This window comes from Streptomyces sp. NPDC088354, assembly GCF_044753585.1.
GTDB lineage: Bacteria > Actinomycetota > Actinomycetes > Streptomycetales > Streptomycetaceae > Actinacidiphila.
Window position 1 is genome coordinate 1 of record NZ_JBIVNJ010000017.1, and the last position, 55345, is coordinate 55345.

The 55345-nt window shown below is 71.9% G+C and carries 60 protein-coding genes (1 of these 60 cut by a window edge); 32 read left to right on the top strand and 28 right to left on the bottom strand.

What is annotated here, in order from left to right:
• Positions 1-134 precede the first annotated feature (134 nt).
• Positions 135-644, top strand: coding sequence for a GNAT family N-acetyltransferase (locus ACIP98_RS23650; protein WP_401977815.1), 510 nt, complete (start codon positions 135-137; stop codon positions 642-644).
• Here ACIP98_RS23650 and ACIP98_RS23655 read toward each other — a convergent pair.
• The 6 genes from ACIP98_RS23655 to ACIP98_RS23680 form a co-directional block, all read right to left on the bottom strand.
• Positions 641-2230 (bottom strand): type VI secretion protein, encoded by a 1590-nt coding sequence (locus ACIP98_RS23655; protein WP_401977817.1) that lies wholly within the window; start codon positions 2228-2230, stop codon positions 641-643. The genes ACIP98_RS23650 and ACIP98_RS23655 overlap by 4 nt on opposite strands.
• Before the next feature lie 14 nt (positions 2231-2244).
• A complete protein-coding gene (locus ACIP98_RS23660; RefSeq protein ID WP_401977818.1) occupies positions 2245-3636 on the bottom strand; it encodes an ATP-binding protein in 1392 nt (463 codons plus the stop codon).
• 146 nt (positions 3637-3782) lie between these two features.
• A complete protein-coding gene (locus ACIP98_RS23665; protein WP_319663449.1) occupies positions 3783-5333 on the bottom strand; it encodes an SCO6880 family protein in 1551 nt (516 codons plus the stop codon).
• Positions 5330-6622, bottom strand: coding sequence for a hypothetical protein (locus tag ACIP98_RS23670; RefSeq protein WP_401977819.1), 1293 nt, complete (start codon positions 6620-6622; stop codon positions 5330-5332). The genes ACIP98_RS23665 and ACIP98_RS23670 overlap by 4 nt, the downstream gene beginning before the upstream one ends.
• On the bottom strand, positions 6612-7433 hold the full coding sequence (locus tag ACIP98_RS23675; protein WP_401977820.1) for a hypothetical protein: 822 nt from the start codon (positions 7431-7433) through the stop codon (positions 6612-6614). Before ACIP98_RS23675 ends, ACIP98_RS23670 begins: the two co-directional genes overlap by 11 nt.
• Before the next feature lie 132 nt (positions 7434-7565).
• Positions 7566-7874, bottom strand: a complete 309-nt coding sequence (locus tag ACIP98_RS23680) for a hypothetical protein (protein WP_319140882.1) — start codon at positions 7872-7874, stop codon at positions 7566-7568.
• 400 nt (positions 7875-8274) lie between these two features.
• On the opposite strand from ACIP98_RS23680, the gene ACIP98_RS23685 reads away from it, so the two are divergent.
• Positions 8275-9216, top strand: a complete 942-nt coding sequence (locus tag ACIP98_RS23685; RefSeq protein ID WP_319663612.1) for a bifunctional lytic transglycosylase/C40 family peptidase — start codon at positions 8275-8277, stop codon at positions 9214-9216.
• Between the two features lie 170 nt (positions 9217-9386).
• Positions 9387-10085 (top strand): phosphatase PAP2 family protein, encoded by a 699-nt coding sequence (locus ACIP98_RS23690; protein ID WP_319663454.1) that lies wholly within the window; start codon positions 9387-9389, stop codon positions 10083-10085.
• A 47-nt stretch (positions 10086-10132) separates the two neighbouring features.
• On the opposite strand, the gene ACIP98_RS23695 is transcribed toward ACIP98_RS23690, so the two are convergent.
• Positions 10133-11713 (bottom strand): FAD-binding oxidoreductase, encoded by a 1581-nt coding sequence (locus ACIP98_RS23695; RefSeq protein WP_319663455.1) that lies wholly within the window; start codon positions 11711-11713, stop codon positions 10133-10135.
• Positions 11714-11822: 109 nt separating this feature from the next.
• A complete protein-coding gene (locus tag ACIP98_RS23700; protein ID WP_319663456.1) occupies positions 11823-11975 on the bottom strand; it encodes a hypothetical protein in 153 nt (50 codons plus the stop codon).
• Between the two features lie 92 nt (positions 11976-12067).
• Here ACIP98_RS23700 and ACIP98_RS23705 point away from each other — a divergent pair, with 92 nt between their 5' ends.
• Positions 12068-12922, top strand: coding sequence for a hypothetical protein (locus ACIP98_RS23705; RefSeq protein ID WP_401977823.1), 855 nt, complete (start codon positions 12068-12070; stop codon positions 12920-12922).
• A gap of 80 nt (positions 12923-13002) precedes the next feature.
• Positions 13003-13185 carry a hypothetical protein gene (locus ACIP98_RS23710; RefSeq protein ID WP_319663623.1) on the top strand — a complete coding sequence of 61 codons (183 nt, stop codon included), beginning with the start codon at positions 13003-13005 and terminating at the stop codon, positions 13183-13185.
• Here ACIP98_RS23710 and ACIP98_RS23715 read toward each other — a convergent pair.
• A complete protein-coding gene (locus ACIP98_RS23715; protein WP_319663458.1) occupies positions 13182-13553 on the bottom strand; it encodes a metal-sensitive transcriptional regulator in 372 nt (123 codons plus the stop codon). The two genes, ACIP98_RS23710 and ACIP98_RS23715, sit on opposite strands and share 4 nt — an antisense overlap.
• 198 nt (positions 13554-13751) lie before the next feature.
• Here ACIP98_RS23715 and ACIP98_RS23720 point away from each other — a divergent pair, with 198 nt between their 5' ends.
• Both ACIP98_RS23720 and ACIP98_RS23725 read left to right on the top strand, forming a co-directional pair.
• A complete protein-coding gene (locus tag ACIP98_RS23720; protein WP_319663459.1) occupies positions 13752-14372 on the top strand; it encodes a DUF47 family protein in 621 nt (206 codons plus the stop codon).
• Positions 14373-14377: 5 nt separating this feature from the next.
• Positions 14378-15376, top strand: a complete 999-nt coding sequence (locus ACIP98_RS23725) for an inorganic phosphate transporter (protein WP_319663460.1) — start codon at positions 14378-14380, stop codon at positions 15374-15376.
• A 109-nt stretch (positions 15377-15485) separates the two neighbouring features.
• Here ACIP98_RS23725 and pstB read toward each other — a convergent pair whose 3' ends face one another.
• The 9 genes from pstB to ACIP98_RS23770 all read right to left on the bottom strand — a co-directional run bounded on the left by pstB (position 15486) and on the right by ACIP98_RS23770 (position 26373).
• Positions 15486-16262, bottom strand: a complete 777-nt coding sequence (gene pstB / locus ACIP98_RS23730; protein WP_401977825.1) for a phosphate ABC transporter ATP-binding protein PstB — start codon at positions 16260-16262, stop codon at positions 15486-15488.
• Positions 16263-16305: 43 nt separating this feature from the next.
• Positions 16306-17379 carry a phosphate ABC transporter permease PstA gene (pstA, locus tag ACIP98_RS23735; RefSeq protein ID WP_319663463.1) on the bottom strand — a complete coding sequence of 358 codons (1074 nt, stop codon included), beginning with the start codon at positions 17377-17379 and terminating at the stop codon, positions 16306-16308.
• On the bottom strand, positions 17376-18365 hold the full coding sequence (gene pstC, locus ACIP98_RS23740) for a phosphate ABC transporter permease subunit PstC (protein WP_319663464.1): 990 nt from the start codon (positions 18363-18365) through the stop codon (positions 17376-17378). Before pstC ends, pstA begins: the two co-directional genes overlap by 4 nt.
• Before the next feature lie 106 nt (positions 18366-18471).
• Positions 18472-19617: a phosphate ABC transporter substrate-binding protein PstS gene (gene pstS, locus ACIP98_RS23745; RefSeq protein WP_401977828.1), complete on the bottom strand. Its 1146-nt coding sequence runs from the start codon at positions 19615-19617 to the stop codon at positions 18472-18474.
• A gap of 209 nt (positions 19618-19826) precedes the next feature.
• On the bottom strand, positions 19827-20246 hold the full coding sequence (locus tag ACIP98_RS23750; protein ID WP_401977917.1) for an NUDIX hydrolase: 420 nt from the start codon (positions 20244-20246) through the stop codon (positions 19827-19829).
• A 46-nt stretch (positions 20247-20292) separates the two neighbouring features.
• A complete protein-coding gene (locus ACIP98_RS23755) occupies positions 20293-21561 on the bottom strand; it encodes a CHAD domain-containing protein (protein ID WP_401977829.1) in 1269 nt (422 codons plus the stop codon).
• Entirely contained in the window at positions 21542-23842 is a 2301-nt protein-coding gene (locus tag ACIP98_RS23760) for an RNA degradosome polyphosphate kinase (RefSeq protein ID WP_401977830.1), read from the bottom strand. Before ACIP98_RS23760 ends, ACIP98_RS23755 begins: the two co-directional genes overlap by 20 nt.
• 348 nt (positions 23843-24190) lie before the next feature.
• Positions 24191-25144 (bottom strand): mycothiol synthase, encoded by a 954-nt coding sequence (mshD, locus tag ACIP98_RS23765; protein ID WP_401977832.1) that lies wholly within the window; start codon positions 25142-25144, stop codon positions 24191-24193.
• Positions 25141-26373 (bottom strand): MFS transporter, encoded by a 1233-nt coding sequence (locus ACIP98_RS23770; protein WP_319663470.1) that lies wholly within the window; start codon positions 26371-26373, stop codon positions 25141-25143. The genes mshD and ACIP98_RS23770 overlap by 4 nt, the downstream gene beginning before the upstream one ends.
• A gap of 191 nt (positions 26374-26564) precedes the next feature.
• Here ACIP98_RS23770 and ACIP98_RS23775 point away from each other — a divergent pair, with 191 nt between their 5' ends.
• The 5 genes from ACIP98_RS23775 (at position 26565) to ACIP98_RS23795 (ending at position 32991) form a co-directional block, all read left to right on the top strand.
• Positions 26565-28358: a bifunctional metallophosphatase/5'-nucleotidase gene (locus ACIP98_RS23775; RefSeq protein WP_401977834.1), complete on the top strand. Its 1794-nt coding sequence runs from the start codon at positions 26565-26567 to the stop codon at positions 28356-28358.
• 228 nt (positions 28359-28586) lie between these two features.
• Entirely contained in the window at positions 28587-28880 is a 294-nt protein-coding gene (locus tag ACIP98_RS23780; protein ID WP_319663473.1) for a hypothetical protein, read from the top strand.
• A complete protein-coding gene (locus tag ACIP98_RS23785) occupies positions 28880-30067 on the top strand; it encodes a glutathionylspermidine synthase family protein (protein ID WP_319663474.1) in 1188 nt (395 codons plus the stop codon). The genes ACIP98_RS23780 and ACIP98_RS23785 overlap by 1 nt, the downstream gene beginning before the upstream one ends.
• Positions 30068-30127: 60 nt before the next feature.
• On the top strand, positions 30128-31054 hold the full coding sequence (locus ACIP98_RS23790; RefSeq protein WP_319663475.1) for a RimK family alpha-L-glutamate ligase: 927 nt from the start codon (positions 30128-30130) through the stop codon (positions 31052-31054).
• A gap of 149 nt (positions 31055-31203) precedes the next feature.
• On the top strand, positions 31204-32991 hold the full coding sequence (locus tag ACIP98_RS23795; protein ID WP_401977836.1) for a ricin-type beta-trefoil lectin domain protein: 1788 nt from the start codon (positions 31204-31206) through the stop codon (positions 32989-32991).
• Positions 32992-33019: 28 nt separating this feature from the next.
• Here the strand turns inward: ACIP98_RS23795 and ACIP98_RS23800 are convergent, their stop codons facing one another.
• The 6 genes from ACIP98_RS23800 to ACIP98_RS23825 form a co-directional block, all read right to left on the bottom strand.
• Positions 33020-34438, bottom strand: coding sequence for a HAMP domain-containing sensor histidine kinase (locus tag ACIP98_RS23800; RefSeq protein WP_319663478.1), 1419 nt, complete (start codon positions 34436-34438; stop codon positions 33020-33022).
• Entirely contained in the window at positions 34438-35175 is a 738-nt protein-coding gene (locus ACIP98_RS23805) for a response regulator transcription factor (RefSeq protein WP_319663479.1), read from the bottom strand. Before ACIP98_RS23805 ends, ACIP98_RS23800 begins: the two co-directional genes overlap by 1 nt.
• Positions 35176-35259: 84 nt before the next feature.
• Positions 35260-35445 (bottom strand): hypothetical protein, encoded by a 186-nt coding sequence (locus ACIP98_RS23810; RefSeq protein WP_319663480.1) that lies wholly within the window; start codon positions 35443-35445, stop codon positions 35260-35262.
• Between the two features lie 28 nt (positions 35446-35473).
• Complete coding sequence (locus ACIP98_RS23815; RefSeq protein WP_401977838.1) at positions 35474-36535, bottom strand: S1C family serine protease; 1062 nt, start codon at positions 36533-36535, stop codon at positions 35474-35476.
• Positions 36536-36691: 156 nt separating this feature from the next.
• Positions 36692-37714: a LacI family DNA-binding transcriptional regulator gene (locus ACIP98_RS23820; protein ID WP_319663482.1), complete on the bottom strand. Its 1023-nt coding sequence runs from the start codon at positions 37712-37714 to the stop codon at positions 36692-36694.
• A gap of 66 nt (positions 37715-37780) precedes the next feature.
• Positions 37781-38548 carry a response regulator transcription factor gene (locus ACIP98_RS23825; RefSeq protein WP_319663483.1) on the bottom strand — a complete coding sequence of 256 codons (768 nt, stop codon included), beginning with the start codon at positions 38546-38548 and terminating at the stop codon, positions 37781-37783.
• A gap of 191 nt (positions 38549-38739) precedes the next feature.
• On the opposite strand from ACIP98_RS23825, the gene ACIP98_RS23830 reads away from it, so the two are divergent.
• From ACIP98_RS23830 to ACIP98_RS23865, 8 genes are all read left to right on the top strand, one after another.
• Positions 38740-39564, top strand: coding sequence for an alpha/beta fold hydrolase (locus ACIP98_RS23830; RefSeq protein WP_319663484.1), 825 nt, complete (start codon positions 38740-38742; stop codon positions 39562-39564).
• A 238-nt stretch (positions 39565-39802) separates the two neighbouring features.
• Positions 39803-40066: a MoaD/ThiS family protein gene (locus ACIP98_RS23835; protein WP_319663486.1), complete on the top strand. Its 264-nt coding sequence runs from the start codon at positions 39803-39805 to the stop codon at positions 40064-40066.
• Positions 40067-40070: 4 nt separating this feature from the next.
• Complete coding sequence (locus tag ACIP98_RS23840; protein ID WP_401977840.1) at positions 40071-40976, top strand: hypothetical protein; 906 nt, start codon at positions 40071-40073, stop codon at positions 40974-40976.
• Positions 40977-41072: 96 nt separating this feature from the next.
• On the top strand, positions 41073-41786 hold the full coding sequence (locus ACIP98_RS23845) for a DUF2993 domain-containing protein (protein ID WP_319663487.1): 714 nt from the start codon (positions 41073-41075) through the stop codon (positions 41784-41786).
• Between the two features lie 160 nt (positions 41787-41946).
• Positions 41947-42027, top strand: a complete 81-nt coding sequence (locus tag ACIP98_RS23850; RefSeq protein ID WP_389255642.1) for a putative leader peptide — start codon at positions 41947-41949, stop codon at positions 42025-42027.
• Positions 42028-42177: 150 nt separating this feature from the next.
• On the top strand, positions 42178-43023 hold the full coding sequence (locus tag ACIP98_RS23855; protein ID WP_319663488.1) for a sulfurtransferase: 846 nt from the start codon (positions 42178-42180) through the stop codon (positions 43021-43023).
• Positions 43024-43069: 46 nt separating this feature from the next.
• Positions 43070-43360 carry a DUF1416 domain-containing protein gene (locus ACIP98_RS23860; protein WP_319663489.1) on the top strand — a complete coding sequence of 97 codons (291 nt, stop codon included), beginning with the start codon at positions 43070-43072 and terminating at the stop codon, positions 43358-43360.
• A gap of 76 nt (positions 43361-43436) precedes the next feature.
• Positions 43437-43706: a DUF3099 domain-containing protein gene (locus ACIP98_RS23865; RefSeq protein WP_319663490.1), complete on the top strand. Its 270-nt coding sequence runs from the start codon at positions 43437-43439 to the stop codon at positions 43704-43706.
• A gap of 8 nt (positions 43707-43714) precedes the next feature.
• On the opposite strand, the gene ACIP98_RS23870 is transcribed toward ACIP98_RS23865, so the two are convergent.
• The gene (locus ACIP98_RS23870; protein WP_319663492.1) at positions 43715-44077 is read right to left on the bottom strand and encodes a DsrE family protein; all 363 of its coding nucleotides are present in this window, start codon (positions 44075-44077) and stop codon (positions 43715-43717) included.
• A gap of 161 nt (positions 44078-44238) precedes the next feature.
• Here ACIP98_RS23870 and ACIP98_RS23875 point away from each other — a divergent pair, with 161 nt between their 5' ends.
• The 7 genes from ACIP98_RS23875 (at position 44239) to ACIP98_RS23905 (ending at position 50001) form a co-directional block, all read left to right on the top strand.
• The gene (locus tag ACIP98_RS23875; RefSeq protein ID WP_401977842.1) at positions 44239-44952 is read left to right on the top strand and encodes a hypothetical protein; all 714 of its coding nucleotides are present in this window, start codon (positions 44239-44241) and stop codon (positions 44950-44952) included.
• A gap of 28 nt (positions 44953-44980) precedes the next feature.
• Positions 44981-45814, top strand: a complete 834-nt coding sequence (locus ACIP98_RS23880; protein ID WP_401977843.1) for a hypothetical protein — start codon at positions 44981-44983, stop codon at positions 45812-45814.
• Entirely contained in the window at positions 45811-46695 is an 885-nt protein-coding gene (locus tag ACIP98_RS23885) for a hypothetical protein (RefSeq protein ID WP_319663495.1), read from the top strand. Before ACIP98_RS23880 ends, ACIP98_RS23885 begins: the two co-directional genes overlap by 4 nt.
• Positions 46692-47666, top strand: a complete 975-nt coding sequence (locus tag ACIP98_RS23890; RefSeq protein ID WP_401977845.1) for a hypothetical protein — start codon at positions 46692-46694, stop codon at positions 47664-47666. The genes ACIP98_RS23885 and ACIP98_RS23890 overlap by 4 nt, the downstream gene beginning before the upstream one ends.
• 239 nt (positions 47667-47905) lie before the next feature.
• Positions 47906-48469 (top strand): FABP family protein, encoded by a 564-nt coding sequence (locus ACIP98_RS23895; protein ID WP_319663497.1) that lies wholly within the window; start codon positions 47906-47908, stop codon positions 48467-48469.
• 89 nt (positions 48470-48558) lie between these two features.
• Complete coding sequence (locus ACIP98_RS23900; RefSeq protein ID WP_319663499.1) at positions 48559-49011, top strand: Fur family transcriptional regulator; 453 nt, start codon at positions 48559-48561, stop codon at positions 49009-49011.
• A gap of 9 nt (positions 49012-49020) precedes the next feature.
• Complete coding sequence (locus ACIP98_RS23905; RefSeq protein ID WP_319663500.1) at positions 49021-50001, top strand: folate-binding protein; 981 nt, start codon at positions 49021-49023, stop codon at positions 49999-50001.
• Between the two features lie 40 nt (positions 50002-50041).
• On the opposite strand, the gene dtd is transcribed toward ACIP98_RS23905, so the two are convergent.
• On the bottom strand, positions 50042-50467 hold the full coding sequence (gene dtd / locus ACIP98_RS23910) for a D-aminoacyl-tRNA deacylase (protein WP_319663501.1): 426 nt from the start codon (positions 50465-50467) through the stop codon (positions 50042-50044).
• Between the two features lie 223 nt (positions 50468-50690).
• On the opposite strand from dtd, the gene ACIP98_RS23915 reads away from it, so the two are divergent.
• Both ACIP98_RS23915 and ACIP98_RS23920 read left to right on the top strand, forming a co-directional pair.
• Positions 50691-51218: an ABC transporter substrate-binding protein gene (locus tag ACIP98_RS23915; RefSeq protein ID WP_319663502.1), complete on the top strand. Its 528-nt coding sequence runs from the start codon at positions 50691-50693 to the stop codon at positions 51216-51218.
• Positions 51219-51331: 113 nt separating this feature from the next.
• Positions 51332-52576 carry a GNAT family N-acetyltransferase gene (locus ACIP98_RS23920; RefSeq protein WP_401977847.1) on the top strand — a complete coding sequence of 415 codons (1245 nt, stop codon included), beginning with the start codon at positions 51332-51334 and terminating at the stop codon, positions 52574-52576.
• Positions 52577-52580: 4 nt separating this feature from the next.
• Here the strand turns inward: ACIP98_RS23920 and ACIP98_RS23925 are convergent, their stop codons facing one another.
• Entirely contained in the window at positions 52581-52760 is a 180-nt protein-coding gene (locus tag ACIP98_RS23925) for a hypothetical protein (protein WP_319663505.1), read from the bottom strand.
• A gap of 56 nt (positions 52761-52816) precedes the next feature.
• A complete protein-coding gene (locus ACIP98_RS23930) occupies positions 52817-52984 on the bottom strand; it encodes a hypothetical protein (protein WP_319663506.1) in 168 nt (55 codons plus the stop codon).
• 335 nt (positions 52985-53319) lie between these two features.
• Here ACIP98_RS23930 and ACIP98_RS23935 point away from each other — a divergent pair, with 335 nt between their 5' ends.
• The 3 genes from ACIP98_RS23935 to ACIP98_RS23945 form a co-directional block, all read left to right on the top strand.
• Positions 53320-54177, top strand: coding sequence for a winged helix-turn-helix domain-containing protein (locus ACIP98_RS23935; RefSeq protein ID WP_319663508.1), 858 nt, complete (start codon positions 53320-53322; stop codon positions 54175-54177).
• Between the two features lie 10 nt (positions 54178-54187).
• On the top strand, positions 54188-54937 hold the full coding sequence (locus tag ACIP98_RS23940) for an HAD-IA family hydrolase (protein ID WP_319663509.1): 750 nt from the start codon (positions 54188-54190) through the stop codon (positions 54935-54937).
• Between the two features lie 313 nt (positions 54938-55250).
• Positions 55251-55345: the 5' end (the start) of an aminoglycoside phosphotransferase family protein gene (locus ACIP98_RS23945; RefSeq protein ID WP_319663510.1), read on the top strand. It continues 1075 nt past the right edge of the window; the window shows 95 of its 1170 coding nt (coding positions 1-95); the start codon lies at positions 55251-55253; the stop codon falls past the right edge of the window.

Here is a 55345-nt window from a genome sequence, read left to right on the forward strand (position 1 = left end):
AAGCTAAGCCTTTCAGCGCCGATGGTACTGCAGGGGGGACCCTGTGGGAGAGTAGGACGCCGCCGAACAATTCTTCAGCCTCAACCCCCGAACTCTGGTTCGGGGGTTGAGGCTTTTTTGCGTACCATCGCGCCATGACGACCTATGCGATACGTGCCTCCCGTCCCGACGAGTGGCGTGCTCAGCGGGCACTGCGGCTGGAAGCCCTCAAGGACCCCGCGAGTGGTGTGGCCTTCGTCAACACCTACGACACGGAGGCGGCTTTCCCGGACGAGGTGTGGCAAGAGCGGGCGCGCACGCAGTCGTTCGTCGCGGAGACCGAGGCCGGCGATCGGGTGGCCAATGTCGCTGTGCTCGTCGAGACCGGTGAGCAGTACGACGTGCCGCAGACGCATCTGGTCGGGGTGTACGTTCGGCCCGAATTCCGCGGTGGCGCGCTGGCCTCGGAATTGCTCGGAGCGGCCGTCGCATGGTCCTGGCAGCTGCCGGAGAACGTGCGGCGGGTGCGGCTGTGGGTGCACGAGGACAACCACCGTGCGCAGGCGTTCTACAAGCGCCTCGGCTTCGTCAGGACGGGCCGGACGATGGCGTTCCCGCTGGACGAGTCGCAGACCGAGTACGAGATGGCCCTGGAACGTCCCTAGGGCATCTGCACCGCGTCGGGGATCTCGGCGAGGAGAGCCGGGGGCTGGGTGCCGAGGACGAGGCGCTTGTCGGCGCGTTGCCAGACCGGGGAGCGCCAGGGGTCCCGGGCCTGTTCGGGGGACCGGAGCACGGCCAGGGTGGGGAGCCCGGTGCTCGAACCCGTGGCGAGGAGGTCCGGGAGTTCCGGGACCGGCGCCAGGGCCGCGACGTCGTCGAGGACGAGGGTGAGTGGTGGGTCGAGCCGACCGGCGGGTGACCTGGCGGCCATGCGCCGGCCGTGCTCGACCACGCTGGAGACGAGTGCGGTGAGCAGCGGCATCGCACCCGGGTGGGTTCGCGGGTCCTCGTTGAGTTCGCCCACCACGTACAGCGTGCCCAGATCCGTCAGGAATGACTCCAGGTCGAGCGAGTCGGCGCGGCCGGGGTTGCAGGCGTCCCTGATGTGGACGGAGTTGAGCGATTCCAGGGCCCGGTGGACGAGGGCCTGGGCGGCGTCGCGGCGGTCGGCGTGGGCGTGCAGGACCGACTCCAGCTCGCCGCTCCAGCCGGGGGCGGCGCGGGTGTGGGTGCGCAGGATGCGTACGGCGTCCTGGCCGTTGCTGCCGCCCGCCCAGCGGTGGACCTGGCGGAACGGCTGGCCGTCCACCGCGGCGGCGTGCAGCCAGCAGCGCAGCAGGGTCTCGGCGGCGTCGTAGAGGGCCGCGTCGAGGCTCGCGCGGGGCCGTACGGGGAACAGCAGGGCCCGGGATCGGGTGATGGCCGTGGGGACGTCCTCGCAGCCCGTGTGGGGCGCCCAGCGCAGCCGGGCCGGGGTGTCGACGAGGTGGGCAGGGTCGAAGACGTGGACCGGTCCGAGCTTGGCGCGGTTGCCGACGGTCTGGTGGAACGTGTCGGGGTCGGCGGTGGTGACGACGACCGGGCCCGCGGCGTTGAGGACGGCCGGCTGGACCAGGCGCTTGCCCTTGTCGCCGCGCTGCGGGGCGAACACGGCGTAGGTGCGGGTGAGCTCGCGGTCGACGGAGACCTCGGCGGCCGCCGGGGGCTCGGCGCGCACGGGGGCGGGGTCGGCGTCCGCGGCGGGATCCACCGCGGGGGACGGAGCCGGCACCGGCGCCGTGGCCGTGGGGCTCTGTCTGGCGGGGCGCGGGACCAGCGGCGCGGAGCCTTGGCCGGGCGCCGTCTCCGCCGCGGTCTCTGCCGCCGCCTTGGCCGCCGCGCGGCGGGCGGCCCGGCGCAGCCTGGTGCGGGCGATGGTTCCCATGACGAAGACGGTGAGGACGAACAGCACCATCAGCTGCCCGATGAAGACGCCCCAGAAGAGACCCGACCCGGGCAGTCCCGCCGGCGGGGCGGGAGCCCAGGCCCCCGCGATGTCGTGGGGCTGGGCGATGAGGTGGCGCATGGCCAGGGGCGTCCGGGTGAAGTGGACGTCGGCCGGCCAGGCGCGGTGGGAGAGGAGCCCGGCTATCCCGGTGCCCGTCCACACCAGGATCGTCATGCCGAGCAGGAAGCCGATCACGCCCAGGATGAGGCCGTCGGGGATGCCGCCCTCACGCTCCTGGCTGCTGTGCTGTTGTCTCGCCATGGTCAGGCCACCGTTCAGGCCACCGCGTCGTCGGCCATGTGTTTGTCGAGGGAGACCGGGGGTTCGCCCTGGGTCGGATCCTCGTCGTAGTCGTTGACGGAGCCCTCGGTCATGGCGCGGTCGGTGTAGACGAGGGGGCGTTCGGTCTCGGTGATGAGGTGCTTGACGACCTGGACGTTGCCGTTGACGTCCCAGACGGCGATGCCGGGGGTGAGCGTCGGGATGATCTCCACCGCCCACCGGGGCAGGCCCAGCACCCGCCCGGTGGAGCGGGCCTCGTCGGCCTTCTGGGCGTAGATGGTGCGGGTGGAGGCCATCTTGAGGATGGCCGCGGCCTCCTTGGCGGCGGCGCCGTCCACGACGTCGGAGAGGTGGTGGACGACGGCGACGAAGGACAGTCCGAGCCGGCGGCCGAACTTCAGCAGGCGCTGGAAGAGCTGGGCCACGAAGGGGCTGTTGATGATGTGCCAGGCCTCCTCGACCAGGAAGATGCGCTTCTTCCGGTCGGGGCGGATCCAGGTGTGCTCCAGCCAGACGCCGACGATCGCCATGAGGATCGGCATGGCGATGGAGTTGCGGTCGATGTGGGACAGGTCGAAGACGATGAGTGGCGCGTCCAGGTCGATGCCGGCGGTGGTCGGGCCGTCGAACATGCCGCGCAGGTCGCCGTCGACGAGCCGGTCCAGCACGAGCGCGACGTCCAGGCCCCAGGCGCGGACGTCCTCCAGGTCGACGTTCATCGACTCGGCGGAGTCCTCCATGGGGTGGCGCAGCCGCTCCACGATGTCGGTCAGGATCGGCTGCCGGTCCGTCACGGTCTCGTGCACGTAGGCGTGGGCGACCTTGAGCGCGAAGCCGGACCGCTCGTCCAGGCCGTGGCCCATGGCGACCTCGATGATCGTGCGGAGCAGCGCCAGCTGGCCCGTCGTGGTGATCGCGGGGTCGAGCGGGTTGAGCTTGATGCCGCCGTCGAGGGCGGCCATCGGGTCGAGCCGGATGGGAGTTATTCCGAGCGCCTTGGCGATGAGGTTCCACTCGCCGACGCCGTCCTCGCCCTGCGCGTCCAGGACGACGACCTGGCGGTCGCGGAAGCGCAGCTGCCGCAGCACGTAGGTCTTCTCCAGGGCGGACTTGCCGTTGCCGGACTCGCCGAGCACCAGCCAGTGGGGTGCGGGCAGTTGCTGCCCGTACAGCTGGAAGGGGTCGTAGATGTACCCCTTGCCGGAGTAGACCTCTCGGCCGATGATCACGCCCGAGTCGCCGAGGCCGGGAGCCGCGGTCGGCAGGTAGACGGCCTGGGCCTGGCCCGTGGAGGTGCGGACGGGGAGGCGGGTGCTCTCCACCTTGCCGAAGAGGAAGCCGGTGAAGGCGTCGGTGATCGCTGCGAGGGGGTCCAGCATGGCCATGGGGGGAGCGCCTCCTCGGCGTCAGCGGTCGGCGCGCCTGCGGCGCGGGCCTCGGCTCGGCATCGTTGTCCCTGTCGTCCTTCCCATTAGCGCCGCCCCTGCGGGCGGGGCGTCACGTGCGCATGGGCGCATGCTCGTCCTCCCGGCTACCGGCGGATGCCGGTCGCGAACGGAAGCGTGTTGACGAACGCCCGGTGGTGCTCGCGGTCGCACCACTCCAGCTTGAGGTACGACTTGCCCGCGGAGGCGCGGATCGTGCGCTTGTCGCGGGCGAGTGCCTCGGGGGAGCGGGAGGACACCGTGATGTAGCCGACCAGGTTGACGCCCGCGGCGCCGGAGGCGAGGTCTTCGCCGCGCTGGTCGATACGGCTGTGGTGGGCGATGTCGCGGGGGTCGACCACGCGGTTCATCTTGGCGGCCCGGCTGGCGTCGGCGTCGTCGTTGGTCTTCTCGGTGAGCATGCGCTCGATGGCGACGTCGGTGGGTTCCAGGTCCATGCAGACGGCGACCGTGCGGATCACGTCCGGGGTGTGGACGAGCAGCGGCGCCAGGAAGTTGACCCCGACCGGGGTGAGCGGCCACTCCTTGACCCACGCCGTGGAGTGGCACCAGGGGGCGCGGGTGGCCGACTCGCGGGTCTTGGCCTGGAGGTACGTCGGCTCGGTGGCGTCCAGTTCGGCCGGCCAGGCGTTGCGGCGGGTCATCGCCTGGATGTGGTCGATCGGGTGGTCCGGGTCGTACATCGAGTGGATGAGGGACGCCAGCCGGGCCTGCCCGAGGGGCTGGCGGACACGGATGTCGGCCTCGGTGAGCCGGGCACAGATGTCGGTCAGCTCGCGGGCCATGACCGCGGCGATGCCCGCGTCCTTGTCGAGGGCCTTGCGGCCGGCGCCGGCGGCCCGGGCGATGGCGTTGCCCTCGGCGGCGAGTTCGCGGCTGTAGTGCATGCAGGCGACGAGGTAGGCGCGGTGCTGCTCGGAGGAGGTCGACACCATGGACTGCAGCTGTTCGTACGAGTCCTTGAGCCACTGGTCGGCGCGGTCGTCGCCGCGCTGGGCGACGTCCTTGGCGTGGGCGTCGGGGTCGGCGGGGAGCGTGCGGGCCAGCATCTGCAGCCGGGTGACGAAGCCGTCGCCGTTGGCCACGTGCTTCAGCAGGGTGCCGAACCGGTCGACCAGGGCCTCCTGGTCCTCGCTGTCGCGCAGGCCGACACCGGGGCCCTCGATCTCGATGGCCGCGGTGACCGTGCGGCGGTCGACGTGCAGCAGGACCGCGATCTCGTCCGGCCCGAAGGGCGCCGACAGCCAGGTGATGCGCCCGATGCCGGGCGGCGGGCCGATCTCGATCTCCCGGCCGTCGAGCCGGGTGCCCGCCTCGAGGGCCGCCGAGCGGTACGTCGGCGTGGAGCGCAGCGTCCTGCGGTAGGTGCGGTTGATCTCGAACCAGCGGTAGAAGGTGCGGCGCCGGTACGGCATGTAGACGGCGGCGAAGGCGAGCAGCGGCCAGCCGGTCAGACCCAGGATGCGCAGCGGCAGGATCGGGATGAGCAGACCGGACATCATGCCGAGGAAGGCGCCCGCGATGATCAGGGCGATCTCGCCCGTCTCGCGGTTCTTGCCCACGATGGCGTTGGGGCGGGCCTTGCCGATCAGATACGTACGGCGCTGCTGCGGGGCGGCGTAGGGCTGGGACGTCACCGGCTTTCGCCTCCTGCTGTGGTGCTCTTCCCGCCGTTGCCGCGGTCGGGATTGGTGCGCGGGGCCGGTGCGGGGGCCGGGGCAGTGGAGCCGCCGTTCCGGCTGCTGTGGGCGGCGATGCCGCTGGGCACGGCGTTGGCGGGCTGACCCCCGCCGCCGCCCGTGGGCTGCTCCTGGCCGCCGCCGCGGGAGCTGTGGGTCTTGATGCCCTGCTTGACGAGCGCGGCCGGCGAGGAGATGACGGCGGCCGCCTGGGACTCGGAGCTCGCCTTGCGGTTGCTGCGCAGGCTGGCCACGTCGTCGCCGAAGCCGGGCACGAAGCGGTAGATCATCGCGCTGGCGAAGATGGCCAGCAGGATGATGGCCAGGCCCGACACGACGGCGCCGAAGGCGGTGGGCCCGTCGGAGCCGCTGAGCGCGCCCGCCAGCCCCAGCACGATCACGATGACCGGCTTCACCAGTATCACCGCGATCATGATCCCGGCCCAGCGGCGCACGTGGTGCCACATGTTCTTGTCGACCAGGCCCGAGTACACGGCGGTGCCGAGCAGGGCGCCGACGTACAGCAGCGCGGCCCGGATCACCAGTTCCAGCCACAGGACGCCGGCGGCGAGCACCGAGACCAGGGAGACCACGATCAGCATGATCGGGCCGCCGCCGATGTCGGAGCCCTTGGTGAGCGCGTCCGTGAACGACCCGAAGAACACGTCGGTGTTGGCGGCCGTGCCGGAGGCGATGACCTCGGTGATGCCGTCGGTCGCGGACACCACGGTGTAGAGGATCAGCGGGGTGAACGCGGAGGCGATGACGGTCAGCCACAGGAAGCCGACGGCCTCCGTCAGCGCCTCGGTCAGCGGCACGCCGCGCACGGCGCGCTTGGCGACGGCCAGCAGCCACAGGAGCAGCGTGAGGAACGTGGAGGCGGCGAAGACGACCGCGTACTGGGTCAGGAACGCCTTGTTGGTGAAGTCCACGGCGGCGGTCTTGGTGACCGCCTTCGACAGGCCGTCGATGACCCAGGCGGCGGCGTCGGCGCAGCCCTTGGCGAGCGAGGACAGCGGGTCGAGGGGGTCAGCGACGGAGGGCGTGTGACCGCCGGAGCCGTCGCCGCCTTCGCAGTAGTCGCGTGCCTGGCCGACGATGTAGTCGCAGGCGCTCTTGGTCCCGGTGGGGCTGGGCGTCGGTGAGGGAGCGGCCGCGGCACGGGAGGCGGCCAGGACGAGCGTGGTCTGGGCGGCCGCGACCATGCCGGTGACGGACAGCGTGCGGCGCAGGCGGTTACCGGGCATAGGTGAAGCCTCCGTATCCCTCGACCGCGTTGGCGATCTCGTCCGCGCTCGCCGCCCGGTTGTCGCCGTTGACGGGCGCGGGGCCCTCCTTCTGGCCGGACGACTCGATCTTCCAGTCCCCGCCGGCCCAGGTGAGTTGCTCGGTGATCGTGAACCACGTCTGGGTCACCGGCTTCGTCGATCCCTCACCGGCCAGGCCGACCAGACCAGTGCACCACACCTCCACGGTGGCCCTGCTGCCGGAGAGTTCCGTCACCTTGGAGCCCACGGGGATGGTGCGGGAGACGAACGTGTAGCCGGCCGGGACGCTGCCGTCCTGGTTCAGGCCCACGTTCTGAAGGAAGTTCGGCGAGTACGCCCGGTCCAGGTCGGCCTGGAGGCGGCCGACGACGTCCGGGGCGTGGATCGCCGCGACGATCGCGTGCCGCCGGTCCGGGGCGAACATGCCGTCCGAGCCCAGGGCCACCGCGTAGTTGGCCGCGGCGGACTGCGCGCCCTGGTCCGTGCGGGAGTACCCCGTGGGGATGCCCGCGGACTTGCCGTCGACCGGGCGGGTGCCGGTGGCGGCGGTGGGCTGGGGGGCGGTGCCGCCGCCCGCGGCGCGGTCGCCGTTGCCGGAGCCCGCGGTCCCCCCGCCGTGGTCGCCGCCGCGGTTGACGAAGGCGATGGCGGCGATGAGGAGGACGACGACGCCGACGACCGTGACGAGGCTGCGGCTGGAGCGCGCGGGGCGGCGCGCCGGGACGCCGCTGCCGCCCGGGGACTCGGGCAGCCGGGTGCGCGTGGGCGGGCCGTCCTGGCCGAGGCTCATCGGGGGCTCGCCCCCTTGGGGATCGTCGGTTGAGTGGGCATCAGTACGCAGCCTCGGGTGGGGGACGGGGCCGGGACGGGCCCCTTGGGGACAGTGCGCAGGGGACGGGGCGGGGTGCCCGGAGCGCGGTCGCTAGACCGCCATCCCGTAGACGATGGTGAACAGGGTGCCGAGGGAGCCGATGATGAACACGCCGGTCAGTCCGGCGATGATCAGGCCCTTGCCCTGTTCGGCACTGAAGGTGTCACGGAGCGCCGTCGCTCCGATGCGCTGTTTCGCGGCGCCCCAGATCGCGATGGCGAGACAGAGCAGAATCGCTACTGCCATCACCACCTCGATCATCACGCGCGCTTCGTTCCCCAAGGAGCCGAACGGCCCCCAGTCCGGGGCGATACCACCAATGATGGTGTTGATGTCGCCCTTGTCGGCCGCCAGGAACATGAGAACTCACCACCACGCTAGATCAGTTGGCATCCTCGCCGGGGCGCAAGGAGCCAAGGTCTATCTTGGCGGAGGATGTCGCCGTCGTATGTCGACTCAGCGACTTTCTCAGCCGATTCCCCCGTGTGATCCGGGCCGCAGCCGTCAAAATGGTCGCAGCGGCGTGCGAGCCGGTGTTCGATGGGACTTAGTTGACTACTCTGTGTATCACGGTGGTGAGCGGAGGGCAACGATTGGCGGCGCGCTGGCCGGGGATGCTTCCCGGGGCCTGGCGTACCGTCACGTTCCGTGCCGGGCAGGGTGAGCGGGCAGGCACACGAGGAGGGTGGGGCGGGTGGCGGCGGCGGGTCGTTCGGCGCGCAAGGCCTGGTGGCTGGCGGGGGTGGTCGGCGGACTGTTCATGTCGTTCGTCACGCTGCTCGTCGTCGGCACGTACCTGGTGGCGGCAAGCCTGGCGGGCGGCGGAGGTGGCGCGGTGGCGCTCGCCAAGGGGGCCGTGCCCGCGGCGTACCAGAGCATCGTGCAGAAGTGGGGGAACCTGTGCGACGCCATCAACCCGGCGCTGCTGGCGGCCCAGCTGTACCAGGAGAGCGGCTGGAACCCGCAGGCGCGCAGCCAGGCGCAGGCGCAGGGCATCGCGCAGTTCATCCCCGGGACGTGGGCCACGCACGGTGTGGACGGCGACGGTGACGGCGACCGCGACGTCTGGGACCCGCGGGACGCGATTCCGTCCGCGGCGTCGTACGACTGCGAGCTCGCGCAGTACGTGAAGGACGTTCCGGGCGATCCGACGGAGAACATGCTCGCCGCGTACAACGCGGGCGCGTACCGGGTGATTCAGGCCGGCGGGGTGCCGCGCATCCGCGAGACGCAGAACTACGTCCGGATCATCACCACGCTGGAGAAGAGCTTCGCGGCGCCGGTCGGCGCGGTCGCGCCCTCCCGGCAGGCGGCGGGCGCCATCTACTACGCACAGGAGAAGCTGGGCACCCCGTACCTGTGGGGCGGCAACGGCACGGCGGACCAGGGCGGGCGCTTCGACTGCTCGGGGCTGACGAAGGCGGCGTACGAGTCGGTCGGCATCGAGCTGCCGCGCGTGGCCAACGACCAGTGGAACGCCGGGCCGCATCCCAAGCGCGACGAGCTGCTCCCGGGGGACCTGGTCTTCTTCGCCAACGACCTGACCGACCCGCGCACGATCCACCACGTCGGGATCTACGTCGGCGGCGGGTACATGATCAACGCCCCCTACACCGGCGCGGTCATCCGCTTCGACAGGATCGACAGCCCGGACTACATCGGCGCGACGCGGGTGACGGCGGCGGGCGCGGCGGCGGTCTGAGCGCCCGCCGTCGCGGCGCCGCGGGTCTCCCTTCGGTAACGTCCTGGTGATCATCCGGTGGAGACCGGAACGCCGCGTACCGTGCGGCTCGTTGGACGGGTGACAATGGCTCCTCCGGCCTCGTGTCGTTCGTGCGCGGGGATGCCGCGGAGACAGTTAGGGGTGCACCGGTGGCAGCGCTTTCACTGGACGGCTCCAACCCGGATGTCAGTCTGCTCCGTGACATCAACGGGCTCGCGAAGCTCGCACCGCGCTGGCTGGACCGCGCCGTGGAGGGCATGGCCGAGTACGGGCTGATCCTGCTCATGGTGCTGCTCGCCGGATGGTGCTGGTGGCGAGTGGCGCGCCGCGGCGGTTCCGAGGCCCCGGCGGCGGTCGCCGGCGTGGTCTGGGCCGGGCTCGCGGGCGGCGTCGCGGTGCTGCTGAACGTCCCGTTGCGCAACTTCGTGGACCGGCCGCGGCCGTTCGCCGAACACCAGGGCCTGGACGTGCTGGTCACGAGTACGGGCCGCTACTCGTTCGTCAGCGACCACGCGACCGTGACGATGGCGGTGGCCGTCGGCCTCTTCCTGGTCAGCCGCAAGTGGGGGCTGACCGCCGTCGCGGTCGCGCTCGCCGAGGGCTTCTGCCGGGTCTACATGGGCGTGCACTACCCCACCGACGTACTGGGCGGCTTCGCCCTCGGCACGGCCGTCGCGCTGCTCCTGGCACCCTTCGCGCTGGCCCTGTTGACGCCGCTCATGACGGCGGTGGCCGCCTCCCGGGCGGGGCTGCTGGTACGGGCGCCCCGGGCGGCCGGGACGCCGGCGGCGCGGCGCGGGGAGCCGTACCCGGAGCCCACGGCCGTCGACAAGGACCTGGCGGCCTGAGGGGCTCCCTCCCGTTCCCCGCGCCTGCCGCGGGCCCGCAGGCGGCCCTACAGGGCCTGCTGGAAGGCGAACAGCCGGGTGGGGTCGTAGCGGGCCTTCAGGCGGGTGAGCTTGTCCGCGGCGGAGCCGTAGTAGGCGGCGCGCCAGTCGGTCAGCGTCGGGTCGGTGTAGTTCTGGTAGGCGGCGCCCGAGGCGTACCGGCGCATCGCGCTGTGCAGCCCGTCGAGCCACTGGGTGGTGCCCGGGGTCTCTATGTACTGCGCGAGGAAGCGCGAGCGGCGGTGGACGAAGGCCGTGGCGGTCGGGGAGACCCGGTTGACGGCGCCGCCGAGGGCGGTGAGCGAGACGCTGCCGGCGCCCGAGCGCAGCGCGCCGACCTGGGAGAGCAGGGTCTGGATGCCGGCCTCGGACAGGGAGCGGTCGTAGAAGTCGGACCGCGCGGTGTACGTCTCGCGGCCGAGGCGGCCGGACGGGCTGCGGCCCGGGGTCGTCCCGGGCAGATGGCACTCGGCGGTGCTCTTGTCCGAGCAGCCCGCGTAGGCGAGCGTCGCGTCGAGGTAGGGCCGCGGGTGCAGCGAGACGCTGCTCGCGGGGGAGCCGATGGTGTCGGCGAGCCGGTCGACGGCGTTGGCGAGCTCCGTGCGGGAGGTGATGCCGACGGTGGCGATGCTGATCTGCGGGGAACCGGAGCCCGACTTGTCCAGGTGCAGCGCGGACCAGATCTGGTCCGGCTGCGTGGGGCCCCACTCCTGCCAGGCGCGGATGACCGCCGCGGCCTTGCTCCACGGCCAGGTCAGGTAGCCGGTGACGACCTGCGGCGCGGCCTGGGTGGTGAACGTCAGGCTCGTGACGACGCCGAACTGGCCGCCGCCCGCGCCGCGCAGCGCCCAGAACAGCTCGGGGTTCTCGTCGGCGCTGCAGCGCAGCACCCGCCCGCCCGCGGTGACGATCTCGGCAGCGGTGAGGCTGTCGCAGGTCAGCCCGTAGGCCCGGCTGATCACACCGTGGCCGCCGCCGAGGGTGAGTCCGGAGATGCCGACGGTCGGGCAGGAGCCGGCCGGCAGGGTGCGGCCCGCGGCGCCGAGCCGGGTGTAGACGTCGATCAGTTTGGCGCCGGCGCCGATGGTGGCCGAGGAGCCGGAGCGGGTGATCTTCGCGAGGGACGAGACGTCCAGGACGAGTCTGCCCTTGCCGCCCGAGTAGCCGGCGTAGGAGTGGCCGCCGTTGCGGATCGAGACGGGGACGCCGGTGCGGCGGGCGAAGTCCAGGCACTCGCGGATGTCCTCGGTGCCGGAGACGTAGGCGACCGCGGCCGGCCGCTGGCCGTCGAAGCGCGTGTTGTACAGCAGCCTGGCGGTGGCGTAGTCCGCGTCGCCGGGGCGGACGAGCCGGCCGCCGAGGGAGTGGCCGAGGGCCTTCCAGTCGGGCGGGACGGTCGCGGCGGCGCTGGTGGCGCCCGCGGGGGGTCCGCTCGCGGCGGTGGGCGTACCGGTCACGGTGGGCGCGTCACTGGGTATGCGGCTCCCGGTGGCTGCCGGGTTCCCGGACCCGGCCGGGCCGCAGGCCGCGGTCAGCCAGGTCGCGGCGGTGATGCCGGCGCCCCCGCGGATGAGTGCTCGTCGGTTCAACGTGGGCGCCCTCTCGCTCTGGAAACCCTGTGCTTCCTCTGGTGATGACGGCGGGAGGGGTGCGTCGGTTGTGAGGCGTACGCCACACCGGCGGGACGCGCGCCGGCGGTCAGGACCCGGCGTGCTCGGCGGCGTCGCGCCGGGCGCGTTCGCGGGCCCGGCGCGAAGGGCCGCGCCATCCGCACGAGCAGGTCGCGAAGGAGAAGGAGCCCTTCTCCTTGGTGGTGGCGTGGTGCGGGGGAGGGGGATCACTGGGGCGCACGCGTCAAAGCTACCGGCCGTGACGCGGTGCCCTGACCCTCGTTATGCCGCGTGAGGGCCTGGACGGCGGCACGGTGCAGGGGGTAGGCGCAGATGGGGCAGGTCAGTCGGGCGACCGCCGCGGCCGTGGGACTCGGGATGTGCGCGACCGCACTCGCGGGATGCTCCGGCAGCGGCGAGGCCGTGGAGGTGGGTACCGCTCCCCGTGACGCGGATCGCGCGGTGCGGCAGGCGGCCGACGCGCTGGTCCGGGCCGGCAGCTCGAAGGTCCGCACGTCGATGGAGACCGCCAGCGGCGGTACCAAGGTCACCATCACCGGCACCGGGAGCTTCGACTACGCCGCGCGGCGCGGCAGCCTCCGGCTCGTACTGCCGCCCGACGCCGCGGGTGCCGCGGAGCACGCGCCGGTCACGGAGCTGCTGACCCCCGGGGCGCTCTACATGAAGAACCGGGGCGAGGGCGTCCCGGCCGACAAGTGGGTGTGGGTCGACACCACCCGGCTGCCGGACGGCAATCTCGTCACCGGCGGCGCGACCGACCCGCTGGTCGCGGCGGAGCTGCTGCGCGGCGCCCGCGACGTGCGGCTGGTGGGCGTGGAGACGGTGGACGGCGCCCGGGTGCGGCACTACCGGGGTGTGACGGACATCGCGCGGGCCGCGGAGACGTCCTCGGTGCCGGCCCGCGGCTCGTTGCGGGCGGCGGCGGGCGGGTTCTCCGTGACGCGGGTGCCCTTCGACGCCTACCTGGACGACGCCGGTCTGCTGCGCAAGGTCCGGCAGCGTTTCACCTTCGCCAACGCCGGGGTCGCGGGCGGCCAGAGTGCCCCGACCGCGGTCACGGTGGTCTCGACCACCGGGATGTACTCTTTCGGGGCGCCGGTACGGGTCGTCCTGCCGCACGCGACCGACATCTACACCGGGAAGATCGTTTCTGCGGCCGGTCCCTAGAACCTTGCGGAAATGGCCCGTCCGTGTCATGCACGGACCGTGCGCCGGTCCCTACGCTGGGCGGGGAGGAGGTGGTGCACGTGGCGATGTGGCTCCTGGACCAGGACGATCAGGTCCACGTGGCCCTCGCGGAGATCGAGTTGTGCTGCGAGCTGATGATCGCCGCCTCGGCGACCGCCGAGGAACGGCTGAGCTCCGAGCGCATCGATGAGGTGCTCAAGGTGGAACCACGCGTCCCCGCGCAGGGGCGCCGGCGCGGCTAGCTCCGCAGCAGCCGGGCTATGGCGGCGGTGGCCTCGGCGACCTTGTCGTCCGCTTCGGGGCCACCCTTGGCGGCCGCGTCGGCGACGCAGTGCCGCAGGTGCTCCTCGAGCAGTTGCAGGGCGAAGGACTGCAGGGCCTTTGTGCCGGCGGACACCTGGGTAAGGATGTCGATGCAGTACACGTCCTGCTCGACCATCCGCTGGAGGCCCCGGATCTGCCCCTCGATACGGCGCAGCCGCTTCAGGTGCTGGTCCCTCTGTTCGGCGTACCCGTGCTGGTGCGGCGGATGCTCCGCGGACCCGTCGGCCCCGTCGGCCCCCGGCTGTTCGCCGTGCGGAGCCGTGTCGCCGGTCTCGGTGACCGTCATGGCGTCCCTCCTGCCCCCGATATACCCCTGCCGGGTATATCGTACCGAATTCGCCTCATTGTGCGAGCGTGCACGGGGAGGAGCCCCGATGGGGACCGTTTGCGACCATGAGCGACACTGTAAGACGCCGGTTAGCCCTGGCCGTGCGATGCGCCTAGCATCAATGCGACCGAAACCGATGTATTCCGAGGACTTCACGTGCGCTTTCGTCTGACCCCAAGGGAGACGAGCTTCTACGACATGTTCGCCGCGTCCGCGGACAACATCGTCACAGGATCGAAGCTCCTGATGGAACTCCTCGGAGCCGACTCCGCCACGCGCGCGGAGATCGCCGAGCGGATGCGGGCGGCGGAGCACGCGGGGGACGACGCGACCCACGCGATCTTCCACCAGCTGAACTCCTCCTTCATCACGCCCTTCGACCGGGAGGACATCTACTCCCTCGCCTCCTCCCTCGACGACATCATGGACTTCATGGAGGAGGCCGTCGACCTGGTCGTCCTCTACCAGATCGAGGAACTGCCGCGCGGGGTCGAGCAGCAGATCGAGGTGCTGGCCCGGGCCGCCGAGCTGACCGCCGAGGCGATGCCGCACCTGCGCACGATGGACAACCTCACCGAGTACTGGATCGAGGTCAACCGCCTGGAGAACCAGGCCGACCAGATCCACCGCAAGCTGCTGGCCCACCTCTTCAGCGGCAAGTACGACGCCATCGAGGTGCTCAAGCTCAAGCAGATCGTGGACGTCCTGGAAGAGGCGGCGGACGCCTTCGAGCACGTGGCCAACACCGTGGAGACCATCGCGGTCAAGGAGTCCTGACCCAGGTGGAGACCTTCGCTCTGGTCGTGACCGTCGGGGTCGCGCTCTTCTTCACGTACACCAATGGCTTCCACGACTCGGCGAACGCCATCGCCACCTCGGTGTCCACCCGGGCGCTGACCCCGCGGGCCGCGCTGGCCATGGCCGCCGTGATGAACCTCGCGGGCGCCTTCCTCGGCACCGGGGTCGCCAAGACCGTCAGCGAGGGCCTCATCGAGACCCCGTCCGGCCGGTCGGGGATGGGCATCCTGTTCGCCGCGCTGATCGGGGCGATCGTCTGGAACCTGGTCACCTGGTACTACGGCCTGCCCTCCTCCAGCAGCCACGCCCTGTTCGGCGGTCTGGTGGGCGCGGCGCTGGCCGGCGGCACCGGGGTCATCTGGTCCGGTGTGATCGACAAGGTCGTCCTGCCGATGTTCCTGTCTCCGATCGTCGGCCTGCTGGTCGGCTACCTGGTCATGCTGGCTATCCTGTGGATCTTCCGCAGGGCCAACCCGAACAAGGCCAAGCGCGGCTTCCGGATCGCGCAGACCGTCTCGGCGGCGGGCATGGCGCTCGGCCACGGCCTGCAGGACGCCCAGAAGACCATGGGTGTGGTGGTGCTCGCCCTGACCATCGCCGACGTGCAGAAGGCGGGCGACGGGATCCCGGTCTGGGTCAAGCTCGTCTGCGCGGCGATGCTCTCGCTCGGTACGTACGCGGGCGGCTGGCGCATCATGCGGACCCTGGGCCGGAAGATCATCGAGCTGGACCCGCCGCAGGGCTTCGCCGCGGAGACCACGGCGGCGTCGATCCTCTACACCACGGCCTACATCTTCAAGGCGCCGATCTCCACGACCCACGTCATCACCTCGGCCATCATGGGCGTCGGTGCGACGAAGCGGGTCAACGCGGTCCGCTGGGGCGTCGCCAAGAACATCGTCGCCGGCTGGTTCATCACCATGCCGGCCGCGGCGCTGGTGGCCGCGGCCACCTACGGCGTGGTGCACTTCGCCTTCGCCTGAGCCGCTCGGGGAAAGCAACAGGGCCCGCCCCCCGGAGGGGGCGGGCCCTTCGCCTTGCGGTGGCACCGCCATGCAGCACCGCAGGACGGTCAGGGGCGGCGGTTTCGGCTCAGCCGAAACGGCCGGAGATGTAGTCCTCGGTCGCCTGGACGGAGGGGTTGGAGAAGATGCGCTCGGTGTCGTCGATCTCGATGAGCTTGCCGGGCTGGCCGACCGCCGACAGGTTGAAGAAGGCGGTGCGGTCCGAGACGCGCGCGGCCTGCTGCATGTTGTGGGTGACGATGACGATGGTGAAGCGCTCCTTGAGCTCACCGATCAGGTCCTCGATGGCGAGGGTGGAGATCGGGTCGAGCGCGGAGCACGGCTCGTCCATCAGCAGCACCTCGGGCTCGACCGCGATCGCGCGGGCGATGCACAGACGCTGCTGCTGACCGCCGGAGAGGCCGGAACCCGGCTTGTTCAGGCGGTCCTTGACCTCGTTCCACAGGTTGGCGCCGCGCAGCGACTTCTCGACGATGGTGTCGAGGTCGCTCTTGCGCTTGACGCCGTTGAGCTTGAGGCCCGCCGCGACGTTGTCGTAGACCGACATCGTCGGGAAGGGGTTCGGGCGCTGGAAGACCATGCCGACCGTGCGGCGCACGGAGACCGGGTCCACGCCCGCGCCGTAGAGGTTCTCGTCGTCCAGCAGCACCTTGCCCTCGACGCGGCCGCCGGGGGTGACCTCGTGCATGCGGTTCAGGGTGCGCAGGAAGGTGGACTTGCCGCAGCCGGAGGGGCCGATGAAGGCCGTCACCGTGCGCGGCTCGATGTTCATCGAGATGTCGTCGATCGCCTTGAATGCGCCGTAGTAGGCGGAGAGGCCGCTGACGTCGATTCGCTTGGCCATGGTGGTGTTGCTCGCAATCCTTGGGTCGCTGATGTTGGCCGCGTCAGCGACCGGTCTTCGGGGCCTTCCAGCGGGCGATGCCGCGGGCCACAATGTTCAGGATCATGATGAAGGCGATCAGCACGAGTGCCGCGGCCCACGCCCGGTCGTAGCTGGGCTCGTTGCCGTTCTGGTACTGCTGGAAGATGTAGAACGGGAGCGAGGCCTGCGGGCCGTTGAACGGGTCGTTGTTGATCAGATTGTTTCCGAAGACCAACAGCGCGATGGGGGCGCTCTCACCGGCGATGCGGGCGACGGCGAGCATGACGCCCGTCGTGATGCCGCCGATCGCGGTGGGGACGACCACCTTCACAATGGTGCGCCACTTCGGCACACCGAGGGCGAGGGAGGCCTCGCGGAGCTCGTTCGGGACGAGCTTGAGCATCTCCTCGGTGGACCGGACGACGACCGGCATCATCAGGATGGCGAGCGCCATGGAGCCGGCGAAGCCCGAGGGGCCGAAGCCCAGCAGCAGGTTCCAGGTCGAGAGGATGAACAGACCGGCGACGATCGACGGGATGCCCGTCATGACGTCGACGAAGAAGGTGACGGCGGTGGCCAGCCGGCCCTTGCCGTACTCCACCAGGTAGATCGCGGTCAGCATGCCGATCGGGGCGGCGATCGCGGTGGCGATGCCGACCTGCTCCAGCGTGCCGATGATGGCGTGGTACACGCCGCCGCCGGCGCCGATGGTCAGGACGCCGTTCATCGAGTGCGACAGGAAGTTGCCGTCGAGGACCTTGACGCCCTTGCCGATCGTGGTGGCCAGCAGCGAGTACAGAGGCAGCGCGGCCACGACGAACGAGGCCCAGACCATGCTGGTCGCTACGCGGTCCTTGGCCTGGCGGCGGCCCTCGACCTGCGCGGTGATCACATAGGTGCCCAGGATGAACAGCAGGACCGCGATCAGGCCCCACTGGATCTTGCTGTGCAGGTCACCGAGGACACCGATGAGGACGCCGAGGACCAGCGCGCCCACGGCGATGCCCGCCGGGGCCCAACGGGGCAGCCGACGCTGGGCCAGGGGGCGGCGCGGCACGGAGGAGGCCGGCCGCTTGTCCGTTATTGCGTGGCTCATGCGTTGGCCCCCGAGTATTCCTTGCGCCGGGCGATGATCGCGCGGGCGGCGCCGTTGACCAGCAGGGTGATGAGGAAGAGCACGAGACCGGAGGCGATCAGGGCGTCGCGGCCGAACTCGTTGGCCTCACCGAACTTGGCGACGATGTTCTGCGAGAACGTGCCGCCGACCGGGTCGAGGATGTGCACCGACAGGATCGGGGCGGCGGACAGCACGGTGGCCACGGCCATGGTCTCACCGAGCGCGCGGCCGAGGCCGAGCATCGAGGCGCTGATGATGCCGGAGCGGGCGAAGGGCAGCACCGACATCCGGATGGTCTCCCAGCGCGTCGCGCCGAGGGCCAGGGCGGCCTCCTCGTGCATCCGCGGGACCTGGCGGAAGACCTCGCGGCTGACGTTGGTGATGATCGGGAGGATCATGATCGCCAGCAGGATGCCGACGGTGAAGATCGAGCGGGCCGCGCCCTGCGGGTCCTCCTTCTCGAAGATCACCGTCCAGCCCAGGTAGTCGTCCAGCCACATGTTCAGCCCGGTCAGGTGCGGCACCAGGAACAGGGCGCCCCACAGGCCGTAGATGATGCTGGGCACGGCGGCGAGCAGGTCGATGATGTACGAGAGCGGCGAGGCGAGGCGGCGCGGCGCGTAGTGCGAGATGAACAGCGCGATGCCGACCGCGACCGGGACCGCGATGATCATCGCGATGATCGAGCTGACGATCGTGCCGTAGGCCAGGACCGCGATGCCGAAGACCGGCGGGGTCGCGCTGGCGTTCCACTCGAAGGTGGTCAGGAAGTTGCCGTGGTCCTTGGAGATCGCGTTGATCGCGCGGATCGTCAGGAAGATCGCGATCGCTGCCATGATCACCAGCAGCAGGATGCCGGAACCACGGGAGAGGCCTGAGAAGATCTTGTCACCCAGGCGCGTGACAGTGCCCCCGGCCTTCTTGGCTGCCGGTGGCGGGGTAGGGGTCTGTGCGGTTATGGCCATCGGTTGTTTTCTCCGGTCTGGGTGGGGGATGGCTCCCCCGGCGGCGGTGCACCGGAAGTGCGGACGGGCCCCGCGACCGCGGTCACGGGGCCAGTCCGCGCGGGGATCAGGCGAGGGCGGCCACGGTGGCGCGCACCTTGGTGGCGATCTCGGCGGGCAGCGGCGCGTAGCCGGCGTCCGACAGGATGGCCTGGCCCTCCTCGCTGGCGGTGTAGCCCAGGAAGGACTTCACCAGCGGCAGGGTCTCGGCCTTGTTGCCCTTGTCGCAGGCGATCTCGTAGGTCACCAGGACGATCGGGTAGGCGTTGTCGGCCTTGGTGACGTACGCGTTGCCCATGTCCAGGGACAGGTCGGCACCGGTGCCGACGACCTTCGCCTCGGCGATGCCGGCGGAGGCGTTGGCCGCGGTGGCCTCGACGGGGGCGGAGGCGCCGGTGTCGATCTTGACCGTCTTGATGTCGTTGGCGGTCGCGTAGGAGAGCTCGAAGTAACCGATCGAGCCGTTGACCTGCTTGACCTGGGCGGCGACACCCGAGGACTTGGCGGCCGACTGGCCACCCTTGCCCGCCCACGCCTTGGCGTGCTCGTACGGCCACGCGTCCTTGGCGGCACCGTTGAAGTACTTGGTGAGGTTGTCCGTGGTGCCGGACTCGTCCTGACGGTGGAACGTCTGGATCTTGGTGCTGGGAAGCTTGGCGTCCGGGTTCAGCTTCTTGATGGCCGCGTCGTCCCAGTTGGTGATCTTCGAGTCGAAGATCTTCGCCAGGGTCGGGGCGTCCAGGACCAGGTTGTCCACGCCGGACACGTTGTAACCGATGGCGATGGGGCCGCCGACCATCGGGATGCTGATGCCGGTGCCGGTCTTGCAGACCTTCTTCGACGCGTCGATCTCTTCCGGCTTCAGCGGCGAGTCGGAGCCCGCGAAGCTGTCCGTGCCGTTGTTGAAGTCGATGATGCCCTCACCGGAGGAGGACGCCTTGTAGTTGACCTGCGCGCCGTTGCAGGCCTGCATGTAGTTCTTGACCCAGGCGTCCATGGCGTTCTGCTGCGCCGAGGAGCCGGAAGCGAGGAGCTGGCCGCCCTTGTCAGCGCACTTGATGCTGCTGGAGGACGAGGCCGCCGGCGACGCGGTGCTGTCGCCGCCGGCCTCGTTGTTGTTGTCCGAGCCGCAAGCAGTGAGGACGAGGGCGCCCGAAACCGCGACCGCGCCGACGGCCAGGGCGCGGAGCCCGCTCTTACGCTGAAGCTTCACCTTCGGTGATTCCTTCCTGAAGCCCGCCGGTGGACGGCGAAGCAGAGGTATGGATTTCTGCATCCACCCGGCGGCGTTCGCTCACCGGTACGGCCGAAATTAGGCAGATGAGATGACACGGCCGAAGGGGCTGCGTGAACGCAAGGTGAACCTCGCATATCAGTGCGGTGTGCCCCTGTGACCGGGGACACGTCCAAGCCGGGCCATTGTCACTCGGCAGGGGTCCGCAGAAAGGCATCGACCACGGGTCGGTCACGCTCGTGGGTGAGGCGATGGCGTGCCGCGACCGGCGGCAGCCAGACCATGCGGTCCACCTCGCGATTCGGGACGAACGCCCCCAGGGCGGCCTTCGCCGCCCAGTAGCGGACGACTTTGGGGCGCCCCGCGACCACGTACATCGACGACGGCAGCGGCACGCCGAGCACGCAGTCGAGGCCCGTCTCCTCCCTGACCTCGCGGCGGGCGCCGTCGACCGCGGTCTCACCGCGCTTGAGCTTGCCCTTGGGCAGTGACCAGTCGTCGTACTTGGGACGGTGGACCAGTGCGATCTCCAGGCCGCCGTCGATCGGGGAGCGGCGCCACAGGACCGCTCCCGCGGCCAGGATCGGGGTGTCGGCGGTGGCGGGGATGGCGGCGCTCCCTTCGTGCTGCGGGACTGCGGTGCGGGGGCCGTCGCTAGCGGCCCCACAGGTGGGCGAAGGCGTAGCGGGCGGCCTCCACCTCCAGGCGCTGGTCCGCGTGGAGGACGCCCAGCGCGTAGGCCGTGGCCGGGGCGATCCGCGGGGTGCGTGCCGCGGCCGTGACCGCCGCCGCCGCCTCCGCCGCCTCCCGGTGCTGCTCCAGCACCCGGGCCGCGGCGGTGAGCCGGGCGGTGGGGTCGCCTTCGTCGTACGGGAAGACCTCCTGCGCGTAGCGGCGCAGGCGCAGCAGGACGCGGACCCGGTTCCACGGCACGTCCTGGCGCTCGGCCACCAGTTCGGTGGCCAGGGCGGCGTAGAGCGCGTCGGCGTTGTACGGGTGCCGGGCGCGGGCCAGGGCCAGATGCCCGGCGGCCTCGTTCAGCCGGGCGTGCGCCTTCTCGGCGAGCGGGGGCAGCACGGCCTCGGCGGGTTCGTGCGCCGCGGGGGTCAGCGGCACCTCGGAGGCGAGCAGCGCCACCGCGTCGACCACGGCGTGGAAGCGGGAGGAGCCCACCGCCTGCAGGGCGGCGGAGTGCGCGCGGGTCCGGGCCAGGGTGAGCTGGCGCTCCAGCAGGGCGCCGGCCCGGGCGGCGCCCACGGCCAGGGGGCCCGTGCCGGTCCCGCGCTCGGCGGCGGCCGGGGAGGGTGCGGGGGTGCGCCGGCCGGTGGCCGCCCGGGCCGCGCCGACCAGGGCCTCGGTGCCCTCGGCCGTGCGCGCCGGGCCCTCGCGGAGGGTCTCGGCGGTGCCGGCGCCGTTCCTGCGGTCGGCGCGCAACGGCTCGGCCGCCTCCGGGCGGTCCGCGGCGGGGACGTCGCCCCCGCCGGCCGCCGGGAGCCACAGCTCGTCGTCGGCCTGCGACGCCGCGGCCGTACCGGCGGCCTCCTCGGCGGAGGCGAGTCGCTGCAGCGCGGTGATCAGCCGGGTCAGGCGCGCCGCGTACTGGTGCTCGCGGCCCAGGGTGCCGGACAGCCAGCCGAGTTCGGCCCGCAGGGGCTCCGCCCAGGCGGGGTCGGTCAGGGACCCGTACGTGTGCAGGGCGCCGGCGATGCGGCGCGCCGAGCGGCGCATGAGGCGGCCCGCCTCGGCGCTCTCGTCCTGCGGACGGCCGGGCTCGCCCTCGCGGGGAGCCAGGGCACGCAGGAAGCCGGTGGCCTGGTCGCGCAAGTACTGTTCGAGCACGGTGCCGGCGTCACGGCCGGGAAGCCCGCCGGCGGTGAGGCCGGCGGGCGTCTCTGCCGCCGTGTCAGGGTGTCGCTGGGCCACGCCGGCGCCTCCGCGCGTCGATGAGCATCTCCTGGATATGGGGCAGCGGACGCCCTTCGGCGTCGGTGCTGTGCCGGGTCCAGTCCCCGTCGGAGCCGAGCCACCAGGACGAGGTCTCGTCCGATGTGCCGGTCTCCAGCAGGCGGTTCAGGGAGGCGCAGTGGGCGGCGTCGGAGACCCGTACCAGCGCCTCGATCCGGCGGTCGAGGTTGCGGTGCATCATGTCGGCGCTGCCGAGCCACACTTGCGGGTCGCCGCCGTTGGCGAAGATGAAGACCCGGGAGTGCTCGAGGAAGCGGCCGAGCACGCTGCGCACGCGGATGTTCTCCGACAGGCCCGGGACGCCGGGGCGCAGCGCGCAGATGCCGCGGACCCAGATGTCGACGGGCACGCCCGCCATGGAGGCCTGGTAGAGAGCGTCGATGATCGCCTCGTCGACCATCGAGTTGACCTTGATGCGGATGTAGGCGGGGCGGCCCTCGCGGTGCTTGGCGATCTCCCCGAGGATGCGCTCTATCAGCCCGTGGCGCAGGCTGCGCGGAGCCACCAGCAGCCGGTTGTAGGACTCGCGGCGCGAGTAGCCGGACAGCCGGTTGAACAGGTGGGAGAGATCGGCGCCGACCTGCGGGTCGGCGGTGAGCAGCCCCAGGTCCTCGTACAGCCGCGCCGTCTTGGGGTGGTAGTTGCCGGTGCCGACGTGGCTGTAGCGCCGCAGGTTCTCGCCCTCCTGGCGGACCACCAGCGACAGCTTGCAGTGCGTCTTCAGCCCGACCAGGCCGTAGACCACGTGGCAGCCGGCCTCCTCCAGCTTGCGGGCCCACTTGATGTTGGCCTGCTCGTCGAAGCGCGCCTTGATCTCGACCAGCACCAGCACCTGCTTGCCGGCCTCGGCGGCGTCGATCAGCGCGTCCACGATCGGCGAGTCGCCGGAGGTGCGGTACAGCGTCTGCTTGATCGCCAGCACGTCGGGGTCCTGGGCGGCCTGCTCCAGGAAGCGCTGCACGGAGGTGGAGAAGGAGTTGTACGGGTGGTGCAGCAGCACGTCGCGCTCGCGCAGCGCCGCGAAGACGTCGGTGGCGTGCGCGGACTCGACTTCGGCGAGGTCCGGGTGGGTGCCGCCGACGAACTTGGGGTACTTCAGCTCCGGCCGGTCCTGGCCCGCGACGGCGAACAGCCCGGTCAGGTCGAGCGGGCCGGGCAGCGGGTAGACCTCCGCGTCCGCGATGTTCAGCTCCTGGACCAGGGTGTCCAGCGCCTTGGCGGAGATCGACTCCTCGACCTCCAGCCGGACCGGCGGGCCGAAGCGGCGGCGCAGCAGTTCCTTCTCCAGGGCCTGGAGGAGGTTCTCGGTGTCGTCCTCCTCCACCTCCAGGTCCTCGTTCCGGGTCACCCGGAACATGTGGCTGTCGAGCACCTCCATGCCCGGGAAGAGCTCCTCCAGGTGCGCGGCGATGACGTCCTCGAGCGGGACGAAGCGCTGCGGGCCGGCCTCCAGGAAGCGCGACAGGATCGGCGGGACCTTCACACGGGCGAAGTGGTCGTGGCCGGAGACCGGGTTGCGCACGGTGACGGCCAGGTTCAGGGACAGGCCGGAGATGTACGGGAACGGGTGCGCCGGGTCGACGGCCAGCGGGGTCAGCACCGGGAAGATCTTGTTCCGGAACAGCGTGAACAGCCGGGCCTGCTCCTGCTCGGTGAGGTCGCCCCACCGGATGATGTGGATGTCCTCCGCGGCCAGTTGCGGGGCCACCTCGTTCTGGAAGCAGGCGGCGTGCCGGGCCATGAGCTCGCGGGAGCGGGTGAGGATGTTGTCCAGCACCCGGCTCGGGGACAGCCCGGAGGCCGAGCGCTGGGCCACGCCGGTGGTGATGCGGCGCTTCAGTCCGGCGACCCGGACCATGAAGAACTCGTCCAGGTTGCTCGCGAAGATCGCCAGGAAGTTGGCGCGCTCCAGCAGCGGGGTCGCCGGGTCCTCGGCGAGTTCCAGCACCCGCTCGTTGAAGGCCAGCCAGCTCTGCTCCCGGTCCAGGAAGCGATCGGCGGGCAGCTCGAGGCCCTCCGGCACGGTCTTCTCCAGGACGGTCCCCACCGCGACGGCCGTGCCGTCCTCGTCGGACGTCCGCTGCCGGGCGTCCATGCGGGTGATCTCGGGGTGCAGCGGGGGCACCACGTGCGGCCGGCCGTACCCGGGAGAGGCCTCGGACTCGGAGGACGCATGGGTGTCGCGCTCGGAATCCGACCGGTCGGTCCCCGCGTCGGTGGGGTGTTTCATCGAGGCCATGGGTGCGAGCCCTCCTCAGGATCCGGCACGACGTTCACGTGGACGGCGGCGCACGGAACCCGGCCGCCTGCCATGCCCCCATTGTCCCCGGACCCGGCGGATACCGGCAGGTCGGGGAGGGTCGGGCAGGAGGTGGCGGGCGGCTGCATTCAGTGATGCTCGCAAGCGATTTTGAATCGCCGGTAACGGTCAGGTGGCGGTCAGGGAAGCGCCGCGCGTACCGGCCGTGACCGTGTGATCGCCCCGGAGGGGCGCCCACGGGTCCCGCGGAGGGTCCGGTTCCCGTCCGTCACGTCCCGCGCGGCGTGCCGCCGGGGCACCGGCGCGCCCGCTGTGCCGTCCGGCCGTTCAGCTCTCCGTGCGGTACATCAGGTCGACCTCGTGGGTGGTGAAACCGAGGCGTTCGTAGACGGCGACCGCGGGGGCGTTGTCGGCGTCCACGTAGAGCATCGCGGTCGGCAGCGCGCGGTCCCGCGCGAGGTGGCGCAGGCCGATCAGGGTGAGGGCGCGGCCGAGGCCGCCGCCCTGCTCCTCGGGACGGATGCCGAGGACGTAGACCTCGCCCAGGCCCTGCTGGGCGTGGACCTTGGTCCAGTGGAAGCCGGCGAGGCGGTCGCCGCGGAACGCCAGGAAGAAACCGGCGGGGTCGAACCAGGGCTCGGCCATGCGGTCGTCGAGGTCGCGCTGGGTGAGGCTGCCCTGCTCGGGGTGGTGGGCGAAGGCGGCGGCGTTCACCGCGAGCCACGCCGCGTCGTCCTGGCCGGGGACGAAGGGGCGCACGGTGACGCCCTCCGGGAGCACCGGCTCGGCCAGCGGCGGGCCGCCCGCCCCCTCCACCGCGCCGTCCAGGGGGCGGCGCATCTGGCGCAGCTCGCGGAAGAGGGCGAGGCCGAGCAGCCCGGCCAGGTGCCGCGCGGCCGGGTGGCCGCCGTGCGCCCACACCCGCAGCCGCTTGCCGGAGGCCGCGAGCAGCGCGTGCCCGAGGGCGCGGCCGTGGCCCTGGATGCGGTGGTCGGGGTGGATGACCATCTCGGCGGCCGGGGCCTCGACGGGGTCGGTGTCCTCCAGCTGGGCGTAGCCGACCAGGGTGCCGTCGGCCTCGACCAGCAGGTGGCGGACGCCCTCGCGGGCGCCGCCGCGCAGGTGGATGCGGCCCTGCTCGGACACCGCCGCCTGGCCGTCGGCCGTCGCCGCGTCCTCGATCAGCGCCAGTACCGCGTCGGCGGTCTGCGGGGTGAGCTCGTTCACCGTCTCGATCCGGCGGGGGCCCACCGCGGTCTGCTGCGCTGCTGCGTCGGTCATGGAACTGAGCTTACGACCGCTCGGCGCCGCGGGGAGTCCACCGGAACCACCATCGCGGCCCCGCAGGCCACGGCCGCCGCGGCGGCCAGGGCGGGCCAGTAGCCGGTCGCGGAGATCGCGGCCGCGCTCAGCGGCGGGACGACGGCGGCGGTGAGGTTCTGGCCGGTGTTGTGCACGCCGAGGGCGCGGCCGGACCAGGCGGGCCCGGCGCGCTCCGCGGTGGCGGTGAAGGACAGGCCGTTGGTGCTGGCGGTGATGCCGACCGACAGCACCAGGGCGGCGGCGGTGGCGGGGGAGGGGAAGGCCGCGGTGAACGCGGTCACGGCGACCACGGCGGCGGTGGCCACGGCCAGCTGCCGCATCGGGCGCAGCCGGCTGCCGGCCCGGTCCGACCAGCGGCCCGCGGCGATACGGGCGGCGGCGCCCAGCACCTGCGCGACGGCGATCAGCCGGCCGGCGTCCACCGCGGTCCAGCCGCGGGTGTCGACGAGCAGCACCAGGGCGAAGGCACCCGCCGTGAACTGCGGTACGACCAGCAGCGCGCCCGCGCCGTGGATCCGCCACAGCGCCGACGAGCCGCGGTAGGGGTTGGCGGCCGGTTCGGCCGCCGCTCCGGCCGATTCGGGGCGTGCCGGGTCGGCGGCCAGTACGGCGACGGCCGCGGCGATGAGCGCGCACACCGCGGCCAGGAAGGCGAAGGCGCCCCCGATGCCGTACGCGGTGGCCAGCGGCGGCATGGTCAGCGCGGCCACACCCATGCCCAGCGGGGTGGAGGTCTGCCGGATGCCCATGGCCAGTCCGCGTTCCCGCGCGGTGAACCAGCCCATGACCAGGCGCCCGCTCGCGGAGTACACGGAGGCGGCCGCCGCTCCGGCGAGGAAGAGCAGCGCCCCGAGCGCCGCGGTGCCGCCCCCGTTGGCCGTCACGGCCGCGGTGACGGCCAACAGCGCGCCGGCGCCGCCCAGTCCGGTGGCGATGACGACGCGCTCGCCGTGGCGGTCGGCGAGGGCTCCCCAGGCGACGAGGGCGGTGACCAGGCCTACCGTGGGACAGGCGATGAGCAGGCCGATCCGGGGCAGCGACAGATGCCCGGAGTCGCGCAACTCGGCGGCCAGATAGGGGATTCCATAGACGAACGCGCAGGCGGCGGTCTGTGCCGCGGTGCCCAGGGCCAGCATCAGCCAGCGGCGGCGCATGGTGTGCACCTCCTCGGTCGGTGGTGGGCGCAACTATGCTCCTCGACTGAATGGCGAGACAGATGATTTCGGCATGCGAGACACCGGGGCGGGCCGTCCGGCATGTCCCGGACAGTGGCAACCTCCCCGTAACCGCAAAGGCACTGACAACTACGCGCGTTGACCCTAGGCTGCGGCAGGTCCTCTCCTCTTAACCCTTCGCTCACGTCTAAGGGGATCCACCCATGTCTGCGAACCATCCCCGGCGTCACGCCGCCCGCAAGGCCGCCGCGGCGGCCACGGGCCTCGCGGCGCTCGGCGCGCTCGCCATCGCGATGCCGACGGCCCAGGCGCACGAATCCCGGCACAGTGCGGAGCGCGACCGCACCGTGGACCTCCAGATGCTCGCGATCAACGACTTCCACGGCAACCTGGAGCCCCCGGCCGGCTCCTCCGGCCGTGTCACCGAACTCCAGGCGGACGGCACCACCAAGACCGTCGACGCCGGCGGTGTGGAGTACCTGGCCTCCAGCCTGCGCAGCGCCCGGCAGGGCCACAAGCGCACCGTGACGGTCGCGGCCGGTGACATCGTCGGCGCCAGCCCGCTGCTGTCGGGCCTGTTCCACGACGAGCCGACCGTCGAGGCCATGAACAAGCTGGGCCTGGACGTCACGGGCGTGGGCAACCACGAGTTCGACGAGGGCAAGGACGAGCTGCTCCGCCTGCAGAAGGGCGGCTGCCACCCGACGGACGGCTGCTACGAGAAGGGCCGCAAGTTCAAGGGCGCCGACTACCCGATCCTGTCGGCGAATGTCGTCAACGAGAAGACCGGCAAGCCACTGCTCGCGCCGTACACCATCGAGCACATCAAGGGCATCAAGGTCGGCTTCATCGGCGTCACCCTGGAGAGCACGCCGGACATCGTCACGGCCGAGGGCGTCAAGGGCCTGAAGTTCCTCGACGAGGTCGAGACGATCAACAAGTACTCCAAGGAGCTCAAGTCCAAGGGTGTCAACGCGATCGTCGCCCTGGTCCACGAGGGCGGCTTCCCGGCCTCCGGCTCCTACAACTACGACTGCGACGCGGGCGGTGACGGCAAGGGCCTGTCCGGCCCGATCGTCGACATCGCCAAGAACACCTCGCCCGACGTCGACGCGCTGATCACGGGGCACACCCACAACGCGTACGTGTGCACCATCCCCGACCCCAAGGGCAACGACCGCCTGGTCACCAGCGCCGCCTCCTTCGGCCGGCTCTACACCGAGCTGAACATGAAGTTCGACAAGCGCACGGACGACATCGTCCGCGCCTCCGTCGTCGGCTCCAACCACGTCGTGGACCGCACGCAGACCAAGGCCGCGGACATGACCCAGCTCGTCGGCCACTGGCAGACGCTGGCCGCCCCGGTCGCCAACCGGACCGTCGGCTGGATCTCCCAGGACATCACCCGCAACGGCAACGAGTCGCCGCTCGGCGACCTCATCGCCGACGCGCAGCTGGCCTACGGCAGGACCCTGGACCCGGGCACCGACCTGGCCCTGATGAACCCCGGCGGCATCCGCACCGACCTGGTGCACAAGGCCTCCGGCTCCGAGGGCGACGGCGTGGTCACCTACGCCGAGGGCTTCGCCGTGCAGCCGTTCAGCAACACGGTCAACCTCAAGGACCTGACCGGCGCCCAGCTGATCACCGTGCTGCAGCAGCAGGTGAGCGGCGCCAACGCCGCGGCGCCGAAGATCCTGCAGATCTCCGCGGGCCTCACCTACACGCTGGACCTCACCAAGACCGGCGCCGACCGCGTCGTGGCCGGTTCGGTGAAGCTCGGCGGCGTCCCGGTCGACCCCGCGGCCACCTACCGCGTCGCGATGAACAACTTCCTCGCGGGCGGCGGCGACGGCTTCGGCGAGCTGGCCAACGGCACCAACCAGGTCGTCGGCGGCGACGACCTGGCGGCCTTCAACGCCTACCTGACCGCCAACTCCTCGGCCTCCGCGCCGCTGGCGGCCCCGGCGGCGAACCGGATCACCGTCGTCCAGTAACCGGCACCGCGGCACAGCCGGTTGCCATGAAGGGGCGGCCGTCCACCGGGACGGCCGCCCCTTCGGCTCGCCGCCGCCTCGACCGTGCGGGTGACAGCGGGCGGGGCCCCGGATCACGCCGGAGGACCGGGTAGGCCCTCGCCGGCACCCCGCCCGCACCGGCGGCCGCGGTGCCGCGGCACCGACCCCGGTCGGCGGGGGCACGGCGCATCTCCATACCCTGTGCGCATGACGACGACGGAGCGACGGCGGTTCAGGTCGGGCACGGTGATCCTCGGGGGCATGGGTGTGCTCGCCGCGGCCCTGGCCGCCTGCGGCTCGGAGCCCGACAAGCGCTGCGTGGACCCCGACACGTACAAGACCCTGCCGGAGTCGAGGTGCGAGAGCGGCGGCAGCGGGCACTACTACTACGGCGGCAGCGTCCGCGGCGGGAAGGCCCGGGGCGGCAGCTTCGACGAGTCGTCCGTGAAGACCGGCGGCTTCGGCGGCCACGGCTCGGGTCACCGCTCCGGCGGCGGCTGATGCGGCGCCGCACCGCGGAACCGCGCCCCGACTGGCAGCGGATCGTCGAGGACCAGGGCGTCGTCTACCCGCTGACCCGCCACCCGGACGGGACGCTGCGCCCCTACTGGGACGAGAGCGCCTACTACGAGTTCTCGCTGCCCGAGGTCGAGGAGCTGGAGCGGACCGTCGCCGACCTGCACGCGATGTGCCTGGCCGCGGCCGCGCACATCGTCGAGCGGGACCGCTTCGCCGACCTCGGCATCCACGACCCCCGGCTCGCCGCCCGGATCGCCGAGTCCTGGCGGCGCAGGACCGAACTGCCCAGCCTCTACGGGCGCTTCGACCTGCGTCACGACGGCGCCGGGGGCCCGGCCAAGCTGCTGGAGTACAACGCCGACACCCCCACCTCCCTGGTGGAGGCGGCCAGCGCCCAGTGGTTCTGGATGGAGGACCGGTTCCCCGGCGCCGACCAGTGGAACTCGCTCCACGAACGCCTGGTCGCCGCGTGGAAGCGGCAGGCCCCCCTGCTGCCGCCCGGGCCCGTGCACTTCGCGCACTCCGAGGGCGACGAGCTCGGCGAGGACCTGATGACGGTGGCCTACCTGCGCGAGACCGCCGAGCAGGCGGGTCTCGAGACCCGCGCCCTGTCGGTGGAGTCGATCGGCTGGGACGGGCTGTCGCGGCGCTTCGTCGACGACCGGCTGGGGTTCATCCGCAGCTGCTTCAAGCTCTACCCCTGGGAGTGGCTGGCCGACGACCCCTTCGGCGGCCACGTCCTGGACACCCTCGACAACGGCGGCGGCACCGGCAGCACCTGCTGGATCGAGCCCGCCTGGAAGATGCTGCTGTCCAACAAGGCGCTCCTGGCGGTGCTGTGGGAGCTCTACCCCGGCCACCCCAACCTGCTCGCCGCCCACCTCGACGGCCCGCGCGCGCTGGCCGCCACGACCGGCTGGGTCGCCAAACCGCTGCTGGGCCGCGAGGGCGCGGGCGTCACCGTCCACCGCGCCGGGGAGCCCGCGGCCGTACGGGACGACGAGGCCTGCTGCTACCAGGAACTGGCCCCGCTGCCCGTCTTCGACGGCAACCACGTCGTGCTGGGCGCCTGGGTCGTGGACGGCGAGCCGGCCGGACTCGGCATCCGCGAGTCGGCGGGCCCGGTCACCGACGAGTACGCCCGCTTCGTGCCGCATGTCATCCGCTGACCCGCACCACGGACGGCGCGCCCCCGACGGGGAGGGCCCCGGCGCGGGGATGCTGACACCGTGACCGGAGCACCCCGCGCGGACGTGTGGCTGCTGCTCGGCCACGGCGTCGAGGAGAGCCCGGTCGTCAGGCGCCTCCGGGCCGCCTTCGCCGAGGAGTTCGGGCCGCGCTGCGCCGTCGTCCGCACCGCCGACCTGCTGCTCGGCGTCCGTACGGGCCGGCTGTCGCTGCACGGTCTGGACGGCCGGCCCGTCGCGGCCCCCCGGGTCGTGTTCGCCCGCATGATGTCGCCGGGCCTGGGCGCCGATCGCGAGATCACGCTGCTGCGCCATCTGGAGGCGTTGGGCGCGGTCCTGGTCAACCCCATCGACTCCGTCATGGCCTGCGTCAACAAGGTGTGGCAGCTGCAGCAACTCGCCCTCGCCGGGCTGCCGGTGCCGGACACCCTCAGCTACGCCGACGCCCCGCTGGAGGCCGTGCTCGACGCCCCGGGCATGGTGCCGCAGCCGTGCGTGGTCAAGGCGGTGCGCGGGCACCGCGGACGACGGGTCTTCCTCGCCCCGGACACCGCGATGCTGCGGGACGTCCAGGGCAGCCTGCGGCACGAGACGCCGTACCTCTTCCAGGAGTACGTGGCGCACTCCCACGGCCGCGACCTGCGCGTGGTGGTCGTCGACGGCCGGGCCGTGGCCGCCCAGACCCGCACTGGCGACGGCACCGGCCTCACCTCCAACCTCGCCCGGGGCGGCACCGCGACGCCCTGCCCCGGGCGCCACCCCCGGGCCGAGGCGCTGGCCGTGCGCGCCGCCGGGGTGCTGGGGCTCGCCGTGGCCGGAGTGGACCTGCTCTTCGCGCCGGACGGGGAGTTCGTCCTGTGCGAGGTCAACGCCAACGTGGGCTGGGGAGAGGCGATGGCCGAGGTGGCGCCGGCCGTCGTCGCCGCGTGCGCCGCGCGGCTGCCGGGCGGCGCGCCGAGCGCAGGGTGACACCCCGGCAGCGGTGCGTACGAGATTTCCCGTTCGCCCGTCCCGCGGCGGGCGGTTACCGCCGGAAACACTTTCCTCGACAGTAACTTGTGGCGCACCATGGGCACCCCCGTCCCTCCAGGCCCATCAATGCGTCCGGGTGGTCATCCGTGTCCCAACCGCACAAGGCGCCCGTCTACGACGAGTTGTCCGACGCCGCTCTCACCGAGCGCGTGCGGGCCGGTGCGCCGACCGCCTACCCGGCGACCGAGGAACTGCGCCGCCGTCACCTGCCCGCCGTGGTCTGCTACGCCCGGCTGTGCGCCCGTGACGAGGAGTCCGCCGGCCAACTGGCGGCCCAGGCGTTCGCGTTGGCCTGGCAGGAGGTGCACCGAGGGGTCGACCCGCGGGGCGCGTGGCGGCACCGGCTGCTCATGCTCGTCCACCAGGCGGGCGCGGTGTGGGCCGCGGGCAGCCGGCGGGTCCGGCTGAACGAGGAGTACGCGGCCTTCATCGACGTGATCCGCGCCCGCGACAACGGCATGACGGCCCCGCCCGGCCTGCCGGGCATGCCCGTCCACCCGCGGCACCGACTGGCCGAGGGCTCCGCCCTGTTCGGCGCCTTCGCTGCCCTGCGGCAGAGCACACAGGGCATCCTCTGGCACACCGTCGTCGAGCGGACGCCGGAGGCCGACGCGGCGCTGTGGACCGGGGAGAGGCGCTCCGAGATGGCCGACCTCGGGGCCCGGGCGCTGGACGCGTACCGCGAGTCCTACCTGCGCACCTATCTGGATCGCAGCGAGGACCCGGCGTGCCGGGGCTTCGGCCGCATCCTGGACGCCGCCGCCCGCCGCGACGACGCGCGGCAGAACGAGGACCTGGAGCGGCACCTCGCCGGGTGCGCCGACTGCGCCAAGGCCCTGGAGTTCCTGATCGTGCTGGAGCGCGACCCGCGCCCCCTGCTCGGCACGGCCCTGGTGGCCTGGGCCGGGCCCGCCTACCTCGCGGCGCTCGCCGCGCCCGCGCCGCCCCCCGCCCCGCCGGCCGCGCCCGCGCCGGTCTCCCGCCGCAAGCCGCGACCGGGCCCGCTCACCTGGCTCACCCGGCTCGTGCGGCCGGCCGCACCCGCGCCGGTCTCCCGCCGCAGGCCGCGACCCGGCCCCCTCTCCCGGTTCACCCGGTTCACCCGGTTCGCCGGGCCCGCCCGGCTCGTGCGGCTGCGCAGCCGCTACCCGACGCCGCTGATCACGCTGGTGCTGGCCTCCGCCGCCGTCGCGGCCGTCACCGGCCTGGTGTACGCCGCCGGCGACGACGCCCCGGCGGGCAGTCAGGCCGGCCAGGCGCCGCCGGTCCTCCCGTCGGCCTCCGTCACCGTGACGGCGACCGCGACGGCCACGGCGACCGCCACGGTCACCGGCCCGCCCACGGCCGGCGCGACCGGGACCACCGCGCCGCCGTCCCCGTCGCGGACGCCGAGCGGGGCCGCGTCGTACCGCATCCCGGCCGTGCCCACGAAGACGCCCGCGCCGAAGCCGCCCGCGCCGAAGCCGCCCGGCAGCGGCTTCGCCCAGGTCGTGAACGGCGACTCCGGTCTGTGCCTGGACGTGCGCGACGAGGACTTCTCCAACGGCTCGGATGTCATCCTCGCCGGCTGCGACCCCGACTCGGCCGCGCAGCGGTGGCGGGTGGAGCCCCAGGGCGTGCTGCGCAACGGCGGTGACTCCGACTACTGCCTCGACTCCCGCGGCGACACCGACCGCGGGCTCGGCGTCTGGAACTGCTCGTCCGCCGACGGCCGGCACGCCGAGAACCTGTTCTTCCTCGTCGACGGTCTCGGCCGCATCCGCCCGCAGATCGACCTCGGCGTCGCCGCCGCCCCCGACGGTGACGCGCCGGGCTCCACACTGTCGTTCGTCCCGGCGGGCAACGCCGCCGACCAGCGCTGGCAGGCCGGCTAGCGACGGCCCGCCGGCCGGCGAGGACCGGTCAGGCGTCGTCCCCGGCGGGCGGGATCGGCCCGCCCGGAAGGTAGACCACCGCCGTGGTGCCGCCGCCGCTCGCGGGCTGCAGGCGCACGGTGCCGTCCGCCTGCTCCACGGTGCGGGCCACGATGGACAGGCCGAGGCCCGAACCCGGCAGGCTGCGCGCGGACGTGGAGCGCCAGAAGCGCTCGAAGACGTGCGGCAGGTCCTCGGGCGGCACGCCCGGGCCGTGGTCGCGGACGGTCAGCTCACCGCCGTGCAGGGCCACTTCCACCGTCCCGGCCGGCGGGCTGAACTTCACCGCGTTGTCGAGCAGATTGATCACGGCCCGCTCCAGTGCGCCGGGTTCGGCCCGTACGTACCACGGCGCCAGCTCCGAGGTGATCTTCAGGTCCGGGCCGGTGCGCAGCCGGGCCCGCTCCAGGGCGGCTTCCACCGCCTCGTGGAAGGCCACGGTCTGCAGCGGCCCGCCACCCTGCACCGCCTGCGGACGGGACAGCTCCTGGAGGTCCCCGATGAGCGCCGCCAGCTCGCCCATCTGGGCCTTCACCGAACTGAGCAGCTCCTTCCGGTCCTGCGGCGGCAGCGCCCTGCCGGTCATCTCGCTGCGTTCCAGCAACTCGATGTTGGTGCGCAGCGAGGTGAGCGGGGTGCGCAGCTCGTGGCCGGCGTCGGCGATCAGCTGCTGCTGCAGCTCCTGGGAGGAGGACAGGGCGGCCGTCATCGCGTTGAAGGACGCCGACAGGCGCGCGATCTCGTCGTCGCCGTGCACCGGGATGCGGACGGTGAGGTCCTCGGTGCGCGCGATGTGCTCGACGGTCCGGGTGAGCCGGTCCACCGGCTTCAGTCCCGCGCGGGCGACCGCGAGGCCGGCGACGCTGGCGCCGATCACCCCCAGGCCGCCGACGGCCAGCAGGACCAGGCCCAGGGTGTTGAGCGACTGGGTGACCTCGTCCAGCGGGCGGGCCACCGTGTAGGCCCCGTCGGTGTTGAGCAGCGGCAACGTCACGGCGCGGTACTGGTTGCCGTCCGAGCCGGTCACCGTGTGCAGGGCCTCGCGCAGCGTGCCCTTGGCCACGTCGGTGTCCGCCGAGGTGACGTGCAGCGACTGGGAGCCCTGGATGACACAGCTGGCGCCGGTCCGCGAGACGACCTGGACGGTGGAGTTGAAGGGGTTGGGGGCCTGGTCGTCCGAGGCGGGCGGCTCGGTCGTGCACAGCCCCGCGCGCAGCTGGTCGACGACCCTCTGCGGGGGCATCCGGTTGTCGCGCAGCGAGTTGTCCAGCGAGTTCATGAGGGTCCCGCGCACGAAGAACCAGCACAGCAGCGCACTCGCGGTCACCGCCGCCGCGACCGCCACCGCCGTCAGGATCGCCAGCCGTGACCGCAGCGGCAGGGAACGGAAGCGCACCAGCCGGCGCATCAGGCCTTGCCCTCCGCGTTGCGCAGCACGTAACCGACACCCCGGACGGTGTGGACGAGCCGGGGGAGGCCGCCGGCCTCGGTCTTGCGGCGCAGGTACATGACGTACACGTCCAGGGAGTTGGAGCTCGGCTCGAAGTCGAAGCCCCACACGGCCTTGAGGATCTGCTCCCGGGTGAGCACCTGCCGCGGGTGGGTGAGGAACATCTCCAGCAGCGTGTACTCGGTGCGGGTCAGCTCCACCGGCTGCCCGGCCCGGGTGACCTCGCGGGTGGCGGTGTCCATCCGCAGGTCGCCGAAGGCCAGCCCGCTCTCCTCGGCGCCGCCGCCGGACAGTCCGGAGGCGTACGAGCTGCGCCGCAGCAGCGCCCGCAGCCGGGCGAGGAGTTCGTCGAGCTCGAAGGGCTTGACGAGGTAGTCGTCGGCCCCGGCGTCCAGCCCGGTGACGCGGTCGCCGACCGTGTCGCGGGCGGTGAGCATGAGGATCGGGGTGGTGGTGCCGCTGGACCGCAGGCGGCGGGCGGTGGTGAGGCCGTCCATGCGCGGCATCAGCACGTCCAGGACGATCGCGTCCGGCCGGTAGACGTCCACCTGGTCGAGTGCGGCCAGGCCGTCCTCGGCGAGGGCGGTCTCGTAGCCCTCGAAGGCGAGGCTCCGCTTCAGCGCCTCACGGACCGCGGGCTCGTCGTCCACGATCAGGATGCGGGCCGGGGCCTCGCCGTTCTCGCCGGGGCTCATGGGTCTTCCACCTCGTGCAGGGAGTCGTCGGGGACGGGGGGTCGTCGGGGACGGGGGATGCGGTGCGGCGGTGCTGCTGCCTTCCTAGCCTTGCACGAGGGCCAGACGGTGCGCGGCGCGCGAGCGGCGGGCGTACCGGCGGGCGTACCGGCGGTTGGCGGCGATCTCGGGCTCCCGCGGCGCCTGGGCCGGGAAGTGGATCAGCGCGAGGTCCGCGGGGCCGGCGGGGACACCGGCGGGGTGCAGGGCGGTGCTGAGGATGACGTTCATGACGGTCCGTCCCTTCGGGAGGGAGCGGTCAGCTGTCGCTGCCGCCGTTGCGCAGGGTGTCGAGGTCGGCCTTGACGGTGTTGACCGGGATCGCGAACCCGAGGCCGATGCTGCCGGCGGTGCTGTCGCCGGCCGAGGACGAACTGGCCGAGTACATGGCCGAGTTGATGCCGATGATCTCGCCGTTCATGTTGATCAGGGCGCCACCGGAGTTGCCAGGGTTGAGCGAGGCGTCGGTCTGGATCGCCTTGTAGGTGGTCGTGGACGAGCCGACGTCGCCGTTGTACTGGCCGCCGCCGAACTGGAACGGCCACGGGCTGTCGCCGCCGCCGTAGCCGCGGCCCTGCCGCTGGCCTCGGCTCTGGCCCTGGCCCTGGCCCTCGTCGGCGGCGACCGTGACGTTGCGGTCGAGCGCGGAGACGATGCCGCTGGTGACCGTGCCGGTCAGACCCTCCGGGGAACCGATGGCCACGACCTCGTCGCCGACCGCGACCTGGCGGGAGTCGCCGAGCGACGCCGGGGTCAGGCCGCTGACGTCCTCGGCCCTGAGCAGGGCCAGGTCCTTGGCGCTGTCGGTGCCGACCACCTTCGCGGTGGCGGTCTTCCCGGAGCTGAAGCGGACCTTGACGGTGTCCGCGCCGGAGATGACGTGGTTGTTGGTGACGATCTCGCCGCCACTGGTGACGATCACGCCAGAGCCGGTCGACCGGCCGCCGGAGGAGGTGGCGCTGACCTCCACGATGCTCGGGCTCACGGCCGCGGCGACGGAGGCGACGCTGCTGGTGCCCGTTGCGCTGGCGCCGACCACCCGGGTCGAGGTCGTGGCGGTCTGCGAGGCCGTCGCGTTACCGATCAGGGCCGCCGTCCCACCCCCGACCAGCGCCGAGACCAGAGCCACGGTGGCCACCAGCGGCACCGTCCGCCGGGACTCGCGCCGGGCGGCGGGCTCCGCCGGTGCGGGCGCGCCGTACGGGGGCTGGTGCGTCCCGTACGCGGGCGCCTGCGGCTCATAGGGCGGGGGCGGCGGGTAGGCCGCGGGACCGTTCCGGTGCTCGTCTGCGCCGCTGTCGCGGGAGGAGTTCTCGTTCATGACAACGACTGTGCGCCCCGAACATGAGAGCTCCCTGAGCGTGCCCTGAGAACCGGGGCAGAGTTCGGTATGCCCGATATAAGAAAGGAACCCGCAGGTCAGCGCCGTCCGCCGGGAACCGACCCGGCTGTGTGCGCGCCGACCTGCGGGAACGCGTCAGTGGCAGCCGCAGCTGCGCCGCACGACCAGCCGGGAGGGGAACTGCCGCAGCCGCTCCCGCCGCGATCCGGAGACCCGCAGCCCGTCGTCCAGCACCAGGTCCACCGCCGCCCGCGCCATCGCCTCGCGGTCCGAGGCGACCGTGGTCAGCGGCGGATCGGTCAGCCCGGCCTCCTTGACGTCGTCGAAGCCGGCCACGGCCAGCTCGCCGGGCACGTCGATCCGCAGCTCGCGCGCGGCACGCAGCAGCCCGATGGCCTGGTCGTCCGTCGCGCAGATGATCGCCGTCGGCCTGCCCGGCCTGGCCAGCAGCTCCAGGCCGACCTTGTAGGCGTCGTAGCGGTTGTACGGGGCCGAGAACAGCCGGCCCTCGACGCTCCGCCCGGCCTCCTGCATCGCGCGCCGCCAGCCCTCGACGTGGTCGGTGACGGGGTCGCCGGACTTCGGGGTGATCTCGGTGCCGCCGAGGCAGGCGACGTACTCGTGGCCGTGCTCCAGCAGGTGCCGTGTCGCCAGCTGGGCCCCGCCGACGTCGTCCGTCACGACCGCGACGTCGTCGATCGCCTCCGGCCGCCGGTGGAGCAGCACGACCCGCGCGTCCCAGGCGTCTATCTCGATGGCGGCGTGCTCGCTCGGTCCCTGCGAGATCAGGATCAGCCCGGACACCCGCATGCCGAGGAAGGCCCGCAGGTAGTGGACCTCGCGCTCGTCCAGGTAGTCGGAGTTGCCGACCAGCACCATCTTGCCGCGCTCGGCGGCCGCCCGTTCCACGGCGTGCGCCATCTCCGCGAAGAACGGCTGCCGGGCGTCCGGCACGATGAGGCCTATCAGGTCGGTCCGGCGGCTGGCCATCGCCTGGGCCACCCGGTCCGGGCGGTAACCGAGCTGTTTGATGGCCGCCTGCACACGCTCGCGCGTGGCCGGTGCCACCGGCCGTGGTCCGTTGTTGATGACGTAGCTGACGACCGCGGTCGACGTCCCCGCAAGCCTGGCCACATCGTCCCGCGTCACCTTTGCCACGGGCCGAGTCTACGCGGGTACACCCGCGCATCCCACTGTCTGCTCACAGCCGTGACCCGCGTGTGATCAGGCGTTGCGAGCGGCCACGGCGGCCGCCTCGGCGGACTCGGGTTCCCCGTGCGGGGCCTGGGCAGCGGACGGTTCGTCCGCCGGCCGGTCGCCCTTCTCGGGGGTGACGAAGCGGTAGCCGACGTTGCGGACCGTGCCGATCAGCGCGTCGTGCTCGGGGCCGAGCTTCGCCCGCAGCCGCCGGACATGGACGTCGACCGTGCGCGTGCCGCCGAAGTAGTCGTAGCCCCAGACCTCCTGCAGGAGCTGGGCCCGGGTGAAGACCCGGCCGGGGTGCTGGGCGAGGTACTTCAGCAGCTCGAACTCCTTGAAGGTCAGGTCCAGGACCCGGCCCTTGAGCTTGGCGCTGTAGGTGGCCTCGTCGACCGACAGGTCGCCGTTGCGGATCTCCGCCGGGCCGTCGTCGACGGTGATCTGCTGGCGGCCCATCGCCAGCCGCAGCCGGGCCTCGACCTCGGCGGGGCCCGCGGTGTCCAGCAGGACGTCGTCGATGCCCCAGTCGGCCGTCACGGCGGCCAGCCCGCCCTCGGTGACCACCAGGACCAGCGGGCAGCCCGGCCCGGTGGAGCGCAGCAGCTGGCACAGCGAGCGGACCTGCGGGAGGTCGCGCCGGCCGTCGATCAGGATCACGTCGGCGCCGGGGGTGTCCACCAGCGCCGGCCCCTCAGCGGGGGCCACCCGGACGCTGTGCAGCAGCAGCCCCAGTGCCGGGAGCACTTCGGTGCTCGGCTGGAGCGCGTTGGTCAGAAGGAGGAGTGAGCTCACCGGCCGCTCCCGTCGTTCATCGTCCGGTCATGCGTGTACCGCTTGCCCATTGCGAACCCTCCTCGGTCCCGGCGAGGACGTGTGCGTGCGCCGACACGCGCCGTCCGGAACGGCCAGGGCCGGTCCGGAAAGCACGAAAGGACCCGGGGGCGACGCTGCCCGGATCCTCTTGACCTAAGAGAATAGCCCACATGGAGTCGGTAAGTGAGCCCCCTGCTGTGCGTTCGTGTGTCCCGCCGATCGCTCGCGGTGGCCGGCGTGCGGTGCTGTTGACCGAGGACGGCGTGCGCATCGACGCCGCGTACGCGCCGGGAGGGACCCGTGACGGCTTCGCGATCGTCGTGGCGCACGGCTTCACCGGCGCGCTGGAGCGGCCCGCGGTGCGCCGCGCGGCGGAGATCTTCGGACAGGTGGACGGGGTCGGCGGCGTCGTCACCTTCTCCTTCCGCGGCCACGGGCGCTCCGGCGGCCGCTCCACGGTGGGCGACCGCGAGGTCCTCGACCTCGACGCGGCCGTGCGCTGGGCGCGCCGTGCGGGGCACCGGCGCGTCGTGTCGGTCGGCTTCTCCATGGGCGGCTCGGTGGTACTGCGACACGCGGGGCGCACAACGGCGCACGAGGGGGCGCACATTGATGCCGTCGTCTCGGTGAGCTCGCCCGCGCGCTGGTACTACCGCGGCACGGCGCCCATGCGGCGGGTGCACTGGGCCATCACCCGGCCCGCCGGACGGCTGCTCTCCCGCGGCCTGCTCGGCACCCGCATCCACCACCGGGACTGGAACCCCGTCCCCGTCCCCCCGGTGGAGGCGGTGCCCTTCATCCCGCCCACCCCGCTCCTGGTCGTCCACGGCGACCGCGACGGCTACTTCCCGCTCGACCACCCCCGCTCGCTGGCGGAGGCGGCAGGCGACGCGGCCGAACTGTGGATCGAGCCCGGCTTCGGCCACGCGGAGAACGCCGCACCGGAGGAGCTCCTGCGCCGCATCGCCGCCTGGGCGGCGGCCCGCGTCTCCTAGGCCCTGTCGCTGGGAGGTGCCCCCACCCCGCAGCGCCCGGACGACTCTCCGTCGTGCGACGCACCGCACCTGGGGGCACTGATCAGCGGCAGCCGGGGGCACCGCGGTGCCCGCCCGCCGGGCGGCCGGCGCCAATGTGACGAAAGGGCCCAGCGGCGACCCGCGGCGCCGCCGCCGCGCGGCACTGCGTCATCATGGACGGCGGCAGGACCCGCGAGGGCAAGGGGAAGGAGCCGCCATGGCGGCACACGGCACGATCCGGTACTGGGCCGCGGCCAAGGCCGCCGCCGGCGCCGCGGAGGAGCCGTACCGCGAGGGCACGCTCGCCGAGGCGCTGGCCGCCGCGCGCGAACGCCACGCGGCGCGCCCCGAGTTCGCCCGGGTGCTGTCCAACTGTTCGTTCCTGGTCGACGGGAACCCCGTCGGCACCCGGGACCACTCCGGGATCGAGCTGGCCGACGGCGGCACGGTCGAGGTGCTCCCGCCGTTCGCGGGAGGATGAGCGCGTGACCGACCACCACGACTGGTACGCCCCGGGCCCCGGGCCCATGCCGGCGCACACCCACGACAGCACGGCCGTCCTCCCGCCGGTCGGCGACGAGGACGCCGCTGCCCCGGCCCCCGGCGGGCGGGCCGCCCGGCGCCGCCAGGCCGGCCGCACCCCCGTAGAGCGCACCGGGTCCCCGATCATCGCGCCCGGCATGCAGCCCGCCGCCGTGACCGCGGCCCTCGCGCTGCTGCTGGCGGGCGGCGCCCTGCTGGGCCGCCCGGCGCTGGCCGCCGCGGCCGTGCTGCTGCAGGCGGTGACCGCGGCCGGCTGGTTCCGGCTGAACGGGATGTGGCCCGCCCGGCAGGGCATCGCGCTGGCGTTCCTGGCGGGGGTGACGGCCGAGGTCGCGGTGCTGGTGGACGGGGCCGGGAACGCCCCCGCCGTCATCGTCGGCACGCTCGGTGTGTGGCTGCTGTTCGTGCTCGTCATGCACCTGCGTCACCACGGGACGCCCGAGGAACGGCTCTCCTCGCTCACCGCGACCGCCGCCTCGACGCTGATCACCGTGCTGGCCACCGGCTTCCTCGCGGCCACCGCCGTCCCGGCGGGCAAGGACGCGGTGGTGACCGCCGTCGTCGCGGTGGCCGTGGCGGCCCTGGCGCGCGCCCTGCCGCTGCCGGCCGTGGTGTCGGTGCTGGTCGCACTCGCCGCCGCCACGGGCAGCGGGATCGCGCTCGGCCGCCTGGAGACGGCGGACGGGGCGGTGATCGCGCTGGTCGCCGGGGTGTGCGCGCTGATCGGCCTGCGGGTGGCGAGCTACGACTTCCCGTCCCGGTTCGTGCACTTCACCGCCGGCGTGGCACTGCCGCTCACCGCGGCGGCGCCTGCCGTCTACGTGATGGCCAGGGCGCTGCTGGGCTGACCCGCTAGGGTCGGGCGGCGGCACCGGCACACGTGAGTGCCGGACAGTGCCGGAAGCCACCGACGGAAACGTGAACATCACTGCGGGGGACACCTCATGCGTGCACTACGGATTCTGCTCATCCTCGTCGTGATATTCGGCGCCCTCTTCGTGGCGGTCGACCGCATCGCGGTGCACCTCGCGGAGTCCAAGGCCGCCGACCGGGTCCAGCAGACCCAGGGCCTGACCTCGAAGCCCGAGATCGACATCAAGGGCTTCCCGTTCCTGACGCAGGTGCTGGGCGAGAAGCTCGACGACGTGGAGGTGACGGCGGACGGCATCGAGGCGACCGGCACCGGCGGCCAGACGCTGCGGGTCGACCGCTTCCAGGCCGAGCTGCACGGCGTGCGCATGTCGAACGGCTTCTCCAGCGCCGTGGCCGACACCGCGACCGGATCCGCCACCCTCAGCTACGAGGACCTGAGCAAGGCCGCGCCGAGCGGGGTGAAGGTCGCCTACGGCGGCACCGACGCCGACGGCAAGGGCCGGGTGAAGGTCAGCGCGGACATCTCGACGCCGATCGGCGACATCCAGCGCAGCGTGGTGAGCGAGATCAGCGTCACCGCCAAGAACAGCATCAAACTGACGGCCGGCGAGATCCCCGGCCTGGACGCCCTGCCCTCCGAGGTGGGCGACCTGCTCCGCCAGCGGATCGACTTCACGCGCGCGCTGGCCGGGCTGCCGCAGGGCATCGAGCTGAAGTCGGTGACCGCGACGCCCGAGGGCATCACCGTCGAGGCGACCGGCACCAAGGTCGTGCTCGCCAACTGAGACGACGGCGTCCGCTCCGCAGTCCTTCGCGCGGGGTGCCGGGTCCCGGCTCCGTCCGGCGGGACCGGGCGCCCCGTTTCCGTCCCGCCATGTGGACAATCTCATCTCGTGATACGGACCGGCGGTGACACCGCGCACTCCCTTCCCTACGATCGAGCACATGAAGCGACAGGCGGATCTCACGAAGCGGCGGGCAGTCGACCTGTGCCGTGTCGCCGCCATGCTCTGTCGCCTGCCGTAGGGGCTTTCGCGCCGTCGACGGCGCCGCACTCCCGGCCCCACCTTCCCCGCTCCGCGCATCGCCGCGACGCGCCCGTGCAGCGCAGCCCGGCCCCCGTGCGCACCCGTCCGTGTGCCGAGACATCCGCTACTGCCCCGGAGGAGATCAGCAATGAGCCGCAGTGACGTCCTGGTGGACGCCGACTGGGTCCAGGCCCACATCGACGACCCGAAGGTGGTCATCGTCGAGGTCGACGAGGACACGTCGGCCTACGACAAGAACCACATCAAGAACGCCGTCCGCATCGACTGGAAGAAGGACCTCCAGGACCCGGTGCGCCGCGACTTCGTCGACCAGGCGGGCTTCGAGGAGCTGCTGTCGGCCAAGGGCATCGCCAACGACGACACCGTCGTCCTCTACGGCGGCAACAACAACTGGTTCGCGGCGTACGCCTACTGGTACTTCAAGCTCTACGGCCACGAGGGCGTCAAGCTGCTCGACGGCGGCCGCAAGAAGTGGGAGCTGGACTCCCGCGACCTGGTCGACGGCTCCGAGGTCCCGGCCCGCCCGGCGACCCAGTACAAGGCCAAGGCCCAGGACAGCTCGATCCGCGCCTTCCGCGACGAGGTCGTCGCCGCGATCGGCAACCTCAACCTGGTCGACGTCCGTTCGCCCGACGAGTTCTCCGGCAAGCTCCTCGCCCCGGCCCACCTCCCGCAGGAGCAGTCGCAGAAGCCGGGCCACATCCCGACCTCGCGCAACATCCCGTGGTCGAAGAACGCCAACGACGACGGCACCTTCAAGTCCGACGACGAGCTCAAGGCCCTCTACGAGGACGAGGGCGTCGACCTCGCGAAGGACACCATCGCGCTGTGCCGCATCGGTGAGCGCTCCTCGCTCACCTGGTTCGTCCTGCACGAGCTGCTCGACCAGCCGAACGTGAAGAACTACGACGGCTCCTGGACCGAGTACGGCTCCCTCGTGGGCGTGCCGATCGAGCTCGGCCCGGCCAAGTAACGCCAGACCCCCGACCCGCCCGACCCCCGACCCGAAGGAAGACACCATGTGCGGAGCGAAGGCCGGCGGCCCCGACCTGGCCGGCGTCGACGTGGCGAAGGAGACGATCATCCAGGGTTCCGTGACCCGCGACGGTGAGCCCGTCGCCGGCTACGTGCGCCTGCTGGACGGCGGTGGCGAGTTCACCGCCGAGGTTCCCACCTCCGCGACCGGGCAGTTCCGCTTCTTCGCGGCCCCGGGCTCGTGGACGCTGCGCGCCCTCGTACCGGGCGCGACGGTGGACCGCTCGGTCGTCGCCCAGCAGGGCAACCTCACCGAGGTGGCCATCGCCGTCTGACCCACGGCCGGAATCGGCGAAGGGCCGCACCACCACCCGAGTGGGGGTGCGGCCCTTCGCGACGTACTTTGGAAGGGTGTCCACAAGGCGTCGGCGGCGCTGGTACTTCGCCATGATGAGCGGGTGTGTCCTGCTTTTCGTCCTGGCGTGGAGTGTGGTGCGCCTGTGGTCGGTCCCGGCGGCCGTGGCCATGTGCGTCGTCGCGATGCTGATCCCGCCGGTCGCGGCCATCGTGGCCAACCGCAGGGGTCCCGACGACCACTGGTGGGACGAGACCGGCGACCCCAAGTCCGACGAGTGGTGGCGTGAGCTGGACCGCCGCGACGACCACCGCGACCAGCGCTGACGCCCGGATCAGTACACGAGCGCCTGCACCCCGTCGGCCATCGCCTCGCTCACGAAGACCTGCGCCCCCGCGATCCGCACGCCCTCCAGCACGTCCTTCTCCGCGATGTCCCGCCGGGCCGCGCACTGCGTGCACAAGGTGATCCGCCCGCCGGCCAAGATCCCCTCGATCAGGTCGGGCAGCGGCGCGGAGTGCGGCAGCTCGAACTCGGCGGCCTTCCCGGGCAGTGCGAACCACGCGGACTCACCGGTCAGCCACAACGAGACCTCCACGCCGCTCGCCACGGCCACCGCCGCCACCGTGAACGCCTGCGAGCACCGCTCGGGCGCGTCGGCGCCCGCCGTCACCTTGATCACCAGTTTCTTCGCCATGGTCCACAGCCTAAGGTGGCCGGTCTCACAGCGAAAAAAGTGTGAAGCGCTTGCCGAAGATCGACATAATGCGGTTGGCCTCGCCCGCAGATCGCGCACGAGCGCTGTGTGTCTGCCCGGGGGGGCTTGTGGAAGCGCGTACGAACGCACGGACCGGTGCGATGATCGTCGTGGTCGTCGGACTGGTCGTCCTGGCGACGCTCACGGCGGGGGCCGTGGTCGCCATCGGATCGTCGTCGTCGGGGACCTCGGCGGCCGCCGTGCCGTCGACGACGGCGCCGACGGCGCCGACGACCTCGGCGCCGGCGGCACCGTCGCCCACGCCGGACCCCACGGGGACCTCCGGACCCGGCGCCTCGCCCTCTCCCTCCAGCACCGTCACCGGTTCCGTCCACGACGGTGCGCACAGCGGAGACCTGCGCTGGTTCCTGCTCACGCCGCCCAAGGACGCCGAGATCTACGGCGACGAGGCGGGCACCTCCGTCACGCGTGACGAGGTCGGCGTCAGCGGCGACATCAAGCGGGCGCTGAGCCGCTACGGCTTCAAGAAGGGCGCCCAGCGCACCTACCTGACCGCCGACGGGGAGTACGAGATCTCCGTCGAGCTGCTGCGCTTCGGCTCGGCCGCCGGCGCCTCCGGCTACTACGACGACTTCTCCCTGGACTCGCCTGCCCTGACGATCGGCAGCACCCACCCCGCCAAGGCCTACCGCCTGTCCTCCGGCTCCGCCGAGAGCACCGACGCGGTGGCCGCGCTGTCCCACCAGGGGGACGTGCACATCAGCATCACCGTGACCGGCGAGAAGCTGCCCGGCCGCGACCTGCTCAAGCGGCTGCTCGACCAGCAGTACCAGCGCCTCGCGACCGGCCGCTGAGCCTTCGGACCTCTTCGTGGAGAACCCCTTGTCCCAGGACAACCCTGTCCCGGAGCAGGCACCGCCTGCTCCGGAAGCACCCCCGGAGGCCGCCGCGGAGACACCCGCCGCGGCTGTTCCGGAGACGCTCCCCGCGGCCCGCCCACCCCGCCGCCGCGGCCGCACCACGCTGCTCGTCCTCGCCGCCGCCGTTCTCGGTGTCGCCGCGGGCGCCGGCACCGGCTACGCGATCCAGTACGACCGCCCCGAGACCCCGCTTCCCCCGCTCACCCAGCGGGCGCTCGTGCAGCCCAAGGGCGCCGCGCCGAAGGCGAAGCCACTCACCGCGGCCGAGGACACCCTCGTGACGTACGACGGCGACCTGCGCAAGCTGCTGCTGAAGCGGCCCAAGGGCGCCAAGGACTGGCGTGTGCCGCCCGGCATCGACGGCTGGCTGGCGCCGGCCGAGTTCGCGGACACCTACGAGAGCGCGAAGTACGGCTTCAGCGACATCTTGGGCGACGGCTTCCGTCGGGCCGCCACCACCACCTGGGAGACCCGCGACAGCTCGGTGGAGATCCGGCTCGTCCAGTACCGCGACCTGGCGTTCACCGCCACGGAAAGCAACGCGACGGGCCAGATCGCGTTCACGGGCGGCAAGGACGAGGCGGGCAACGACGGCCGAGAGATCCCCGGCTCGGTCGACGGCAAGGCGTTCGTCTACTCCAAGCCGATCCGCAAGGCCGGCTACCTCCCGTTGTACAAGTCGGCAGCCGTCGCCCGGAAGGCGAACATCGAGATGCTGATCTGGGTCACCTCGGCGCACCCGATCCCCGGGTCGACGATCATGTCCCTGGCCGAGCGGCAGTTGGAGCGGCTGTGAGCGACGAGAAGACGACTCCCGTCGAGGAGCCCGCAACGGAGCCCGTGGCGGTGCAGGGGCAGCAGGAGCCGGTGCAGGTCCCCCAGGAGGAGCCGGTTTCCGGGGCCGCCGCCGTCGCGGAGCCCGCTCCCGAGGCCCCGAGCCGCACGAGCCGAAGGGGGCTCGCACTCGGCGTCGCGGCCGCCCTCGTGGCCGTGCTCGGAGGCGGCGGCATCGGGTTCGCAATGCTCAAGCACCAGCAGCACGACGACGGCAAGACCACGGCGAAGCCGTGGAAGGCCCCGGAGCCGCAGAAGACCGGCAGCTACGGCGTGCAGTCCGGCGGCAGCCACTACGGCGCGCTGGGCAAGCTCCTGCTGCCCATGCCCGCCGGCTACGCACCCGGCCCCGACATGGCCCCGTACGGCAACGATGTCGAGCTGGCCGACAAGCAGGCCGTGTCCGCGATGACGGAGGGCTACCGCGACCTGCCGAAGAAGAGCCGGGACGCCGCGCTCAAGGCGGTCGATCGCTTGCGGATCCAGGGCATCGGCATGCGGAGCTACGCCACGGATGACCACGAGATGCTCATCGAGATCCGGATCGTCCAGATGAAGAACAAGCAGGCCGCACGCGCGGGTACCGAGTTCTTCACCGACTTCACCAAGGCACTGGGCGTCTTCCGCAACGGTCCGTCGATCGCGGGCCACGACAAGGCGCGCTGCGTCCTGCCGCCCAAGAAGCCGGGTGCCGACCTGGACTTCATGGAGTGCCAGGCCACGGAGGGGGACCTCCTGGTGACGATGTCGGTCTCCGGTGTGGCCCCCCTCGACAAGAAGGCCGCGGCCGAGGTGCTCGCCCACCAGCTCGACCGTATCCAGGACCCCGGAGAGGCAGCATGAGCGACCAGCAGACAGCCCCGCCCGCGCCGGCGCCCGCGCTCGCGGGCGTGGGTGGTACGGCGGAGTCGGTGGCGGCGGAGGAGCCCGGGGCCGCTGTGACCGGGGTCGCGGCGATCCCTGGGCCGGTCGACGCCCCGGGGGCCCCGGCGCACCCTGTAGCCGTTCAGGACCCCGTGCTCTCGGCGGATCCCGGCGCGCCCGCCCCGGTCCCGCCACCGCGGGACCGGCGCCGGTTGCGGGCCGCACTGCGCTGGACCTCGGCCGTGCTGGTGTTCGCCGTGCTCGGCGGGGCCACCGCGTACGCGGTCACGCTGCCGCGGCGCACCGACGTCCCGGGCCTGGAGACACCGGACGACGGGCGCTGGACGTACCCCGCGCTCAGGCTGCCCAAGCTGCCCGCGGGTGCGCCGCGGGCGTACGCAGGCGACGGCAATCCCGGGGGCGTCCACTACGCCGACCTGCGTGCGCTGCTGCTCCCCGCCGCCCGCGGGGCGAAGGTCGACAGGTCGTTCGACGGCAAGGACGGCTGGCTGCCCACCGCACGCTTCATCGACGCGTTCGAGGAAGCCGACCGCAAGGGCCTGGCCGAGCGTCTGCCGCAGGCGGGCTTGCGGCACATCGCCGCCCGTGCGTGGGACATGCCGGACGGTACGAGGACGGAGATCTACCTTCTGCAGTTCATCAGCGCGCCGTACGCGGAGGAGGGCCGCTTCGACATGACGACGATCGCGGAACTCTCCGGCGCGCCGATCAAGGTCTTGGACCAGGACTGGAAGCGCGGGATGACCTTCCCGGGAGACATGAGTGTCAGCACGTACTCCGAGGACAAGCCGCGCGGCCGCGAGCACGTGCGATCCGCGTTCATCGTCTCCGGGGACACCATCGCCGTCATCGCCATGAGCAAGGCCGGGACGCAGCCGGCCGTCCCGTTCCACCAGACCGTGCTGCTGCAGTCGCAGCTGCTCGGCTGACCGGGTTGCGCCCCACGGGCGCGGTGCGCGGGGGCCGACCTCAGCGCATCGCGCCCGTACCGGCCGACTAGACTCGTTGACGGCCCCACCGGGCCGCCGACCGTCCGCGCCTGCCCGAGGAGCACGCTCGTGAGCGCCATTGAGATCTTCTTCGACGTCATGCTTGTCCTGGTCTGCCTTGGCGTCCTCGCGTTCTCCGTTCTGGCGGTGAAGAAGCTCTACCAGGGACAGCGCTGAACATGATCGAAATCCCCTCCGACCTCCACCCGGAGCTCGTACCGCTCGCCTTCCTCCTGGGTACCTGGGAGGGCGCGGGCGTCTTCGACTTCCCCGGCGCCGAGAAGTGCAACTTCGGCCAGGAAGTGGTGTTCACCCACGACGGCCGCCCCTTCCTGGAGTACACCTCCAAGACCTGGGTCCTGGACGCCGAGGGCAAGCCGGCGAAGCCGCTGGAGAGCGAGTCCGGTTTCTGGCGCATCGACAAGGACCGCAAGGTCGAGATCACCATGACGCGCGACAACGGCGTCATCGAGATCTGGTACGGCGAACTCGCCGAGAGCAAGCCGCAGATCGACCTCGTCACCGACGCCGTGGCCCGGCTGGCCGACGCGCCGGCCTACAGCGGCGGCAAGCGCCTGTACGGCTACGTCAAGAGCGACCTGATGTGGGTGGGCGAGAAGGCCACCCCCGAGGTGCCGCTGCGCCCGTACATGTCGGCGCACCTGAAGAAGGTCGTCAACCCCAGCGAGTGGGCCAAGGACCTCAAGGACCTGCCCGACGACGGCATCGCCTTCTTCCGCTGAGCCGTCCGCGAGCCGGTGCCGTCCGCCCGGGGCGGCGCCGTCGTGCCGCGCCGGGCCGCCGACGGCGGCCTTCCGCCTAGACTGTCCCTGTGGTCACCACGGACTGGAAGAGCGATCTCAGGCAGCGCGGCTACCGGCTGACGCCGCAGCGACAGCTTGTCCTGGAGGCGGTCGACGTCCTGGAGCACGCCACTCCGGACGACATCCTCACCGAGGTGCGCAGGACCGCCTCCGGGGTGAACATCTCCACCGTCTACCGCACGCTGGAGCTGCTGGAGGAACTGGGCCTGGTCAGCCACGCCCACCTGGGCCACGGTGCCCCCACGTACCACCTCGCCGACCGGCACCACCACATGCACCTGGTGTGCCGGGACTGCGAGTCGGTCACCGAGGCCGACATCTCCGAGGCCGCGCCGCTGACCGACCGGCTGCGCGCGACCTACGGCTTCGAGACGGACATGAAGCACTTCGCGATCTTCGGCCGGTGCGCGGACTGCGCGCGGAAGGCCCGAACGTCTGAGGGTTCAACTACCGAGACGTAGGCTGGTTCCATGCAGCGACAAACACTGACCAGCCCCCTGCTGTCGCTCCCCGGCGCCGTCCCCGCAGAAGGCCCCGACGAGGGAGTCGCCGCGCACTACGGGGACCTCTTCCGCGAGCAACGGACCCTCGCGGACGGCAAGGGCTTCGTCGACCTGTCCCACCGCGGTGTCGTCGCCGTCACCGGCCAGGACCGGCTCGCCTGGCTCCACCTCCTGCTCACCCAGCACGTCACCGACCTGCCGCCCGGGCAGGCCACCGAGGCGCTGATCCTCTCCGCGCACGGCCACGTCGAGCACGCGCTCTACCTCGTCGACGACGGCACGACCACCTGGATGCACGTCGAGCCCGGTACGCAGGGCGACCTCGTCGCGTACCTGGAGAGCATGAAGTTCTTCTACCAGGTCGACGTCGCCGACGTGACCGGCGAGCACGCCGTCGTCCACCTCCCCGCGGGCAGCATCGCCGCCGTCCCCGAGGGCTGGCCGGTGCGCGAGGTCGCGCACGGCCGCGACGTCCTCGTGCCGCGTGCCGAGCTGGAGGCCTTCGCCCGGGAGGCGGGCACCCCGGTGGGTGTGCTGGCCCTGGAGGCGCTGCGCATCGAGGCCCACCGCCCGCGGCTGGGCCTGGAGACCGACCACCGCACCATCCCGCACGAGCTGGGCTGGCTGGACACCGCCGTCCACCTCGACAAGGGCTGCTACCGCGGCCAGGAGACCGTCGCCCGGGTCCACAACCTCGGCCGGCCGCCGCGCCGCCTGGTCTTCCTCCACCTCGACGGCAGCGAGGTCAAGCTGCCCGGCCACGGCACGCCCGTGCGCATCGCCGCCGACGGGCCGGACGGCCGCCAGATCGGCACCGTCACCTCCTCCGCCCGGCACTGGGAGCTGGGCCCGATCGCCCTCGCGGTGATCAAGCGCAACACCCCCGTGGACGCCCCGCTGCTGGCGGACGGGACGGCCGCGAACCAGGAGACCGTCGTCGAGCCCTGACGGGCGACGACCGGCAGGGATCTCGGAGACCGAGGACCACTCAGAGATCGAGGACCACGGTGAACGGGCCGTCGTTCGTGAGCGAGACCTTCATGTCCGCTCCGAAGCGGCCCGTCGCCACGTCCGCGCCCAGCGCGCGCAGCTGAGCGACCACCTCGTCCACCAGCGGCTCGGCCACCGGGCCGGGCGCGGCGGCGTTCCAGGTCGGCCTGCGCCCCTTGCGGGCGTCACCGTAGAGAGTGAACTGCGAGATCACCAGCAGCGGCCCGCCGATGTCGGAACAGGACTTCTCGTCGGGCAGGATGCGCAGGCTCCACAGCTTCCGGGCGAGCTGTGCCGCCTTTTCCTCGGTGTCGTCGTGCGTGACCCCCACCAGCACGCACAACCCCGGTCCGGCGATTTCGCCGACCGTCTCGCCGTCCACCACGACCTTCGCTTCGCTCACCCGCTGGGCCACCGCTCGCATGACCCCCATTCTCCCGGGCGTGAAGGGGCGCGCGGCATCGGGGCCGTACGCCCGGTTGGGCTCACGCACAACTGTCCGGGGCGGCCGTTCGGGTGCAGGTGCCTGCGGGACGCAGGTACTCGGTGGCACGATCGAGATCTGCCCGACGCGGGGGACGAGGGGACGGACAGAGATGAAGCACACCGGTACGACGAGTACCACCGGGACGGCGGAAGGCGAACGCATGCTCAAGGCACCGGGCCCGCGCTCCCCGTTCCCCGACGCGCCGCAGCCCGACTTCGCCGGACTCACCCTCGCCGGCCTGCGCACCGCGCGCCGCGAAGCCCAGCTGGAGGAGGCCGACCTGTCCTACCTCCGCCGCCTGCTCCAGGGCCGCATCGACATCCTGCGCGCCGAGCTCGCCCGGCGCACCGCCCCCGACGCGCCCGTGCTGGACCGGCTCTCGGAGATCCTCACCGACACCCCCTCCCGGCACCGCACCTCCGCCCGGCACGTCACCCTGCGCACCCCGCGCAGCGAGCGGTACCGGCAGCTCGCCGAGGAGATGCTCGCCGAGGTCGAGCTGTCCGACCTGGAGGCCCGCACCGACCAGGAACTGCACGACGCGATGGGGCGGCTGGTCCGCCACGAGCAGCAGGTGTCGCGCTGCCGGCACTCGCTGCAGCGCACCGTCGACGGCTGCAGCACCGAGATCGCGCGGCGGTACCGGGCGGGCGAGGCGCGGGTCGAGGATCTGCTGTCGGGGGACTGAGGGCTCGGCGGACCGCGGCGGGCCACGCGGAAAATCCCGCGGAAAATCCCGCGGGGAAATCCCGCGGGAAAAAGGGATGCGCGAAGGCCTGACCGGCGCCTACCGTGCGGGACATGAGCCTTGAGGTCCGCACGCTCGAAGCATCCGACTACTCCGGCTGGTTGCGCGCCACGCGACTCGGCTTCCTCCGTTCCGCCACCGTCAGCGACGAGGAGATCGAGCTCCGGCGGCCCTACACGGACCTCGCTCGCGCCCAGGGCGCGTTCGACGACGGCCGCTGCGTGGCGACGTTCCGCAGCATGCCGCGCGACGTCACCGTGCCCGGCGGGGCGGTGCTGCCCAGCAGCGCGATCACGCAGGTCACCGTCTCCGCCACGCACCGCCGCCGCGGTGTCGCCTCCCGCATGATGGCCAACGAACTGGCCGCCACCGCCGAACGAGGCGAGCCGCTCGCGATCCTCATCGCCGCCGAGTTCCCGATCTACGGCCGCTTCGGCTTCGGCGCCGCCGCCGGCGTCACCGAGTGGCACGTCGACACCGCCCGCGCGGGCCTGCGCACGCCCGCCGACGACGAGGACGGCCGCGTCGAACTCGTCGACCCCGCAGACGTCTTCAAGTCAGGTCCGGAACTGCACGAGCGGGTACGGCTCCAGGCCCCCGGCTCCATCAACCGCAACGACCGGTGGTGGGAGCTGTTCACCGGCAAGGTCCAGGTGCCGGGCGGCGACCCCTGGAAGGAACCGATCTTCGCCTTCTACCGGGACTCCGCCGGCCGCATCGACGGTCTGGCCGCGTACACCGTCGACGACAAGTGGCGCGGCATGTACCCGGAGTCCCCCCTGGAGGTCAAGCAGCTCATCGCCGCCACCCCGGCCGCCGAGCGGGCCCTGTGGCGCTTCCTGCTGTCGATCGACTGGGTCACCACCGTGCGCACCGGCTTCCGCGCCCATGACGACGTCATGCCGCTGCTGCTCGGGGACCGCCGGGCCGCCCGGATCGACAACAGCTCCGACTTCCTGTGGCTGCGCTTCATCGACGTGCCCCGCGCGCTGGCCGCCCGCACCTACGCCGCTCCGGGAGCCGTCGTCCTCGACGTCGTCGACCCGTACGGCTACGCCGCCGGCCGCTTCCGTGTCGAAGCCGCACCCGACGGCACCGCCACCGCCGAAGCCGCCCCCTCCGTCGCCCCGGACCTCACCCTCACCGCCGCCGACCTCGCCACCCTCTACCTCGGCGACGAGTCCGCGGTCCGCCTCGCCACGGTCGGCCAGGCCACCGAATCCCACCCTGGCGCCGCGGCCCGGGTGGACGCGCTCTTCCGCACCTCGCGCAAGCCGTGGGCGATCGACGGCTTCTGAGGCGTCAGCGCCCGCCGTACGAGACGAGGACCAGGACCACCAGCACCCCGCCCACGCACATCGCGTAGCTCGACCGCGCCTTCGACCCGACCGCGACCAGCACGATCCCCAGCCCCATCAGCGGGCCGAACTGCCGGCCGAGGTATTCCTCGAGGATCGCCGCCATCACGTGACTCCACAGCATGACCCACCCCTTCCCAAGGCGGCCGCCGAACGGCGCGGGCCCCGCTGCCGCTGCCCCTAGCGGGTCAGCAGCAGCGCGATCACCACGAGTCCGACACAGGTGAACGTCGTGTTCCGGGCCTTGTGGCCCACCGTGAACAATCCGACGGCGAAGGCGCCTGCCGCGCCGTACCGCCATTGGACGAGCTGCTCGAACGCGAAGGCGCACAGAGCGAGTGCGGGCATGGGGTTTCACTCCTTCGAGGCGCGTGGGATCGATCTCTCCGCGCGTAGAGCACGGAAGAGGGAGAGTTGACCCGAAGGTCGACACGTGGCGAGAGCGGAAGCCTGGTGCTGATGTGTGCGTGCGATGCGACATGGCGCTGCACTGTCACCCGCGGCTGTCCCGAGCGCGTCGTTGGGCCGGGACGCCGCGGTCCCCGTGGTGTCAACCGCCCCAACTTGACTGTCGGTCGGAGCAGTTGACTGCACTCATGTCTAGGTTGTTCCCGATGACTACAGGTCCATAAACTCGTCGCAGTCAACTCCACTTGCCTGACCGGAAGATGTAGGCTTCTCGCGTGAACGGCTCGCGAGGAAACGGTGGAGTCAGGCGCGAATGGGAGCGCGTGGCCGATTCGCTGCGTCACCAGATCGAGGCCGGCGAGATCCCGGTCGACGAGCAACTCCCCACCCAGGCTGAGCTGGTGGAGACGTTCGATGTAGCGCGCGCCACGGTCCAGAGGGCACTCAAGGAGCTCCAGGACGAGGGTTACGTAGAGTCAATCCAGGGCAAGGGAGTCTTCGCCCGAAACTGGCGCAACCCGACACCGGCACATGCCAACGGCGCGGCTCACCGCACGGATTCGGCCAGCGTCGAGCTGGAGGACGCCATCGCGGAGGCGTTCGAGGCGGAACACATCACGATCGACGCCTACTGCCTGACGAGCGAGTCGCTCAACGCGGCCCTCAGCCGTCCGGTCGGCCGAATCCTGCGCGGTGAGCTGCGTCCTTCTTCGATTGCGGTTCGGCTCCTGCTGCCCAGCCCCGACGCGCTGCTGGCCATCCCGCGGAACGTGGAGGACCCGGACGACGCGCGTCCCCGGCACCGTCTGGCCGGCCTGATAGATCTCCAGACTCGCGTCCTGCGGAACCTGCTGGGTGATCTGGAAAACCGCGAGCTGACCTCGGTGAAGATCGAAACCAAGACGGTACCGATCACACCCATGACCAAGATCTATCTGTTGAACGGGGATCAAGGTCTCACGGGGTACTACTCAGTGGTGGACAACAACGTCGTCCTGGACGACGGGACGCGAGTGGCCATCTACGACGTCCTCGGTGTCGGTGCGGAGCTCTACCCGCAGGGACCCGCCCAGCTCGAGGAGTGCCGGCAGTGGTTCGACTCACTGTGGACCACAATCGCCGAATCGGTGTGACACTCACTGAATGGCTTCGACAGACCCTGAGCGGCTCCTGAACCGACTACGAGGAGTCAAGGTCGTCCTGTTCGACTTTGATGGGCCGCTTTGTGACTTGTTCGCCGGGTACAGCGCCGAGTCGGTGGCCGGACACATGAAGGAGTTCCTCGCGGACAAGGGCTGGTTGCTGCCGCAATTCGAGGGGTACACCGACACGCACCAGCTCCTGCAGGATGTGGCGTTCGCCGGCTTTCCCGAGGAGATAGTCAAGGGACTCGATGGCGTCCTTGTCGATGCGGAGCGCCAAGCGGCGATGGTGGCGCATCCCGTCGACGGGGTCGCCGAGCTCATACAGGGGCTGGCCGCGCAGGAGCGGCCCATGGCGATCACCACGAACAATTCTCCGGCCTCGGTCCAGGTCTACTTGAAGAAATATGGGCTGGAGCAGGAGTTTGGCGGAAGAATCTTCGGCCGGGGTGACGCGCCGGACAGAATGAAACCCCACCCGGCATATCTACGCGCGGCGATGGAGGAGTTGGGGTGGGTTTCCACCCCGGGCAATTGCCTCATGATCGGTGATTCCGTGCGGGACCTGTGGGCCGCACGTGCCGCGCACGTGAAATTTCTGGCATATGCCGGGATCGGTGACCGTTATCAACAGCGGGTCGACGCCCTTCTGGGGGAAGGAGTGGATTTGCTGGTCAGGGACATGCGGGAGTTGGTGGAAGCTTTCTCCGCCGCGGGGCTCGGCCGGCGGGGCGCTCCCGTCGGTGAGTAGGCGTACCGAAATACGATTGACACGCTATGGGTTTCGATGTGCGGCAACGGGGAAAAGCGCGTAGGCTCGCGCCACATCATGCGCCATCACTTCGTGGTGGGCTATTGGCGAGCGCTCAAACGGTCGGTGCAAGTTGACGGATACGGTTGTGGCCACGGATCCCCAGGGTGGCGCCGGCACGCGTATGCCCAAGGACGGCCCACGGCCTGATGCCGCTGACACGCCTGACGACGATCTCCCCGAACCATGCGGCCGCCTCGTGGGCCGGGCGGCCGCGGCTCCGGTGACGGCCGACAGTCTGGCGCGTCCCCTCATGTACGAGCGCCTGCAGAAGTCCTTGGTCAAGTGGCACTACGAGCGGAAGAAGCGCCGTTCCGACTCGGTCGTCCTGGCGGGGCATCACAACGC

Coding starts and splice junctions, on each gene's coding strand:
- ACIP98_RS23650 (WP_401977815.1), top strand. CDS start 135: ATGACGACCTATGCGATACGTGCCTCCCGTCCCGACGAGTGGCGTGCT.
- ACIP98_RS23655 (WP_401977817.1), bottom strand. CDS start 2,230: ATGGCGAGACAACAGCACAGCAGCCAGGAGCGTGAGGGCGGCATCCCC.
- ACIP98_RS23660 (WP_401977818.1), bottom strand. CDS start 3,636: ATGGCCATGCTGGACCCCCTCGCAGCGATCACCGACGCCTTCACCGGC.
- ACIP98_RS23670 (WP_401977819.1), bottom strand. CDS start 6,622: ATGCCCGGTAACCGCCTGCGCCGCACGCTGTCCGTCACCGGCATGGTC.
- ACIP98_RS23675 (WP_401977820.1), bottom strand. CDS start 7,433: ATGAGCCTCGGCCAGGACGGCCCGCCCACGCGCACCCGGCTGCCCGAG.
- ACIP98_RS23680 (WP_319140882.1), bottom strand. CDS start 7,874: ATGTTCCTGGCGGCCGACAAGGGCGACATCAACACCATCATTGGTGGT.
- ACIP98_RS23685 (WP_319663612.1), top strand. CDS start 8,275: ATGTCGTTCGTCACGCTGCTCGTCGTCGGCACGTACCTGGTGGCGGCA.
- ACIP98_RS23705 (WP_401977823.1), top strand. CDS start 12,068: ATGGGGCAGGTCAGTCGGGCGACCGCCGCGGCCGTGGGACTCGGGATG.
- ACIP98_RS23715 (WP_319663458.1), bottom strand. CDS start 13,553: ATGACGGTCACCGAGACCGGCGACACGGCTCCGCACGGCGAACAGCCG.
- pstB (WP_401977825.1), bottom strand. CDS start 16,262: ATGGCCAAGCGAATCGACGTCAGCGGCCTCTCCGCCTACTACGGCGCA.
- pstA (WP_319663463.1), bottom strand. CDS start 17,379: ATGAGCCACGCAATAACGGACAAGCGGCCGGCCTCCTCCGTGCCGCGC.
- pstC (WP_319663464.1), bottom strand. CDS start 18,365: ATGGCCATAACCGCACAGACCCCTACCCCGCCACCGGCAGCCAAGAAG.
- ACIP98_RS23760 (WP_401977830.1), bottom strand. CDS start 23,842: ATGGCCTCGATGAAACACCCCACCGACGCGGGGACCGACCGGTCGGAT.
- mshD (WP_401977832.1), bottom strand. CDS start 25,144: ATGACCGACGCAGCAGCGCAGCAGACCGCGGTGGGCCCCCGCCGGATC.
- ACIP98_RS23775 (WP_401977834.1), top strand. CDS start 26,565: ATGTCTGCGAACCATCCCCGGCGTCACGCCGCCCGCAAGGCCGCCGCG.
- ACIP98_RS23780 (WP_319663473.1), top strand. CDS start 28,587: ATGACGACGACGGAGCGACGGCGGTTCAGGTCGGGCACGGTGATCCTC.
- ACIP98_RS23785 (WP_319663474.1), top strand. CDS start 28,880: ATGCGGCGCCGCACCGCGGAACCGCGCCCCGACTGGCAGCGGATCGTC.
- ACIP98_RS23800 (WP_319663478.1), bottom strand. CDS start 34,438: ATGCGCCGGCTGGTGCGCTTCCGTTCCCTGCCGCTGCGGTCACGGCTG.
- ACIP98_RS23805 (WP_319663479.1), bottom strand. CDS start 35,175: ATGAGCCCCGGCGAGAACGGCGAGGCCCCGGCCCGCATCCTGATCGTG.
- ACIP98_RS23810 (WP_319663480.1), bottom strand. CDS start 35,445: ATGAACGTCATCCTCAGCACCGCCCTGCACCCCGCCGGTGTCCCCGCC.
- ACIP98_RS23815 (WP_401977838.1), bottom strand. CDS start 36,535: ATGAACGAGAACTCCTCCCGCGACAGCGGCGCAGACGAGCACCGGAAC.
- ACIP98_RS23830 (WP_319663484.1), top strand. CDS start 38,740: ATGGAGTCGGTAAGTGAGCCCCCTGCTGTGCGTTCGTGTGTCCCGCCG.
- ACIP98_RS23835 (WP_319663486.1), top strand. CDS start 39,803: ATGGCGGCACACGGCACGATCCGGTACTGGGCCGCGGCCAAGGCCGCC.
- ACIP98_RS23845 (WP_319663487.1), top strand. CDS start 41,073: ATGCGTGCACTACGGATTCTGCTCATCCTCGTCGTGATATTCGGCGCC.
- ACIP98_RS23850 (WP_389255642.1), top strand. CDS start 41,947: ATGAAGCGACAGGCGGATCTCACGAAGCGGCGGGCAGTCGACCTGTGC.
- ACIP98_RS23855 (WP_319663488.1), top strand. CDS start 42,178: ATGAGCCGCAGTGACGTCCTGGTGGACGCCGACTGGGTCCAGGCCCAC.
- ACIP98_RS23860 (WP_319663489.1), top strand. CDS start 43,070: ATGTGCGGAGCGAAGGCCGGCGGCCCCGACCTGGCCGGCGTCGACGTG.
- ACIP98_RS23870 (WP_319663492.1), bottom strand. CDS start 44,077: ATGGCGAAGAAACTGGTGATCAAGGTGACGGCGGGCGCCGACGCGCCC.
- ACIP98_RS23875 (WP_401977842.1), top strand. CDS start 44,239: ATGATCGTCGTGGTCGTCGGACTGGTCGTCCTGGCGACGCTCACGGCG.
- ACIP98_RS23890 (WP_401977845.1), top strand. CDS start 46,692: ATGAGCGACCAGCAGACAGCCCCGCCCGCGCCGGCGCCCGCGCTCGCG.
- ACIP98_RS23895 (WP_319663497.1), top strand. CDS start 47,906: ATGATCGAAATCCCCTCCGACCTCCACCCGGAGCTCGTACCGCTCGCC.
- ACIP98_RS23905 (WP_319663500.1), top strand. CDS start 49,021: ATGCAGCGACAAACACTGACCAGCCCCCTGCTGTCGCTCCCCGGCGCC.
- dtd (WP_319663501.1), bottom strand. CDS start 50,467: ATGCGAGCGGTGGCCCAGCGGGTGAGCGAAGCGAAGGTCGTGGTGGAC.
- ACIP98_RS23915 (WP_319663502.1), top strand. CDS start 50,691: ATGCTCAAGGCACCGGGCCCGCGCTCCCCGTTCCCCGACGCGCCGCAG.
- ACIP98_RS23920 (WP_401977847.1), top strand. CDS start 51,332: ATGAGCCTTGAGGTCCGCACGCTCGAAGCATCCGACTACTCCGGCTGG.
- ACIP98_RS23925 (WP_319663505.1), bottom strand. CDS start 52,760: ATGCTGTGGAGTCACGTGATGGCGGCGATCCTCGAGGAATACCTCGGC.
- ACIP98_RS23930 (WP_319663506.1), bottom strand. CDS start 52,984: ATGCCCGCACTCGCTCTGTGCGCCTTCGCGTTCGAGCAGCTCGTCCAA.
- ACIP98_RS23940 (WP_319663509.1), top strand. CDS start 54,188: ATGGCTTCGACAGACCCTGAGCGGCTCCTGAACCGACTACGAGGAGTC.